Here is a 47,504-nt window from a genome sequence, read left to right as displayed (position 1 = left end):
ACCGTTCAAAATCCGCTTAAAGGTCTTTTTATCGACGGGCTCCATTTTGGAGGGCGTCGATAAAAAGAGCAGACCAACCAAAGGGCGGTAGTAAAAAAACGCTCGATTTTTTGTGTCCATTTTATTGACATAAGACCAAATTGTTTCTCTGTCTGAGCAGTTTTCTTAGTCGGCAGAGAAAGACTCTTCTCTTTAACAAAGGTATGGCTTTAAACTCCAAATAAAAAAACTACCCATCTGTTATTCATGGGTAGTTGTAATCGCTTCCAGCTTTGCCTTTGTGATAGCAATTAGATCATTTAATTGTACATGGATTTGCATCCCAATTTTCCCAGCGCTAACAATAATATCGCCTTGCTCTTGTGCAGATGCATCAATGACTGTCGGATAAAGCTTCTTCATGCCCACAGGTGAGCAGCCACCACGTACGTAGCCTGTGTAGGTCAGTAACTCCTTGACAGGGAGCATTTCAATTTTTTTCTCTCCTACTACTTTCGCAGCCGCTTTTAAATCAAGCTCTTGAGCAACAGGAATAACAAATACAAAAAGCTTTTGTGCGCTTGCCTTTGCCACTAAAGTTTTAAAAACGCGAGAAGCTGGATGACCAATTTTTTCAGCGACCGAAATACCATCCACTTGACCATCGCCAGTTTCATATTCAATTACTTCGAATTGTATTTTTTGTTGCTCCAACAATCGTATAGCATTCGTCTTAGCATGCTTTGCCTTTGCCATATTTTAAAACTCCCATCTGCAACATTAAGCTATCATCGAGAACGTGGCTTCATTCCCTAGTCGATAGCCATTTTTCGCCATTTGGATATGGGTCGCATATTTTTCAGAAGCATGTTTAAATGTCCCTGCCTTGAATCCCTCCCCATAACTCTTACCGAAAATTGTATCTGCAAATGGATCTAATATCAATTCCTTCGTAAAACGTTCTGGTACTTTGACTTCAATGACTTCACTTAAATAAGCAGGCTCGCTGTCAGTTATTACGTTTTGATTGAATTCCTGACCCTGTAATTGTGCCTGAATTTGTTGAATTTGTGCGTTTGCACTTTCTGCGATACGTAAATCTTGAGTTGAAGGCTGTGCTGGTGATAATGCTGCATTACGTACTTGTTCTAAAACTTGCAACGTTTTTTCGGGATTCATACCAACTACATCTTCAACTTCTGATAGCTGAGAAAAGGAAATTGATTCATAACCCTCACTGTTGCCCATCTTATTTGCTTGTTCATGAGCCAGAACACTCTTTTTTGTTTGTTCCATCTCCTGAAAAATGGCTTGTTGTTGAGGCGTGACTTCCTGTGATTCCTCTTTTTGTTGCTCGAAGAGGTCTAAATCCTTTTGACCTAATAATAAACTCTCAAGCTCTTGCAATAATGGATTTTTCTTTGGCTGAAAATACAATGCATTTTTTCGATAGGCGTCCCCTGCTTCTTTTCGCTGCAATACTTTTTTGCGATTTGAAGTTGAAATTCTTTCATGTTCTATTAAACTTGATATTTTCATATGATCACCTCAGCTTTCTTACTTAATATGCAAGATCAATTATGCCTCGGCATAATTGAGTCTGGAATCGGCTTTGTGCTTACACAAAGAACTCCTTTCCGATTCCGTGACATCCGCCGGAGGCTTTAACTTCTTTCAGCGGGTGTTTGGACACCCGCTGAAAAGTAGCTTAAATTCGCATTCATCTCTCCACCTATAGAGGTGGGAGACTTCTGCTGAAAGAAGTTAAATATTAGATATGATAATATCCTCTATTAACTATATCTCTACCACCTGAACAGTTTCTGTACACTCATTATCGGAATTTTCTATATTAAATTCAAGCCCAAATTACTACTAACCTCCTAAAGAAATAATCTTTTTTTATTCACATAGGCATAAATACCTTTATAAAATCCTATATTTTCTTTTAATTAAAACTTTTCTACGAAACTTAACACTTTTCCTACTTTCCAAATAGTGTTAATTACATAAAAAAAACAGTCTTTTGGCACAGACTGTTTCTAACATTTTTTTTTAGGTTTAATAAGGATACTTCTATAGGCTAGGTAACCAAACCATGCGCCAAGCGTATTTAAAATTAAATCATCAATATCCGCTGAGCCAACCGTAAAAATAAATTGTATTGTTTCAACGGCTAAGCTAGATAAAAAACCTGCACATATCACTGCCCAAGCCCTCCGAAACTTTTTAGACAACAAAGGTAACAAAAAGCCCATAGGTGTAAATATTAATAAATTGCCGAGTAAATTAATAATAATGATATCCAAATTAAAATACTGAGAGTAGTTTATATAGCGCAGAATAGTTTCAAAGGGTACAAAATTTGTGGTTAATCGCCAGTCACTATAATCAAACAGACCTAATTCAATGAGTGTGTATTCGTCCTTCCATAAAATTATGATGACATCTACTAGACGATCAATGACTAATTTATAAAAAGCAATAAATGAATAGATACAAAAAGTAGTCCATCCTATTATTTTTAGGGGAAAATAATACGTATCAATCAACGAACGATAAGGCAATGGGAGCTTGGCATCACCTTGCATATTAGAAATATTATTTTTTTGCATGCCTAAACGACCTACTTCCTTATATTCTTCCCATATTTTAATATGCCCCCCATCCCCATGCAAGAGGTATATTAAGCTAAGTTTATAAATATTTATATTCAAGCAAGTTTAGACGTATTCAAAAGACCGACTCCTACCATTGAGCCGGCCTTGTAGTTTATCTATTGGATTTTCCGTACATATCTAGCATTAGGGGAAAAGCACCTTCAATAATTTTATACTGGATTAACTCCATGCTTACGCTCTGAGAATAATAAGTATTTTGACATATATAGCTCTAAACGTGATTCAAGTACTGTTCTTAAATCATTCGGTGCAATCACATCGTCAATGATTAGCTCTGATGCTAAACGATAAACATCAATTTCCTCCTGATATTCTTTGCGTTTTTCTGCAATAAAGCTTGCTTGCTCCTCTTTTGGAAGTTCTGCAATTTTATTAGCATATACAGCGTTCACTGCAGCTTCAGGTCCCATTACGGCAATTTGGGCGTTGGTTAATGCAATACAGCAATCCGGCTCGAATGCTGGACCAGCCATTGCATACAACCCTGCCCCATATGCCTTACGAACAATGACCGTTAGCTTTGGAACCGTTGCCTCACTCATTGCAAATATCATCTTTGCACCGTGACGGATAATGCCAGCCTTCTCAACCTGCGTCCCAATCATAAAGCCTGGTACATCTGCTAGGAAAAGGAGTGGAATATTAAACGCATCACAAAGTGAAATAAATTTTGCAGCTTTATCAGCAGAATCGTGGAATAATACGCCTCCTTTTACACGAGGCTGGTTTGCAATAATGCCAACCGATTGTCCTTTGATACGACCAAGCCCAGTTATTAATTCGGGAGCAAATAATTTTTTAACCTCACAAAATGAATCTTCATCAATAATACGATCGATTAATTTATACATATCAAAAGGTACATTTTGATTTTGAGGAATTAATTCTTCAATGGACTTATCAAATGAAGCTGGTGATTTAGCTTCCTCAATCTTGCTGCGTTCTGCATAGTTATTAGGAAAATAACCTAAATATTTTCTAGCATACGCAATGGCTTCCTGCTCCGTTTTAACGAGCACATCTCCACAACCAGAAACCGAACAGTGCATTTTTGCACCACCCATTGTTTCTAAGTCTACCTTTTCCCCGATAACCATTTCTGCCATACGTGGAGAACCTAAATACATGGATGCATTGCCCTCAACCATGACAACGATATCGCAAAAGGCAGGAATATAAGCGCCACCAGCAGCGGATGGTCCAAACAATAGGCATATTTGCGGTACTTTCCCGGAAAGTTTTACCTGATTATAGAAAATTCGCCCGGCACCTCTTCGTCCTGGGAACATCTCTAATTGATCTGTAATACGAGCACCTGCTGAATCAACTAGATAAAGTAATGGACAGTTTAATTTTTCGGCTGTTTCTTGTATACGAATCATTTTTTCTACTGTACGTTTACCCCAAGAGCCCGCTTTAATTGTTGAGTCATTTGCTAATACACAGACAGTACGACCATGTATTTTACCGATTCCTGTTATCACACCATCCGCTGGTAAATCACCTGCTAAACAGTTCGCATAAAGACCATCCTCTGATTGTAATCCATCGTCCAGTAATAATTCCAGTCGTTCCCGTACAAAGAGCTTTCCTTGTTGTGCATTTTTATCGTGATATTTCGGTAAACCACCTGCTAAAATTTTATCCTTTAGTGTAGTTGAATTATCTGTCGAAATATTGCTCATGTTAATTCCTCCCTTTGCCCAATCAGTTATGCCATAAAACCCTGACACTTTGCGCCTTTTGGTTTCTTACAAAAAATCAATATCGCCTTGGCGTTATTGCGTCCGGATTTTGAATTGTGCCCAGGCCTGCACGAGGCAGATCAGTTAGGCGTTTTCGCAGGATGCGAAGGTTTTAGGCTAACATCCTTTTATTCATTCCTTTGAAAATCCGTGACATCCGCCAGAGGCTTTGGGCCAACAGATGTTTTTTGTGCGAAAGCGTAGTGCTAACGTAGCGGCAGCAACAAGATGTTGGTCACTCAGTCATTGCCACAGGACGTGGCGTTCTTAGACTGAGTTCCTCTATTTCAGTAGGTGTAAAAGATAAATTATCTCCTACAATCCACCATGCTACATACTGTTCTATCAAGTGAAAACAGTATCAACAGGATATTGATTACACATGTGATTTCACAGGATGCCAGTTCCACTACTCAAATAGCAAAAAATTTTATTTCCCTGAGTATTGTGGTGCGCGTTTTTCTTGGAAGGCAAGCAAGCCCTCTAATCGATCTTCTGTAGGAATCAGAACACTATATGCGAGAGATTCAATTTTTAAGCCGCTTGCTAAATCCACCTCAACCCCTTGATTCATCGCTATTTTTGCCTGAATTAAGGAGAGCGGAGCATTTTTAGCCATTTCAAGTGCAAGCTGTATTGCCTTAGCATGTACCTCATGACCCTCATAAACGTACTCCACAATGCCATAGTCTTTAGCTTCCTCAGCACTTAATCGGCGCGCTGTATAGATTAATTCCTTTGCTTTTCCTATACCAATTAAACGCGGAAGACGCTGCGTGCCACCTGCTCCTGGAATAATGCCAAGAGATGTCTCAGTAAGTCCTACTTTTGTATGTTTAGCAGCAATACGTAAATCGCATGCTAATGCTAACTCAAGACCTCCGCCAAATGCCACACCATTTAATACAGCAATGACAGGTTGAGCAAGTGCTTCTACTTTTGTTACAGTCGCACCAATTAACTGAACAATCTGCTTAACCTGTTGATCAGACATACCTTTACGTTCTTTTAAATCGGCACCTGCACAAAAAGCCTTTTCCCCAGCACCTGTTAATAGCACTACTCGTACTGCTGAATCTCCGCTTATGTGATCCAGTGTTGCACCTAACTCTTTTAGTAGTTGGACAGACATAGCATTTGCAGCGTCAGGTCTTGTCAGTGTTATTAGCCCGATGTTACCTTCTACTATTTCAAAACGAACGAGTTGCGTCATTATTGATTCGCACTCCTTTCATTACGGACAATTGCCATTTGTTTAGATGCAACCGTCTTTCCAAGTTTCTCTTCTATAAAAAGTGCCGCCTCTAGCACTTTATTCATCTCTACACCTGTTTTAATACCCATTCCATCCAATAAATACAATAAATCTTCCGTGGCCACATTACCTGAAGCCCCCTTGGCGTATGGACATCCTCCCAGCCCGCCAAGTGCACTATCAAATTTTGTTATGCCCATTTCTAAGGATTTTAGGATGTTAGCGAGTGCTGTCCCTCGTGTATCATGAAAATGCATAGCAAAATGCTCTACAGGGTACCTTTTTAGTAATTCATTTAATAAGCTCTCTACCTGAGTCGGTACACCAACGCCAATCGTGTCACCAAGTGAAATTTCATCGATACCCATTTCTAATAGGTTTTCAGTCACTCTCAAAACCTTTTCTGGTTGTATGTAACCTTCATATGGGCAGCCAATCACTGTTGAAATATATCCTCGCACATTTTTATGAGCTGCCTTGGCCCCAGTAGCTACTTCCTCTAATATTGGAAATGTGTCGTGAATTGTTTTATTAATATTGCTCTGATTATGGCTTTCACTTGCTGACATAAAAACGCTCACTTCATCTACTTCTGCCTGCAATGCCCGTTCTAAGCCACGTATATTCGGTACGAGTGCAGCATAGGTAATATTTTTTTGTCGTTTAATGGTCTGAAGCACTTCTACCGCATCTGCCAATTGCGGTATCCATTTTGGATGCACAAAGGATGTGACCTCTATATAGTTCAAACCTGTATGGCTAAGTAAATTCACTAGCTGTACCTTGTCAGCAGTTGAAAGATGTGTCTTCTCATTTTGCAAGCCATCACGAGGACCTACTTCCTTTATCGTTACATGTGTTGGTAGTTGCATCAAGAAGCCCCCTCTTATTCAATTTCTAAAATATCATCATCAACATTAATGAAATCCCCTTCATTAGCAATGATTTTTGTCACCACGCCATCCTCTTCTGCCGCAATAGGAATCTCCATTTTCATGGACTCTAAAATCGCTACATCTTGACCTGCTGTCACTTTCTCTCCTTCTGCCACCACGATTTTCCATACTGTTCCCGCCATGCTTGCTTTTACTGTTGCCATTGTTCATCACTCCTAATTTTAAGTAGAGCATTCGCACTTGCAAATGCATGCGAATGCTTTGAATATTTTATTTCTTATTTTGACTGTGCTAATTGCGGTAAATAATATTCATCGACAAATTTAGTCGTTGTATTGCCTTTTAAAAATTGCTCATGCGTAACTGTTTTCAAGAGCATTGGTATATTTGTTTGAATTCCTTCTACTTTATAAGCTTGAAGTGCTTGAATAAGTCTTTCACATGCAATTGCACGTGTATTTCCCCACACAATTAGCTTGCTTATCATTGGATCATAGAAAGGTGTTACTGTTGAATCTGCCTCTACACCACATTCATGTCTAATACCCTCACCCTCAGGTAACTCTAGTGCTGTGATAATACCTGGCGAAGGGAAAAATGTGGCAGGATTTTCAGCATATATGCGCACTTCAATTGCATGCCCTTCTTTACGAATGCTCTCCCGCGTAAATGTTAATGGCTGTTTTGCTGCGATCTTTAATTGCTCCTCCACCAAATCTAGCTTTGTAATTTCCTCTGTTACGGGATGCTCTACCTGTAGACGTGTATTCATCTCTAAAAAGTAAAATTGTTGATTTACATCTACCAGATATTCAATCGTACCAGCATTCACATACCCAATATGCTTTGCTGCCTTGACGGACGCTTCTAGCATGCGTTCTCTTGTTTCAGCTGAAATGAAGGGAGATGGTGCTTCCTCCACTACTTTTTGATTTCTCCTCTGGATGGAACACTCACGTTCAAAGAGTGGTACAACATTGCCATGTTGGTCTGCAATTATTTGAACCTCAACATGATGCGGATTCGCAATAAATCGCTCCATATACATTGTCCCGTCTCCGAAAAATGACTGTGCTCGCTTTTGATTTCCCTCAAATGCCTTTGCCAGCTCCTCAGAATTTTCAACAAGCTGCATGCCGATACCGCCACCACCAGCAGAAGCTTTTAACATAACCGGATAGCCAAGACGGGCAGCAATTGCGATTGCCTCTTCTACATTTGCTACGGGTGTTTCTACACCTTCTACAATTGGTACACCCGCTGCCTTCATCGTTTTTCGTGCCTCTAATTTACTTCCCATCGAGGCAATAACATCTGCACTCGGTCCAATAAATATAAGGCCAGCCTCTGTACAACGCTGCGCAAAATCAGCGTTCTCTGATAATAAGCCATAGCCTGGATGAACAGCATCTGCACTACTTTCCTGTGCAATTTCGAGAATGCGGTCAATATTTAAATAGCTTTGTGCAACAGGCGGTTTTCCTACACAATACGCTTCATCAGCATCTTTAACATGTAGGCTACCAGCATCTGCCTCTGAATACACCGCAACTGTTTGAATATTTAGTCGCTTACAAGTTCTTATAATCCGCCTAGCGATCTCCCCACGGTTGGCAATTAAAACCTTCTTAAACATAACACCGCCCCTTCCTACATTACTGTCGCAACAAAATCCTCACGTAATTTATACTTTTGAACCTTTCCTGATGCAGTCATCGGATAATGATCAATAAAGAAAATATGCCGTGGAATTTTATGTCTAGAAATTTTATCTCTGCAGAAATCTCGAATCTCTTCCTCTGTTGCTTGTTCTCCCTCTCTCAGAATAATCCAAGCAGCCGCTTCCTCCCCATAAACAGGATCAGGAACGCCCGCAACCTGTACATCAGAAATTTTTGAATGCTTGTATAGGAACTCTTCAATTTCTCTCGGATATAAATTTTCGCCACCACGAATAATCATATCCTTTAAACGACCTGTTACCCGAATATAGCCAGCTTCATCCATCGTTGCTAAATCTCCAGTATGCAGCCAGCCTTGCTGATCGATGGCAAGATCCGTTTCTTCTGGATTTTTATAATACCCCTTCATCACGTGATAGCCTCTTGTGCAAAGCTCACCTTGCTCAAGCGGTGCAGCTACTTCATCTGTACCAGGAATGACAATTTTAACTTCTAGATTCGGTAATGCACGACCAACTGTTTCTACCTTTAATGCTAGTTGGTCATCTGTTCTTGTTTGTGTAATTACAGGAGATGATTCTGTTTGCCCATAGCAGATGGTAATATCCTTCATTCCCATCTTTTCGATAACAGCCTTCATCACCTCAATAGGACAGTTAGAGCCAGCCATGACACCCGTTCGCAATGTGGATAGATCAAACGACTCAAAATTAGGTAAATTGAGCTCACTAATAAACATTGTTGGTACACCATGCAACGCTGTGCATTTTTCTTTCTCAACTGTACTCAGTACCTCAGCAGGTGAAAATTCCTGTACTGGCACCATCGTCCCACCGCTAGTTGTGATAGCCAATGTTCCAATGACACATCCGAAGCAATGGAAGAACGGTACAGGAATACATAAACGATCCTTAGAAGTTAATCGCATGCATTCGGCAATATTTATAGCATTATTCACTAGGTTGTAATGCGTCAACATTACACCCTTTGGAAAGCCTGTTGTACCAGAAGTATATTGAATATTAATGACATCATCGTAATGAAGTGATTGCTGTCTTTGATCTAATTGCTCCTCTGTTACTTGCTCAGCGGCAGCTAAAACATCAGACCAATTAAGTACTCCAGGATATTTCGTCTCACCGATTAAAATAACATTTTTCAATAAAGGCAATCGCTTGGCTTGTAAATTACCTGGTTCACAATGCTCAAGCTCTGGACATAACTCTTGTAGTGTATTGATAAAAGAATGGTCTCGATAATTTTCAATTAAAAAAATTGTTTTTGCATCGGATTGCTTTAATAAATATTCCAACTCACTTGCACGATAATTTGTATTTACTGTGACGATCGGGGCGCCCATTTTACCTGTACCAAATTGTAACTGTACCCATTCTGGAACATTCGTTGTCCATACTGCGATATGTTCGCCCTTTTCTATACCGAGAGCCATTAGCCCTCTTGCAACTAAACGACTTTGACGATTTAACTGATCATAGGTCATTCGTAAATCCCTATCTGCATACACTAATGCTTCGTGCTGTGGATACTTTTCAGATTGTTCATCTAGCAATTGACCAATAGTTTGATACACAAGTTCTGCCATGAAAATCCTCCTTTATGCTAACTTCTTTCAGCTACAGAAGTCTCCCACCTCTATAGGTGGTGAGATGAATGCGGTTTTAAGTTACTTTTCAGCAGGTGTTCAAACATCTGCTGAAATAAGTTAAAGCCTCCAGCGGATGTCACAGAATCGAAAAGGAGTTCTTTGTGCAAAAACAAAGCCGATTCAGGACAGCAATTATGCCGAGGCATAATTGATTATGATTAACAACCAATTAAACGAGAAATAACGAGACGTTGAATTTCTGATGTTCCCTCACCGATTTCCATTAACTTAATGTCACGCAGATGACGCTCTACGTCGTATTCTTTCATATAGCCTGAACCGCCATGAATTTGAATTGCCTGATTACAAGTACGGAAGCCCATTTCAGAAGCAAATAATTTTGCCATTGCAGCTTCCTTTCCGAATGGTTTCTTTTGATCCTTAAGCCATGCCGCCTTATGTACTAACGTACGCGCAAGCTCTATTTCCATTGCCATATCAGCTAGTTTAAACTGGATAGCCTGTAGCTTTGATATTGGTGCACCAAATTGCTCACGTTCTTTAGCGAATTTTAATGCCTTTTCATAAGCAGCCTGTGCAATTCCTACCGACAAGGCAGCAATTGAAATCCGTCCACCATCTAACGTATTTAAAAATTGACTAAATCCGCGTTTTTCATCCCCTAAAAGATTAGCTCTTGGGACACGAACATTCTGCAAAACAATCTCACATGTATTTGAGCCACGAACACCCATTTTGTCGTAATTGCAATTTATTGTTACACCCGGAGTATTCGTTGGAACAATAATAGATGAAATAATTTTTTTACCATTTTCTCGCTTGCCTGTTACAGCTGTCACAATAATTTGACGTGCATAGCCTGCATTTGTAATCCAGCATTTTTCACCATTAATGACGTAATCATCACCATCAATAACAGCTGTTGTTCGCGTTCCACCAGCATCTGAACCTGCATTAGGCTCTGTTAAACCGAATGATCCTAATGTCTCGCCTTTTGCTAACGGAACAAGCCATTCTTGCTTTTGTTCCTCTGTGCCGAAATTATAGATTGGTGAAGCCCCTAAGCTAACTGCTGCAGCATAGCTTAATCCAGTACCTCCACACGCGCGCCCAATTTCTTCCACCGCTAAAGCATAAGACACTGTATCCCCGCCTGAACCACCGTATTCTTCAGGAAATGGAATACCCAATAAGCCTAGCTCCGCCATTTTTTCAAAGCTCTCTATTCTCATTGTCGATGTCTCATCAACCTCACGAGCATACGGTTTAATTTCTTTTTCAGCAAAATCACGAACCATGTCTCGAATCATCTCTTGCTCTTTCGTTAATTCAAAGTTCATCCCTAGTCCCCCTAATTTCTAATTTGCCATAGCAGATTTTGCTCAGATGACAGTTGCATGCACTAATCAATTTCGCCCTGGCGTAATTGCGTCCGGATTTTGAATTGTACGAGCACATTTCAAAATCCGTGACATCCGCCAGAGGCATTAGGCCAACGTGATGTTAGTCACTCAGTCATGTGTTGCTTTCGCACAGATAAATTGCCACAGGACGTGACGTTCTTAGATTGAGTTCCTCTATTTCAATAGGTGTTTGGAACCCATTGTAAAGGAACCGCATCCTATTCATCTCACCACCTTCAGAGGCGGGAATCTTGTACTGAGCGAAGATAAATACCGACTAGTCGGTTTGTTTGAACGATTAATAAAACCAGTGATGTTACTGGCTACCCCTTTACCATAAATTGAGTTGCTTCCTCCATTGCTTGTTCCGTCACAATCGCACGCAATACCATGTCTGTGAAGACTTCTGTAATCTCCTCCATTGTCAATGGACCTGTCTGTTTATACCATTTATATGTCCAGTTAATCATGCCAACAATAGCCATTGTGACAATTGTACACGGCAATTCCGTACGAAAATCATTGGTTTGTTGGCCCTCTCCTATAACTTTTTGTAAGATATCCCGATATTGATCTCTTTTTTTATGAATAATTTCACTATATTCCTCCGGTAGTGATCGGCTTTCCTCATAAAAAACAGTAATATGTGCTTGATACATATCAAATACTTGTGTCAGTGTTTGCAGCATTGCACATAAGCGTGTAATCGGTGTATCGTACTTGTCATAGGCATCCTGTGACTGTTTAATAACATACGAAATAAATACATCGTGAATTTCATATAACAATTCATCTTTCGATTTAAAATTATGATAAAATCCACCCTTTGATGCCCCAATATATTCGACAATGCGATCAACAGTTACATTGTGATAGCCATCTTGCTGAAACAGCACGACTGAAGCGTCTACAATTCTTTGTTTTAACGTTTTCTTTACCATAGGCATCTATCATCCTTCATCTAGCTCTTTACTCTATTACTCCTTATAATTAGAAAAAAATTTAGACTAGCTTGGCCTCAGAAAGTCATGTTGATTAAATGCATTTTTCCTAATTATCAATATCGCCTTGGCGTTATTGCGTCCGGATTTTGAATTGTGCCCAGGTCTGCATGAGGCAGGTCAGTTAGCCGTTTTCGCAGGATGCGAAGATTTTAGGCTAACCTCCTTTTATTCATTCCTTTGAAAATCCGTGACATCCGCCGATTATCTTCATTCAGTAGGTGTTTGGACACCCACTGAAAAGGAACCAAAATCGCATTCATCTCACCACCTGTAGAGGTGGGAGTCTTCTGCTGAATGAAGATAAAAATACTATGACAACTTTAATATAGCATTCATAAAAAAAGGTGTCTAGCAACAATATAGATTTTATTTTAAATTACGAGAATTTATGATACATTAAGCAGAAATTTAAAATCGTTAAATACATACTTACTGTATGATTGCTCTCTAGCTTTCATCACTGTTTTCATAAAAAAACTCCCTAATGCCAGTACAATGACAAAAGGGAATAGAGAACAGCAACTTTATTAATTACGCTCCAGCGTAATTGCAACTGCATTTTTTCGAGCTTGCTTCAAGATCCGTTTATACGCCAGTTGAATAGGAAAAAAACGGATTCCTCTCACCGTCTAGTGAGGAAGTATTCTTTACCTGATGCTTCGCTTTCAGTACAAAACATCTAATGAATCACGATCAGTCTTTCGGTTTTCGTAGCCATGACATCATAACAGCTATAATTAAAGCAAAGCCTAAATAGCCCATTGTAGAATATACCTTACCAACCAACGTCGTAAACCCAACTAAGCTTGCAGCAAAGCCTAGTAAACCAATGATCACAATACCTAGTTTAAAATATTTATGTTCAGGTGCTATGAAACGCACTGCAAATGCGTAAAACATGCCAACAGCTGTATTGTACATCATACCTAATAAAGCAATGGACATTAATACCCCTACTACAGGATGTATTTGCTTGGCAAGCTCTAATGTCGGCATTGCTACCCCACCAACTACATCCATTTTAACGAACATAGCAATATTAATTAATATTATTAAGGCACCTAGCATTAATCCGCCTAGCAAACCGCCAATACCGGCAACTTTGCGTTCTTTTACAGTCCCTCCCATAACAATTAACATCGCTGCACCAGCCGCAATATTATAAGATACATAAAGTAAAGCACCCATTAACCAATTTGAAGCTGCAGACGTTTGCTCTTTTGCTAAAGCATTTTGCTCTGCAATCGTTAAGTCCATCGTGAAAATGGAGTAAATTAATATAATAAAAATGATCCCCATTAAATATGGTGTCACTAGAGCTATTATATTGATAATATTTTTAACGTTTAACAGTAATGTTAAAATCGTAATACCTACCATAAAGATACTTCCAACCATTGGGTTAATGCCAAACATTTGCTGAAAGGTTGATCCTGATCCAGCAAACATAACAACAGCAACGCCAAATAAGAAAAACGTAATAACAATATCTAAAATAACCCCAATATAACGCCCACCAATGTGATAAATAACTTCTTTATGAGATGTCGTTTGTAGATCAGTCCCTAATTGTGCCAAGCTCATACCCAAAAATGCAAAGGCCACGGTTGCAACAATTCCTCCTATGATACCGTACAAGCCAAAGCTCGTGAAATATTGCATAATTTCTTGACCTGATGCAAAGCCAGCTCCAACAATTAATCCTACAAATGCGCCTCCAATTTGCCAGCTCTTTTTCATAGAACACCTACTATCCTTGTCCAATTATTGATATGTTTTTTTTGCCACTGTAAATGATTCAATCGTTTCTCTATTAATCTCATAGCCAATCCCTGGCTGCTGTGGCACTTCAATATAACCATCCTTCACGACAACTTCAGGATCTATGATGTCTTTTTCCCAATAGCGATTTGAGCCAGCTGTATCACCTGGTAAAACGAAATTGGATAGTGTTGTTAATGCGACGTTGTGAGCACGACCAATGCCAGATTCTAACATACCACCACACCAAACTGGAATGCTTTTAGCCTCACAATAATCGTGAATTTTCTTTGCCTCTGTCAAGCCGCCTACACGACCAATTTTAATATTAATAATTTTTGTACTACCCAATTCTATAGCCTTACGGGCATCCTCTAATGAATGAATACTTTCATCCAAACAAATGGGTGTATCGATTAATTTTTGTAATGTGGCATGATCAATAATGTCATCTGATGCTAAAGGCTGTTCAATCATTGTTAAATGAAATGCATCGAGTTGCTTGAGCGTTGCAGCATCCTCAAGGTTATAGGCTGAATTTGCATCAGCCATAAACGCTACATCAGGAAACGTTTCACGTAATGTACGCATTACTTCTATGTCCCAGCCTGGCTTAATTTTAATTTTCATGCGCTTATAGCCTTCTTGTACATAACCATCCACTAGCGCTACTAAATCATCAATTGAACTCTGGATGCCAATACTGATTCCTACTTCAATTTTGTCTTTTTGGCCCCCTAGTGCTGCTGCCAATGATTGCTTCGTCTGCTGTGCATAAATATCCCAAATCGCCCCTTCAATCGTTGATTTCGCCATATTATTTTTGCGGATAGGCTTAAATAATTCATTTACTTCATCTGGATGCTGAATGTCTTTATTCAATAGAAGAGGTACGAGGAAATCTTCTAACATATGCCAGTTTGTTTGCAGCGTTTCTTCATTGTACCAAGGAGAGCGGAAGGCAACAGATTCTCCCCAGCCAATGATTCCAGATTCATCTTTTGCCTCTAGCACTAAAAAGTCTTTATCATGAAATGTACCAAAGCTAGTTGTAAATGGTGCTTTTAATTTCATTTTGAGTTGTCGAATTGTAATTTCTGTAATTTTCATTATTTTTCTCCTTCTAGCGATAAAGCTACTTTTTTTACCAGCACATATTCATTGTATTTTTCTTGCTGCTGTAATTTCACAACAGCATATCCATGTGCAAATAGCTGCTGTAAAATATGTCTTGTTTTAAAACGCCAATCTAATGCTAAATCGGGATTTTTTACTTTCAATGCTTGAAAATCCTTTGGTACAGGCAACACATAAAAGTCTTTGTTATATTTCAAATTTTCAGTTATTTTTAAACACGGAAATCCTTGCTCATTTAGGCTACAGCTTGCCACAGGGACTGGATTTGTCACTTCAATTTCGATATCCTGCATCACATAGTCAGATGTTAAATGCCAGCTTACCTCAAAACGATCGGAGGGTAGCCCTTTATTTAAACCATCCTGCATTTCACCATAGCAATTTTCGATATATGTGCTACAAATCCCCTTTAATTTTGACAGATTTAAATAGGCATTACGTGTTTCTAAAGGATCAAAGGTCCACACCATTAAATCATAGCCTCGCTCAATCGCAATCAATCGCTGAGCATGCTTTAATTTTTCACCTATTCCCTGTGAACGATAGTTTTTATCAATCCCCAACATATGGGAGCATAAAAAGCTTTTTCCCTCTCGAAATCCTGAAAACCCATAGCTAAATCCAACTAAATGCTCTCCATCATAAGCACCAATAACAATTCCTCCATTCTTCACCGCTGTTAAAGTTTGATGGAGGGGTATGGGCGGCATCTCCCATACCTCATATTCTAGTTGTTGAACATTCTCCAATTGATCGATTGTTTTTATTTCTTTTATATCAATCATGGCTCTCTCTTCTTTCTCTCTTGTATCCCGTATTCATTGGGTAGTAAAGCTGCTAAAGCGCACGTAAAATGGCTCTTGTAATAATATTTACACCAGTAAGAAGTCTATCTTGATTAAAAGTCATTTTGGGATGATGAAGCCCTGGTGTTACACCACAGCCTAAACCAAGCATTGTAGCTTTTAGAAGTGGCCGCTCAAACGTATAAAAATGAAAATCCTCTCCTCCAGGTGTCACAACAGGTGGAGCACAAGCTTTCTCACCAACCACATCAATGATTGCGGCGTTCATATGCTGAAGTGCCTCATCGTGAACTAATGCAGCAACTATATGTGCATCAACATTTACGTCAATTTTTGCGCCATACATTGCCTCTACAGATGTCCTTACTCGTTCTACTCCCTCTGTAATAACTTGCATTACCTCATTCGTTTGGGCTCGGGCATCAATGCTAAAGGTTGCTTTTCCTGGAATAATATTGGTGGAAGAGCCTCCTGCATTAAATTGTGTCATTTTGACAGAAGCTGAAACATTGGGGTCTGTCCAAATTTTTTGTAAACCCTCTACAATAGCTGCGCCAACCTCAATAGCATTTATCCCTAGCTCTGGACGTGCACCATGCGCCTCCTCCCCTATAATTGATCCCGAAAAGAGTTTTGCAGCACCATGATATAATGCAGGTGCATATGTCCCATCGACTAGCTCCTTTAGCGGTCGAACATGAACACCAAATAAATATTCTAGGTTATCAATAAGACCCTTCTCGACTATTGCACGAGCACCCTGCGCCTTTTCTTCAGCAGGCTGAAATAAAATACGAACCGCCCCGGAAAGTAAATGCTCCATATCCTTTAAAAGAAGTGCCGTCCCAATAGCCATCGTCATATGACCATCATGTCCACAAGAATGATTAGCCTTAAAGACACCATCCACCTCCTGCCAAAGCGCATCTATGTCCGTACGAAAGCCTACTTTGGGTTCCCCTTTCCCAATATCAACATAAAGTCCTGTCATATCAGCGAACAAATGGGGCTCCATCTGTGCCTCTCTTAATAATTCAGCAATATATTGTGTCGTTTCATGCTCTTGCCAGCTTATTTCTGGATGCTCATGAAGATGTGTAAATATATCAGCCAAACGAGGCTGTAGATTTTGTAAAACTTGATTCATGTTATTCAACTCCATCGATTTGCTAAAAAGCTATTTTGGAAATCATCATATTTTACGCGCTGATTTTCATAATAGTCATGATCATGTGCCGTCATCCCTGCAATTAATGTATTCAAGAATGATATCAGGGCAGGCATTGCATCAATTGTTGACATCTCTTGCTGTTCGTTAACAAAAGTAATCGTTGAATATTGTGTAATAGGTGCAATTTGAGCATCTGTAATACCAATAATCTCACAATTTTTTTCTTGTATTTCAGCTGCAAATTGAATCGGTTCTTTAAAATAACGATGGAACGATAAAATTATGACAACACTTTCCTCATCAATATCTTGTATAGCACGAATAACCTCACTCGTTTCGAAGTTTAATAGCATAACATTTGGTCTTAAAAGATTTAGTGTAAAGTGTAGCCATTGTGCAGCTAAATAGGAGGAGCCATTACCAGCAATATAGATTTTCTTCTTTGTATGCAGTAGCTTTGAAGCTTTATTAAAATCTTCCTCATTAATGCCCTTTACCACCTGTAAAATATGTGATGCATCCTTCTCCATCGTTTTCTCATAAAAACGAGGGTTTTCGAAAAGTACCTGCTTTGAATGTAAATAGTTTTGCAAGCTACTTGTTTTCCCTTCATTGAATAAATGCATGGTTATTTCTCGCTGTAACTGCGCATAACCAGAAAGTCCTATCGCATAGCAAAAGCGTATGACCGTTGTTTCACTGACACCTGCTTTCTCACCAACATATGCTGCCGAATGAACACCAACTGTCTGCAAATTTTTCAGAATAAAAGTTGCTACCTTTTGTTGGCTTTTAGAAAGCTCTTGAAATTTATCTTGAATGACTTGTTGAATTGTTCGATCATCTCTCAAAGAAGTACATCCTTTTTTTATTTATTTTTGAAGTTTAAACTTCATTTTACATGTTACATAGACTATCACAATTTTTTTCGTAATTCAATATATTTTCTGAAATTTCTGTTTTTATAATTAATTTTAAGCTTAAAATTAATTATACCTCGGCATAATTGTGTCTGGAATCGGCTTTGTGCTTACACAAAGTTAAAAAGCCCTGTAACTACGAACTTTTACAGGGCTGCTCTTATTAAATTGCTTCAACAAAATGTATTCTATAAATGAGATCCACCACTGGCATCAAGTAATTGACCAGTTATCCAACGGCTGTCCGATGATGCTAAAAATGCTACAATATCTGCCACATCTTCAGGCTCTCCCCATCTATTGAAAATTGAAAGATCAGCCGCATATTTTTGTCCATCAGGATGTTGCAAAGTTTCAGCATTCATCTCTGTGTTAATAATCCCAGGCTGAATGGCATTGACGGTAATATGACGGCTCCCCAATTGCTTAGCTAAAAGACGAGTCAATGTGTCAATGGCTCCTTTAGACATACTATAGGCGAATACACTTGGTGATGCTACACGGGTTACAAACGAAGAGATATTAATAATACTTCCCCCATCTTTTAAGCGTGGTAAAGCTTGCTTCGTAACAAAAAGTGGTGCCTTGACGTTTATTTTCATAACCTCTTCAAAGGATTCTTCTGTTGTCTCCTCTAAAGTGACAATTTGCCCAATTCCGGCATTGTTAACTAGAATATCAATTTGATTACTGCCGGAATGCTCTAAAACACGATTATCTAACTTCGTAAATAAATCATGAATACCCTCAAGTGTACTCAAATCTGCACCAATGGCACAGGCCCTTCCACCAACTTGCTCAATCTGACGAACAACTGCTCCCGCTTCCATTTGCCCTTTTCCATAATGCACTGCTACAAATGCACCCTCTTGAGCCAAACGCAATGCAATACTACGTCCTATTCCTCGACTCGCTCCAGTCACAAGAGCAATTTTGCCAACTAATTTACCCATACACTCATCTCCCAGTTTAAAATAGTAGTAGAGGTTTACAATTTTTAAATTGGCTTCATTTTGATGGTCCTCTAGTACAGACAGAATCTTAACACGGAACAATGTTTAAAATGTTGCTCTCTTATTTTTCAAAGGTGTGAAATGAGGAAATAGAAAAAGCAGCAGTTTAACACAAACTGCTGCTTTCATAGTGTTGAAAAATTAAATAGTCAAGGGACTTTTTGTGAATATTTAGTCAAAATGAAGGTGATTTCCGTTCCAGGCTACTCGCTTTGCCGCTGACGCTTCGCTTTCGCGCAGAACAAGGCTTCCTGTGGGCGAGCGACGAGCCGCTTCCTGCGCTGGAGGAACGAAGACTAAATGCGTCACGTCCTGTGACAATTTATCTGTGCGAAAGCGTAGCGACAGCAACAACGCCTTCGTGACCAACATCGTGTTGGCCTCAGTTTCTCGTCTGTCTCGCTATCCCACGGGAGTCGAGTAGCCTTGCACTCCAATCAGCAATAGTGTAGAATTTTAAATATTTTCTTCCTTCAAAAGAAAAGTAAAAGCATGTTACTCTCCAACATTAAACGGATAGAATATTGGTACAATTCTACAGCTATTAACCTACATTTCATGCATAAAACTACTTTGTCACTTTACATAAAGTACTGCTCTTCTTTCGCATAGAAAAATGTTATCAAAGCTTCTTTTTTGCACAAAATAGTGATGGCTAAGACTTCAATTTATCACTACACATTTATGTGAAATGCCAATAGAAAATACGATGAGCAATGGTTGATTGGAGTGTAGACTGAGTGACTCCTCGGGGATTCAGCGTCACAGATGAGACCCTGGAGCGAGCAGATTAGGGGAACGAAGGCTAAAATCGTCACGTCCTGTGACAACGCCTTCATGACCAACCTCCTGTTGCCCCAAGCGGCTCATCGGACGCCCCCAGGAAAGCACTCAGTCGGAACGGAGATCAACCCCTCGTTACGAAAAAGAGCTATACTTTTTAATTTGTCATCTTAATGTCATTGATATAATAGTATTTCAACAACATGAAAGCAGCTGTTTAACACAAACTGCTGCTTTCTAGAGTTATTCGTCTAATTTTAAACCCTTTAACAAATCTGCAAATGCATTATTAATCGGCTCAGCCTCTTTCTCTTGCTGCTTCAAGTATTTCTGCACACTGCGCTTATCAACTTTTCCGCCGCCTTCTTTTTTACGACGGGCTTCAAATGCTGATAATTTTTCACGATATCCACATTTACATACAAAGATTTGCCCTTCTCCTTCACCACGAAGCTCTAGCTTTTTCTTACATTGCGGGCATCGTGCGTTTGTGACACGTGATACATTTTTACGGTGGCCACATTCTCGATCTTGGCATACAAGCATCTTGCCTTTTTTACCATTAACCTCTAGCATTGGCTTACCACAATCAGGACAGGATTTTGTTGAAATATTATCGTGCTTATATTTTTTAGCACTGCCTTTTATTTCAGCTACAATTTCTTTTGTATGTTCTTTCATTTCATGAATGAACGCATCTTTTTTCAGTTTTCCTTTTGCGATTAACTCAAGCTTTTGTTCCCACTCGGCTGTCGTAGTAGGAGAACGCAATTCTTCTGGCACTATGTCCAGGAGCTGAAGTCCCTTAGAGGTGATATAAATATCTTTACCTCCACGTTTTTCAATTAAGAAAGAGTTGAAAAGCTTGTCAATTATATCTGCACGTGTAGCAACTGTTCCTAGTCCACCTGTCGATTTTAACGTATCTGCAAGCTTCTTATCATTGGTATCCATATACTTCGTGGGATTTTCCATAGCCGATAGTAAGGTTGCCTCTGTAAAGCGTGCAGGTGGCTTAGTTTGACCTGATGTTTGGGCAATTAGCTTTGTTTTTATTACTTGTCCTTGCTCTAAACGCGGAAGCAGTTGCTCCTTTACATCATCAGTGGATTCATCATCATCAAATCGATTTTGATAAACCTCTTTCCAACCAGCATTTATTACTGTTTTCCCTTTAGCTATAAATTTTTCATTACCGATTTGAGCTTGCACTGTTAACTGCTCATATTCATGTGCTGGGAATAAGACAGCTAAAAATCTCTTTACCACTAAATCATAAATTTTACGTTCTTTATCATTAAATGCAGATATATTCACATAGCCTTCAGTTGGAATGATGGCATGATGATCAGAAACTTTACTATCATCTACAAACGATTTATTCGCTTTAATTGGCTTTGTTAAGATTTTATTTGTTAATGAACGATATTCGCCAATACCACATGCTTTGAGACGCTCAGGTAATGTGCCTACAATATCAGATGATAAATAACGCGAATCTGTACGAGGATATGTTAGTACTTTATGAGATTCATAGAGCTTTTGCATAATATTTAACGTTTCTTTTGCCGAATAGCCAAAAAATTTATTGGCATCACGTTGTAATTCTGTTAAATCATAAAGACCGGGGGCAAATGATTTTTTAGGCTTGCGGTCAAGTGAAACAATCTTTGCATCCTGGCTGCCCAATGCTTTGACAATAACGTCTATTTTTTCTTTATTAAAGCTACGTGAATTGCCATTTGCGTCTTGCCATGTAAGCTTTAAGGAATCTGTTTGTGCTTCAATACCATAATAGGTTTGTGGCTTGAAGTTTTTAATTTCATCTTCACGCGTAGCAATAATTGCCACAGTTGGGGTTTGCACACGACCACAGTTTAACTGTGCATTAAATCTTGTAGTCAATGCACGCGTTGCATTTAAGCCAATGTACCAATCAGCTTCTGAACGGGCAACAGCAGCAGCATATAAATTATCATAGTTGTTACCCGGCTTTAAATTCGCAAATCCCTCTTTAATGGCTTTATCTGTGACAGATGAAATCCATAGTCGTTTCATTGGCTTTTTCACATTTGCTTTTGCAATAATCCAGCGCGCTACTAATTCACCTTCGCGTCCAGCATCTGTTGCAATAATAATTTCTTTTACATCACTACGATTTAATTGTGATTTTACTGCATTATATTGCTTTCCTGATTGCTTAATTACTGTTAAGCGAAGACGTTCAGGCAGCATTGGTAAATCTTCCAAATTCCATGTTTTATATTTCACATCGTAGCTTTCTGGATCTGCTAGTGTTACTAAATGACCAAGTGCCCAAGTTACTATATATTTATCTCCCTCTAAAAATCCGCTCCCTTTTTTATGACACTTCAGTACATTCGCTATATCGCGTGCTACTGAAGGTTTTTCTGCTAGTACTAAACTTTTAGCCAAATTGTAAACATCCTTTCGTCAATCATTGTGTTTAATATAGCACAAGAGCTTTACATATTCAGTTTTTTTGTGATTTAAGTGCACATTCACTCATATGAATTTGTCCTTTTCTCTGCATCAAAAAATATTGCATACTCTAACTCTCCAAACATATGTTGAATTGACAGAATACTCTTCAAATTAAAAAGGAGTTGAATCAGATGGAGGCACGAAATTTCAGACCTCGAAATGTGATTTTTATGACCGTTGTTGTTATTATTTCAGTGTTAATTGGTCATGGTATTTATGTTCATTTTATTGAAGTTCCTTTCCCTTAAAGTCATCTCAATTCATTATTTTTTTAACTGCTTTAGCAAGTATTTTCGATTCTCAAGTATACGTGAGTCATTCGGTTTGTATTGACGGGCTGCTTCATTATGTTGATGGGCATTTTCGTAGAGACGCAAACGATTGTAGAGCAGGCTTAACTGTAAATGTGGAAGCCATGTAGAAAATGCAGGCTTATGAATACTAAATAGCTGTTCCGAAGACTGCTGTAAAGCTTGTGAGTACCAGTAAATCGCCTCTTTATTTTTAAATTGATCCATAAAAAATAGACCCATTCGGCAGCATGTTTCTGGTCTTGGTCGATCATACAATAATGATTGCAATATAACTTGATTCGCTTGTTTGACATCATGTAGCTCCTGATAGCAATCCGCTAAATTTAAGCAAGCCTGAATTTTATCATCAGCAGAGCCTGTTACAAAATCTAGGAAGCCATGATATTGATTAATAGCTTCTAAAAAACGCTGATGATTTTTTAATTCATTGGCATAATGGAATGTATCCCTAGCTGAAAATGAATGCCCGTCTTTCTTTAAACGCTCATAAATACGAATATTACGATGAGCATCTCTTGTTAAAGGTAAATGTGTCACCGCTATATTACTATGATAAAGCTGGCCTGATACTTCTAAATATTCGTGGACAGCACCATGCCACTGAAAATGACACAGTCGTTTTACAAGACGATATCTTTTTTCACGTGACTCTACACAGCCATCTGCATCTAGTGTTATATCATAATCCATAGAAACAGCATCAACATTAGGATACAAAGAATGTTTAAGCTGAAGTAGCCTTTGTTGATGTTCACTTGTTATCACATCATCTGCATCAAGCCACAGGATATAATCTTTCGTTGCCTGCTGAAAGGAAAAGTTTCGTACCTTTGCAAAATCATCACACCATATAAAATCGTAAATACGTGAGGTATAGTTTTGGACGATATCTTTTGTACGATCAGTCGATCCCGTATCAATAATATTGATTTCATCCACTACATGCTGAACAGAATCTAGGCATCTTTCAATAATACATTCTTCGTTTCTAACAATCATACATAAACTAATCGTAAACATATGTCCCCTCCTTTTATTTGTAGTAATATATGCAGACTCATCGATATATCGAAACATTTTTTCAATTTATCACCTTATTTTTTCAGTTATCGCCCAGCTTCTTCTAAATGCAAAAAAAAACGAACGCTAATCACGTTCGTTTTTGCCTTATAAATATTGTTCACGCCATCGCAGTTGTTCTTTTTCTGTGAGCTGTTGTTCAAGGTGTTGATCCCATTGATGTAATAGGGTGTTCCAAACACGCGCAAACAGAATATCCTGCTCTTTATCATAAAGAACAAATTCAAGGCATGGAATATCATTAATTTGCTTTGCGTCTGCTTGAACAATTTTTGAGATTATTTTTTGAGAGAGGCCAGCTTCTTCGTCATCCTCTTGCTGAAGTGCAGCTATTAATGTAGCTTCTTCAAAATGCTCCTGCTGCTCTGCCTCTTTATCCACATAGCGATATAGCTCTGGTAGCTCTTCGTATTCTTCCATATGATTCACGTCAACTGTAAGAAATGCGAGATGACATGGACTATAATATAGGGTAGCCATCTCCAGCTCTAGCTCCTCCTCAAAAATTCCACGCTCTAGCTGCTGCTGTCCTTTAGAGGTTAATTGATAAAAGCCTTCCTGTTTCTCAATTAGACTTACTCTAGACATTAATAACACTAAATCCTCTATGAATAAAGGATCTACCAGTAACAGCTCACTTAGCTCCTGTGCACTACTAAAATTCGCTTCCTGTATGCTAATTAACAGCATCGTCATTAAAACATCCATTGTTGAACGCCGTACAGGTTCATATGTCACCTCTACCGTGCGTATTGGAATACACCATTCAGCCGTTTTAACAATTTTAATCGTTCGATTTTGTTGAAGTTCGCGCATTAAGCGTTGCTGTAATTTTGACAAATCTACATCACCTGTCCTTCATGATTACGCAAGCCATTATAGGATTTTACTGTATTTAAGAGATTGCTATACATTTCTTGTGTATCCTGATGCTTGGCACGTTTTGCAAACATCTCAGCACTTCCAACAAGTAGTAATAGTTCTCGCGCACGAGATAAGGCGACATTTAAACGGCGATAATCTCTTGCAAAGCCAATATCTCCTCCTTTAGGGGTATTACGGACCATACTAACTAATATGACGTCCATCTCCATCCCTTGGAACTTATCGACAGTTCCTGTTCTAAATTGGAGATGGGGTAACTGTAATTCCTGCTGAAGAAGACGATTTATTCTCTTAACCTGCTCACCATAGAAGCTAATGACACCAACACTTTTTTGTGCATCTTGTGGCATTCGACCAGCCTCTTTTGCTGCGATAACAGCATTATTTAAATCTATTAAAATACGTCGAATAGTTTGTAATTCACCCTCATTGTAACGACTCGTTCCTCCCTTTACCTGCTCCTCCAGATAAGGTTTTTCAGTAGGAATATCAATCCACAACAAATGGTCATCTCGGTTAACAAACTGACCTTCTAAGCAATGGTCGCGTGCAGCATCGGAATCTGGTAAACCACATTGTAAGCCATTCTCTTCCTTCGCATAAAACGGTGTAATACTATGCATGATTTTTTCATGCATACGGTACTGCAATGCAAGCATTTGCTTATGACTATGAGGCAGATTATTAAATAAACGTTCAAATAAGGATTCACGCAGCAAGTTCTTTAATTCCTGTGCACCCTCAAAGTTTGGATTTTCATCCAGCATCGTCTTTAAGGTTTCCTCTAACGTATCATCTCCAAGTAATGGCGGTAGCTGATGATGATCGCCCACTAAGATAATCTTCTTCCCCTTTAGCATTGGTAATAAGAGCTCTGGGGGTGTTGCTTTGGATACTTCATCAATTATAACTACATCAAATGTAGGATAGTTTTCCATAAACTCCTTACTTGCCGAAGCAACGCATGTTGTACCAATAACATTAGCATGACGTACATATAATTTACGAATCTCATCTAAATCATATTCAGTAGCGTTTTGTAGCTTGTCACGCCATTGCTCCTGTAATTTTTTCCTTAAAGGTAGCTGCTGTTCCTTACGTTGCATTTCCTCTAAAGCTGTTTGAGATGATTTAATCGCTTCTTCTACTTCCTCATACGTGCGTTCTGGTGTTGATTGCAGGAGCTTAGTGCAAGCTGTGAGTTGCTTTTCCTTCTTTAATCCAGCAATATTTATTTCCTTTAGACTTTCGTCTATTTGTGAAAGCTGCTGTTCAACTTCTTGTAAGCTAGTTTTCGCTGTTTGAAGTACCGCTTTCTTTGGCAGGAGCTGTACATTTGCCTGCACAACTGCTTCTAGCTGCTTTTGTGTGGTCTGAAGGGCAAATTTTGATTGTGATACAAGCATTTTCAACTGCTCTACAGATTCCTCTGGTTCAACATCTATTTGGAATGTCTCAGCTAGCTGCTGTAGTCGTTCTGTATGCTGTATAAATGGCTGCAATTGTCTCTGTAAGCTTTGAACGTCAAAGCTCGTAATGGCACATTCTTGATGAATTAAAGAGCTAATATTTTTACGCAGCAATTCAAATTCTTGATCTTTATGCTGCTGTTGCTGTTTGAGGGCAACACCTTTTTGCCAGACAAAATCACGACGCATATACAGCCCCAGCAAATAGCTTTCAAGCTGCTCAGTTGATGGTGATTGCCCATCTTGAAAGGCTTGATTGAGCTGTGCAAAGACACCTGTTAGATTTTGTAATGAAAACGACTGAACTGGCTGTACTCTACTTTTAGCAAGGGCGCGTTCTCTCGCATCATCTGCAAGCAATGACTCAAGCTTAGCAATGGCCTTTTGTAGACGCGTATTAATCGTTGCCCATGCATTTACATCTTTAGCATCCTCTAAATGCTGAACCCTTTCAATTTGCTGTGTTAGTACATAGGATGGTTGTATTTGATAATGCTGTAAAAATCGCTGAATTCGCTCATAGGAAAGTAAAGTACCAATATATTTTTGTGCGTCCTTCATTAAATGCAGTCGATTGCTTTCTTCCTCATATTTCACTTGGATATCCTTAAACTGGAAAGCTAACTGTTGCTTTTGCTCCTGTAGCTCCTTATATTGGGCAGCGGCTTCTAGTTGCTCAATCTTTTTAGTAGTCTCCTGAATCACATTTTGCAGCTGCTCAGCTGATGGATTTTCAATAAGAACCTGCTCAAGCGACTTTACAGTAGGCTCAATTTGTGCCAGTTGTTTTTCATAGTGCTCTTTTTGCGCCTCACACTCCTGCTGCTCAGCTTTTGTAGCCTTTAATTCTTTTTTTAAAGCTTGAATCGCCTGCTGTAAAACGGGCTCATCTATAGCTGCCTGCTCTTTTGCCGCTATCTCTTTTGTCAGGTCCTCAAGCCATGCCTTAAGTTTGATCTGCTCTTCGTTAGCCTTGTTAATGTCTGCTTTTAGCTCTTGTTCACGCTCAGTAAAGGCTGAAATTTCCTCTTTAATCGCTGCGAGAGTTTGCTCACGCCAGTGAAGAGCAACATTTTCCTCAATAAATTTTTTACCTTCTTCTTCAATGCTTTCTGTTCTACCATAGCGTAAAATTCGAATTTCCTGATTGGAGAGAAGGCGTCCTAATGCATTATCAACCGCTAAATTAGATTGAGAAGCAACAAGTGTTTTTAATCCAGCCTTGACATTTTGCTGACAAATCTCTGAAATAACAGTTGTCTTTCCCGTTCCAGGAGGTCCTTGAATTACGTACAAATCTTCAACAGATAATGCCCCTAGGACGGCTCGCTGCTGATATTCATTCAAATGATTATGAAAAACAATATCCTCACGTAGCTTTGAAGCTCGAACAGTTGGGCGTCTTTCAAATAAGATTGTTTCTAAATGAGGATTAACGGCCTCACCCTTTTCTAGCTTTGTAAAACCATTACGTAATCGTCTAATCTGACTCAATGTAGCAAAATTACTAAAGCTTGCCTGTTTAGAACGTAAATGCAGCTGATCTTTACGAGCCAAATCCTGTACAAAAGGCTTCAGGTCAATTTCTACAGTCTGTTTCCCTGCATTTGTTTTTAGTACTTGTCCAATTTCACCACGAACTCCTTGAATGCTAACACTTAAACCTTCAAGCTTCTTCCATTCCTTAGACTTTATATATGGACATACAATTGTAAGCCTTGAAAAATCTTCATTAAAATAGCTTTGCTTAAACTCTGTATGAATATCATCAATAGTCGCATCACGTTCTTGAATTTTTAAATAGCCTTCCCAGCTCGAAATACGCTTTTTCACATATTCTGTACGTTCCTCAGCTATCGGCAGCTCTCTAATCTTTGTATGAAGCTCAAGAGGAATACCCGCACCATTATTAGGCTTTGTGATAAATTGTAATGCTGCTGGTAAGCGTCGATTGGTATTAATCGGACCATGCATATGAACAAAACGAATATTTGTAGCTAACAGACCCTCTACCTTTAGCACACAATCCATAATGGCTGTTTTTTTTGCTAGAACTTCGTTTAGTTTTTCATTATGCTCTGCATTAAAATAAACGGATAAAAACGTTTCGCCTATCGTTTTAGCTTTACGCTTTTCTATGTACACTGTAAAAGATTTTTGTAACGCAAAAAAGGCATGCTCATTTGCCGAGCATTCCTCTACCGCTTCCTTGGCCTTATTGGTCAAAATAAGATTACAGCGTTGCTTTTCTAGTAAAGCGATGTCCTGCATGAGCAGCCCTCCTTTCCGATTGCTAAAATCCTATTTTATCACAATGAAAAAGGATACTTAAAAAGAAAAATCCCCTGCATAGTGATTTTCTTCCACCATACAAGGGATAAAGCTTAAATCTTAATGTTGATCAATCGTTTCCTTTGGCAATGTTTTGCTCATTTCACAATACTGAACAAATACACGAGCTAGCTCACGCAAACGATTATGAACATCTTCATCTACAATATGATTGTCTGCATCAAAATGAGATGTATGCGTGTACACATAGTTAGGTGTAACAAGTGCACGGAAGTAGTCTAAAATCGGCTTTAATTGATTTTCTACTACTAAATGGTGTTGATAGGTACCACCATTTGCTACGATTGACACTGGCTTATAGCGCATTGTTTTCGGATGTAAGAAATCAAAAGCATTTTTCAAAACACCTGGAATCGATGCTTGGAAAATGGGTGTGGCAATAATATACGCATCCGCTTCCTCGAATTTCTGAATCATGTTCTTCATATCATCATTTAACGGTGACCCGTCAACAATTTGATGCTTATATTGACTAAAATGCATAATTTCTAAATCGAAACTAGCATTTAATTCCTTAATATACTGCTCCACCTGCTCTAAAATAGCACCTGTTTTACGACCAAACATTGTGCCATCAACGAGTAAAATTTTCATTTTCACTTTGCCTCCACAGTCATCTTCTACAATAATATTGTAACAAATGAATAGATGCTCGAAAAGCAGAGCAATAGTGAAAAACGTAAATTCAGTCTTTAGGCGGAACACAATTCCCTCGTTTTATTGAGGGGCACTAAAAAACTAAAAAGGGCTTTTTTATTTAGAAATCTCTCTTTTGTTAGAATTAAAAACTTGAAAAAGTCGATTTGCCAGAAAAAAGTGGTGCAAATCGACTTTTTCAGTGCCCTCGTTTTGTTGAGAGAGCATTTTTTATTCATCCTCTCGATGATGAAAATTAACTTCCTTATCTACAACGGTTTCCTCAATTTTATATTTATCCCGATTTATAATGACCTCTCGGTTTACTTTATCGCCTTCATCAATTTCAGAAGATAATTTGCGCTTTTCCCAATTAAATAAATTCTCCCGCGAAACATCCTCTTCCTTTATTTCTGGGAAATCTAACTTCGCTAGCTCTTGAGATTGATAAATCGAAACAGGCTGCTTCTTACCATGTAGTGCAATAACGATCATCGCTTTTGCAACCTGTGAGGCATCAATTGCCCTCGAACGTTTAAGTGGCCCCACTAATAGAGGTTTGGCCACCTTTAACATTTTCTCTCCTGCCTTTTCACCCAAGCGAAATTCCTCTCGCTCACCCACTAATAATGATGGGCGTATTATTGAAAGTCTCTGTAAGCCTAGCTCTATAAGATCATGCTCTAGCTTCCCCTTTACACGATTATAGTAAAATGGAGAACTCTCATTTGCCCCCATCGCTGTAATCACAAGCATATGTGGGATACCACGTTTTTTTGCTAATGAGGCGATAGCAAGTGGATATTCAAAATCAACTTTTTCGAACATTTCACGAGAACCCGCTTTTTTTATCGTTGTCCCTAAACAACAATACAATTCATGCGCAAATTCTATATCCTTTTCTTCTAAAGTATCAAAATCACGGATTTTCACTTCAAGCTTTGGATGCGTAAACATGGGCTTTCTTCGAGCAATAACCAAAACTGAAACATATTCATCATTTTCACATAATTGTTCCACAAGTGAGGTACCAGTTAAACCTGTAGCCCCTACAACAATTGCTGCACGCATTCCCATTGGATGTACCCCCTTCACATTCGTATACCTAACAAAACAATACTATTAAGCTATCTACTTTATTTATCGGTAAAAGAAGTGTTTTTTATCACAAACTTTTAACAGTACAGGCTTTATCAAAGGTTATCAGATTGAAAGAGTTTCATATTCCAAATAATCTAATCCTAATTTTTACACATACTTGCCCATTATTCACCATAATTTAAATAGACAGATGAAAGGATGGGATACATTTGCAAAACGAAACTCAAGCAACAGAGCTGAAAAAGACGATTGTTTTCATTATTGAAAGCTGTATTGATAAAGGGCTGTATCCTTTTGAACGGGTTGCAACGTTAGCCAAGCTATTTACAAATGAAAAAATTTTGATATTTGTAAAAACCCCTTCAAATGATGGGATTCAAATTTTAATGCATGAAAACCTTTCGCCAATTCTATTCGACCATTTTGATGAACTACCAAAACAAATAAAGGAACTACAACCTGATTTAATTGTAAGGGATGGTCGTAACTCTGAAAGCTGGCAAGTAGAGAATTTACGTCCATTCTGCAAGACTATACTTCACTTTGACGATTTCGGTGATGGTGGTCAAGCCTGTGACTGTGTTTTACTAGCACTCTATCAAGAAGTGAAAGATTACTTACCATCACATTATATAGGCGGTAGCTTTGTTTTCGCAGTACCTGAAGTATATCAGAACTTCAAAGATATTCCAGAAAGTAAAACACCTGAAGACCCACCCCATATCGTTGTTGCTTTTGAGGATGGGGACGAGCATAACCTTACCTACCGCACTCTTCGACACTTAACGCAGCTACAAATTCCACTACAAATTACCGTGATGATTGATGATAGCTATCAACATGCAATTGAGGATTTGCAGATGATGGTGCTCAGTCGTCGCAACACAGCTATTCTTCGCGACAAAAATGCACTCCTAAAACTACTACCAAAGACCGATGTTATGATTTGTAATGCCAATTACACACCTTATAAAGTCGCCTCGTATGGCGTTCCTTGTATTACGCTTGCACAGACAGAGGCTGAGCTTCTACATGCATTTCCTCGAGAGCAAAACGGCTTTATTCATCTTGGTCTTGGTCGTAAAATGAAGCAATCACAAATTCAAAATGCTGTTATGGAGTTCCTATTACATGAGGCTCGAAGTGAAAGAGCTGTCAAAAAACAACGACAGCTAAATCTTGACGGTAATAATGAAACACTGCATTCCATGCTATTAGATTTCGCTTACGATCGACATAATATCGCTTCAACTTAGTGCTACTTTGAAGGTGAATATGATACAATATATTAGAATTTTTCACTTATGTTTATCCATTGCATTCTGGTATAGCATTTGTGATTTCAAACATGATACGTACCCGATTGATTTTAACAAATAAGCGGTGGGGGATGGGAAAAGCCTCCATCGCTTTTATACGCATTCGCAATACAAATATGTAAAAGGAGCAATCATCATGCCAACAAAAAGCGACATTGAATACCAAATTAAAGAGCTAAAAATGGATTATATAAATTTACAGGGCGATATTGAAAAACTCGAATCCACTGGTCATAATGATCAGGTGGCAAAAGCAGAGCAACGCCTTGCGAATATGGAAGCAAAACTAGCAGAGTTAAATAAACAATTAACAGAACTTTAAGATATAAACAGGATAATTAGTTGGAGGAACATATATGGCAATATTAACAGTTGAAAATTTAGGTCATTCATTCGGTGACCGTACTCTTTTTAAGGATGTATCCTTTCGCTTAGTAGAAGGGGATCATATTGGACTTGTAGGGGCAAACGGTGTTGGTAAATCTACATTAATGGGTATCATTACAGGCCAAGCAATTCACGATACTGGCAAGGTAGAATGGCTGCCGGGAACTCATTATGGTTATTTAGATCAACATACTGTATTGACGGCTGGTCGTACTATGCGCGATGTATTACGCGATGCCTTTCTTCCTTTATATAAAAAAGAAGAAGAACTGAATGACATTACTGGAAAAATGGCTGACGCAACACCTGAGGAATTAGAGGTGTTATTAGAGCAAATGGCTGAGGTACAGGATGCTCTTGACGCAGGTGATTTCTATACGCTTGATATGAAAATTGAAGAGGTTGCACGCGGTCTAGGTCTTGACGCAATCGGATTAGAGCGTGATGTTGCTGCTCTTTCTGGCGGACAACGTACAAAGGTTTTACTAGCAAAGCTTTTATTAGAAAAGCCCAAAGTTTTATTATTGGATGAGCCAACAAACTATCTAGATGAAGAACATATTTCATGGTTGAAAATCTATTTAAAGAATTATCCACATGCTTTCTTATTAATTTCGCATGATACAGAGTTTATGAATGAAACAGTAGACGTGATTTTCCAGCTAGAATTTTCTAAATTAACTCGCTATACTGCAACCTATGAAAAGTTTCTAGAGCTTGCTGAAATTAATAAACGTCAGCATATTGAAGCTTATGAAAAGCAACAAGAGTTTATTAAGAAACAAGAGGATTTCATCGCAAAAAATAAAGCGCGCTATTCAACGACAGGCCGTGCAAAATCTCGCGCAAAACAGCTTGATCGTTTAGAACGTATTGATCGTCCTGAAACTGCAGTAAAACCTGAATTCAGCTTTAAAGAGGCACGTTCATCAAGCCGCTATGTGGTGGAGGCCGAAAACCTAGTGATTGGCTATGACAAGGAAAAGCCATTACTGCCCCCATTGACTTTCAATATTGAGAGAGGCGAAAAAATCGCACTTGTTGGGATGAATGGCGTTGGGAAATCTACATTGTTAAAAACGATGCTTGGTAAAATCAATCCACTAGATGGAAAGGTTGTTCGTGGGGATTACCTTTATCCGTCCTACTTTGAACAGGAAGTAAAGGCTGATAAAATTACGCCAATCGATGATGTTTGGAATGCCTTCCCTTCAATGGAGCAAGCTCAAGTACGAGCAGCATTAGCACGCGCGGGACTAAAAACGGAGCATATTACGCGCCCTCTTAACTCTTTATCTGGCGGTGAGCAAGCAAAGGTGCGCTTATGTAAGCTGATGATGGAAGAAGCAAACTGGCTAGTATTTGACGAACCGACAAACCACTTAGATGTTGATGCAAAAGACGAATTAAAACGTGCCATGAAGGAATTTAAAGGAACAATCGTACTCGTTAGCCATGAACCTGATTTTTATGAAGGTCTCGCAACTAAAGTATGGAACGTCCAAGATTGGTTTACTTCAGGACAACAAAGCTAATTTAATCGGGGCCGTTCCAGTGTGATGAATCTATCACTTGGGACTGCCCTCTTTTTTGATTGAGAAGCGATTTTCTGGCTAATCTGAGCCATTCCTCCAGTTACCTGAGCGGTTTTTTTGGCTGTCTGAGCAGTTCTTCCACTTACCCGAGCATTTTCTTCGACTACCCGAGCGGTTACTCTGACTACCTGAGCACTTTCTTCAGCTACCCGAGCGGTTCCTCTACTCGCCTGAGCAACTCCTTCCTCTACCCGAGCCTTCTCCCCGCTCTCCCCATAGTTCCAACTCTCCAAAAATATAAATAGATATTTTTATGCATAAACGCCAATATTTCATCATAATATAATCAGTGGAATAACTACTATAGCTCTTTCTCTAAATCAGACTCTCTTTCCATCTATTAGATTTACTCTCCACATCCTATGTTCTTCATACATGAGTATTGGATAAACTTACATCATTGTAAGCTGATTTTACGAAACTTTTCGTTCTCTTCTGCGTATACTTTAATGTAGTTGAAAAAATAGCATTTTTCTATGAAGTTTTTTTAATTAACTATTGATTTATATATAGCTTACTAGTAAGATATATGTATAAACTATTTAACTTACTAATAAGATATTTATAAAATATAATCTAAAAAAGAAAGCGAGGAATGAAGAATGACAGTTACAATTTACTCACAGGCGAGCTGTTCTTCATCCAGAAAAGCACTTAAATGGTTAAAAGATCACAATATTGAATATAAAGAAAAACGTATTACTTCACATCCACTGACACTTGCAGAGTTCAAAGAAATTTTAAGCATGACAGAGGATGGAACAGACGAAATTATCGCAACAAACTCAAATGATTTTAAAAATTTAAATATTGATATTGACCAACTTTCAATTCAAGAGCTATTTGCTATTATTCAAGCTCATCCAAGAATGCTACGTAGCCCAATCATAATTGATGAAAAACGTATTCAAGTTGGGTACAATGAAATGGACATCCGTCGTTTTATTCCACGTAAAGTACGTGCTTACGAATTAAATGCGATGACAAGATTGGCACAAGAAAGTTAAAACAGTTTTGGAGATGACCTATATGGATCAAGAAAAACAGAAAGCCATTACCTCGTTGTTTGAAGTCGTATTTTCCATTGAGCGTAAGTGGGCGAACGAGTGGAATAATCATAATGTACTCGGCTTTTCAAAATCCCATATTTTAATTTTAGACTATTTATCGCAGGAGGGTCCAAAGCGCCCTTCTGCCATTGCTGATCGGTTAAAAGTGACGACAGGTGGTGTCACTGTGTTAACAAGTAAGCTAATAAATGCTGGCTTTATTGAAAAAACACAACACGCAACAGATAGACGAGCCTCACAATTAGTGATCACTTCGGAAGGCGAAAATATTTTAAAGGAATCCCGCCAGCAAGTAAGTGAAATTATCACCAATATGTTTGGTATGCTCTCAGCTGAGGAGGTTCAAACACTTCGTGATATTTTCGCAAAATGTTTACTTGAGTTTGATCCAAACCGACAGGAATGACCTTTATCAAGTTTATAAAATATAAAAAGGATGCATCGCAAATCATTTTGCAATGCATCCCTTTTCATTTAGCCGTTCGAATACTTCCGTCTAAGTAATTGCGCTTTGCGGCCAATTCATACTATTATGCTGGCAGCACCGCTTCTACAATTGACACATCAGACATTAGCATTTCTTTTAAACGAGCCTTTGCACGGAATAAACGAGATTTCACAGTTCCAATGGAAACTTTCATAATCGTAGAGATTTCGGCAAGTGAATATTGGTCTATGTAGAAATACCATAACGTTTTTCGATAGATACCATCTAATTGCTCCATTTTATCCTGTACTAATTTCGTAACGATATCTTTTTCAATTTTTTCTTCCGTTGAAATATCATTGTTGGGAACCAAATCTAAAATCGGAACGTCTAATGTTTCAGGTTGGTTCATCATATATTTACTACGTCGCACTTTTTTGCGATAGCGATCTCTAAATGTATTCATCGTAATTGTAGTAAGCCAAGCTTTAATATGCTCCACTTCGGCCACGCTATCTTCATAGCGAACAACTTTTACCCAAACTTCTTGCATTAAATCTTCAGCTTCTACATTATTGCGAGTAAGTTTTAAACATAAATGGTATATGTAACGATTAAATTCCTCATATACGCCTTCTAATTTTTCATTCATTGTGTATTCCTCCGCTTCTTGTTCTTGCTTCTATACACATTCTCGCAAAATAATGTATTACACTCTATCGTATTGGCTTTCAATTTCATTACAATCATGTAAGCTTAGATACTATCACTTGTAATATTCGTAAAAATTGTTTTACTACTATATTTCTTATCCCTAAATAACCGTTTTATCATGCACCACTTCCCTATTTTTTATGTTAGTTTCAATAGTATTCGTGTAAATCAATATTTTTATTTTTCTGTTATTTCATAAACTAAAAAAGAAACTGCCATACCGTAATAGCAGGTGAGCAGTTTTTCATTTATCAATTGTGCCCCTACATTCCAATAAAATGTGTTGAAAATGAGAGGAATTTTTTTAGTGTTTCGGCTTGATTTTGTTGTCTCCATGTAACAAATATTTCGATTGATAGTGTTACAAACCAGCAGAAACCATACAATACACTTGTAAATCTAGTGGGAGCTATAGGATAAGATATATGCATAACCGGCATGAAAGAACATCGTTTTATCAACCTTTATCTAATTTAACAGCCCCAGGCGAAAAGCAGAGGCAACAACCTGCGTACGATTTTTTGCTTTTAACTTTGTCATTAAACTACTGACATAATCTCTGACGGTATGCTCACTTAAAAACAATAAACTACCTATTTTTTTATTGTCATACCCTTCCGCCAGCAATCCTAAAATCATAGATTCCCTTTCTGTTAAATGTAGCTCGGAAGAAACCTCCTTATTTTTACCCTTTCGTGATAAAAATAAGCCTAAACGTTTCCCCACCTGGGCAAGTAACTCTAACTCTTCTTTAGAGCAATCAAATTCCTCACCTAGTTGATCAAATGTAAGCCAACCAAATAATTGATCTTGATGAACAATCGGTACAAAGATAACGGAGGATAAGTTAAATAATTTAATATGCTCCTCTTTAACGTAATTTTTAGGATTCTTTAAGTAAATTGGCTTCTTGGAGTCAAAAACTGAATGCTGTTCTGTAAGCTGCCCTTTCATGCTCTGTACTTTCGGAAGCTCCGCACCAATTGCTCCATAGAATTGATTGGACCATGGCACATACGCATAAAAGACACATCTTTTATATTGAAAATACTCCTCGCATTTTCTTAAAATATAGGCTAAATCTTGATAGCCAGAGGAACGGATTAATAGCTTATTCAAATGATCCAATGATAAAAGATTTTTTAGTTTTTCATCTTCTAAAGGCATATATGTTGCCTTATTCTCCCCCTCACATTTCTGTACAAGATAAGTAAAAATCGATAGTAAGAGCATGAAAATTGCATGCATTCGACTATGTTTATGTTGAATCATAAAAGTAATTAACGCCTTTTCAAAAATTAATTGAAACAGATTAAAGCTTCTGGTATTGATAATCGCTAGCTGCGATTGTAGCCATGTATCTAAATAGCTTTCATATTCCCCATCTATATCCTCAATGTTCATATGTGTTAATAGTCGAATAAACGAATCCAACAGCATAGTAGTGCTTTTTCGATCTATATCTGAAATAGATGGCTCTAAATTGAGATAATTATTTATATTTTCTTCAATCTGTTTGCTGTGAACTTTAATAAACAAGACGAATTCTTGAAACGTGATTTCCTCATATAAATGAAATGGATGCGTCATTGATTTTTCTCCTTCGTCTAAAATACCCCCTATAAATGAAGGATATTCACTCTTTATTATACAGCATCTTATAGGATAGTATTTCAAAATGAAACGAGTATGATGAAAGTATCGTTAGCAATTAGCGAATATTTTTACTGCCAAAGGTCATCATAAAGCTAGAGAAGGGTGCGTGCTTGTTATGAGAATGGAAAATAAAGTGGCCATTATCACAGGTGGAGGTACAGGAATCGGTAAAGAGACTGCACTATTATTTGCAAAAGAAGTTGCTAATATGGTGTTATTTTTAGCATCCGATGAATCTTCTTTTTCGACAGGTGCAGAAATCGTCATTGATGGCGGAGCAACAGCAAAATAAAGTGAGACTTAATCAGTGGGGGGTTTTCTCCATCCCCATTGTTTATTAGTATTCACTAATCGGGTTATTACGGAATAAAGGACGGGATTAACTATGAAACTAAAAGATAAAGTAGCTATTGTAACAGGTGGGGCAAGTGGTATTGGTGAAGCGACTGTTCGCCTATTTGTTGAAGAGGGTGCCAAAGTTGTAATTGCGGATTTCTCAGATCGTGGACAAAGTATCTCAGAAGAATTAAATCATAATGGCTATGATACACTTTTCGTGAAATCCGATGTAACAAAAGAAGAAGACATTATAAACTTGGTTAATGAAACCGTTAATAAATACGGTAAGCTCGATATTATGTATGCCAATGCGGGCGTTGCAGATGATGCTCCTGCACATGAACTATCCTACGAAAAATGGAAAAGAACCATTGATATTAATTTATCAGGTGTATTTCTTTCTGATAAATATGCCATTGAACAATTCCTTAAACAAGGAACTGGCGGTGTCATCGTCAATGCAGGCTCAATTCATAGCTTTGTAGCTCTACCAAATCCAACAGCCTACTCCTCTGCAAAAGGTGGCGTTAAGCTTTTAACACAAAATCTTTGTACTGCTTATGCGAAAGAAGGCATCCGCGTCAATGCGGTTTGCCCTGGATATATTGACACTCCCCTACTTGCAGCAGTAGATGCTCAAAAGAAAGAATATTTAGCATCACTTCATCCGCAAGGTAGATTAGGTAAACCAGAGGAAATAGCGAAAGCTGTCCTATTTTTAGCTAGTGATGATGCAAGCTTTGTAAATGGCACAACTCTTCTTGTAGATGGTGGCTATACAGCGCATTAATTGAACATAAGGTCTGATTCTGGAATCTGTCAGAAATCAGATCTTATTTTATTGATACCATGTAGAAACTCTTTATTAGTATCAAATTTGCCGATTACATTATGCTATACTGTTTTATTATTAGCGTGTAACGGAGGACAATAAATGATGAAGGAAGATATAACTCGTGATCTGATTATCCAAACCTCACTTAAATTATTTAATAAACAAGGCTACAATCTAACCTCTATACAGGATATTATGAATGCAACTGGATTACCAAAGGGAGCCATTTATAGACGTTTTGAGAACAAAAATGAAATTGCTATTGCTTCTTTTGTTTATTCCATGGAAATCATTTGGAAGCATTATTTTGAAGCAACGCAATTTAAAGCTTCAGCTACAGATAAATTAATAGCCATGTTTGAAATTTATCAAGATGCTGTTCACAATCCTCCAGTAGATGGTGGTTGCCCCCTTCTTAATACAGCTATCGAAAGTGATGACGGCTTCCAAGAACTTCATGAGTTAGCTGCAAAAGCCCATAACGAAACATTACATTTTATACACTCTATTATTGAGGAAGGAATTTGCTCACAGGAATTTAGCGAAGATATAGATTCCTATTCTATAGCCTCTTTTTTATTTTCTACTTTAGAGGGTGCTATCATGGCAAGTCGTTTATCCTTAAATAATGAGCACATGCTCCATAGCATTCAACAAATAAAAATACTCCTACAATACTACTCAGCTAAGAATCAAGAGGTCTAAAACTCAATTCCTAATTTGTTGCTAAGGAAAAAGGAATTGTAAAGCTGGATTCTAAAATGGGTTATTTACATGCAGATTATAGCTTTTCGGAAATTACATCTGCTGATATTCTTGTCGTTCCTGGCTGTAGTCCCCCTAACTACAAAAATCCAATGAATGACGAAGAAACATTAAACTGGATTTGTAAAATGCACGAGACTACTAAATGGACTACATCTGTATGCAATGGTTCATTGATTTTAAGTGCTGCTGGTTTATTGAATGATGTAGTGGCAACTAGTCACTGGGGTTCTTTTGACATTCTTCAATCGCTTGGTGCAATTCCAACAGAAGAAAGAGTTGTTCGCCAAGACAAAATAGTAACAGCGGCTGGAATCTCCTCAGGTATTGACATGGCTCTTCAATTAGTTGCCTGGGAATTTGGAGAGGATCTTAGTAAAGGGGTTCAATTAATATTGGAATATGATCCACAACCACCGTTCGATACAGGATCAATAAAAAAAGCCCCGGCACCCTTAATTGAAAATATTAAAAAGCTACTTCATGAGCTTTCTGAGAAAGAGCCTGAAATGTAATTTATATAAAAATTAAGCTTGAAATATAAGAATAATCCACTTTGAAGAAAGTTTAGTCAAAATGGATTATTCTCTACAGTTTCGTGCCCGATAATTGTACAGCTTAATATGTGAAAAATTATAGACCATGGTTAAGGTTTTTTACACAATTAAAATTGTTTATTTCACAATCAATGAGATACATAAATCTTTAGATACAAATTAGTTAAGAAATTACGCTCTACTACTCCCTTTCTGATAACCCATTTGTGACGGATTATTAACCCTCACCAAATTCTAGAGTACTTCCTGTTTCTACTAAAGTCTTTGTATTACTTAATATCATCCACCAAGCCTTGTCGCTGTTTTCATAAGTGGAATCGCCTTCTTTCCACTGGTCATGAATGAGTGTCAATTTCGTGCATGAGCCAATAGGTTCTAAAAAATAGGAAATTCGTGACTCTAATGCATAATCATCTTTTATATATGACTTTCCAGGATAGTGAGTAAATCGAAGTAACTGATTTGGTTCATATTCCAATACATTCCCGTAAACATGCACGGTTTCATCTCCATCTACTCCAGGACCGACATACTCCAAGAGATCGCCCACTTGAAATGTAGATTTAATGACGGACCCATAATAAATTTGTTTTGTACCCTCGGGAGAGATAAGTACCTTCCATACTTCCTCTGGTGTACCTGCAATATAAAATTGATACTTCAAATCCTTCATAATTTTTATTCCTCCTAAAATTTTATTATGAACATGTACATTATAAAAAAACTTCACTGACAAGTACGGTCAGTGAAGTGAAGTATTTTGATAATGATTGAATAACTCAAAGCTGATCGTTGCCAATTTTTCTTGCAATAAAGTTGGCTCCAAAATAGTAATAGATTTACCATAGGTAAGTAGAAAGTAAGGTACAAAGCAATGAATAGACTCTTTATCAACCTTAAAAAGAGCTTGGTCGTTTTTTCGTTCTATTAAAGCATGATTAAATAACCAATGCTGACATAAATCATCAAGCACATGCGCATTGCCTTTGATACGGACAGAAATGAGTTTTTCAAGCTGACTTGAATCAGGTAAAAGACCCTTTAAAAAGAAAGTACGTGCTGAAAACCCCAAGGGCCTATCAAATTTTTCATCTGTTCTGGATAATGATTGAATACGATCAATTCGAAAACTTCGAATTTCTTCGCGCAGATGGCAATAAGCAACTGTGTACCACTTGCCTTTCCAATAAACAAGACCATAAGGATCTATGTGACGTGATTGTGGCTCAATCCCCCTATCTTTATGATAAACAATAGCCAATCTATAACTTTCGGCAACAGCAATTTCCAAATCTTGAAGATTGGATTTCAAAGACGATTCAATAGTAGGATGGATGACTTCAAATCCTCTTAAATGCCGATTGATATGATTTAATTGTTCCTCATTTGTATACATTTTTAACTTAGAAATTGCTTCATCTAACGTTTCACTAAAGGGATACCCTGCATCTATTGCAAATTTTGCAGCATGAACAAGTGCTTTTTGCTCATCCAGGTTAAAAAATAAAGGTGCCTTTGTAAACTCATTCAATAAACTGTACCCACCATTATGTCCTGCATCTGAAATGATTGGTACTCCACTTGCGCACAATGCATCAATATAGCGGTACACCGTACGAATACTGATTTCTAATTCCTCTGCTAGCTCCTTAGCAGTCAATTGTTTCCTCGTTTTGAGGAGCCATAATATAGAAAGCATATTAACCATTTTAGACATGTATAATGATTCCTTTCTCATGGATTCAAAAAAGCGTAAAATTAGTGAAATATCATAAATGTAAACCTATGTTTACCTTTTCATTAATCCACTTACGGAGTTTACTCTGAAGAACATTCTACTTTATTATAAAATATCTCGCTAAAGCTTTTAATAAAGTTTGATGAAAAATACCCCAACTGAATACTTTTCTGAGGGCAACTACTATACTGTGAATGCTATTGTAAAAACCTGATGTGCTTCTACTTCTTCTCGTTTTCATTCCTGTAAGAAAATTATGTTATACTATTTCTATTATCGAAATAATTAGAAAGAGGGATGTTAGATGACAAATTTACAGCAACTAGATGCTTACTTCGCAGAACATCGTGAGGAGCATTTGAATGAATTAATGGAATTTTTACGTATTCCTAGTATTAGCTCTTTATCTGAGCATAAAGGTGATATTCAAAATGCCGCACAATGGCTTTCTAATGCGTTTGAAAAGCTAAATCTTGAAAATATCTCCATCACTCAAACTGCTGGACACCCTGTTGTTTACGCTGATTGGCTACATGCTGAGGGTAAACCAACTATTCTTTTTTATGGTCATTATGATGTACAACCTGTAGATCCATTAAATTTATGGGAAAGTGAGCCGTTTGATCCTACAATTCGCGACAATAAGTTATTTGCTCGTGGTGCTAGTGATGATAAAGGGCAAGTGTTTATGCACCTTAAAATGATTGAGGCACTATTTGCAACTACAGGTACATTACCAGTCAATGTTAAATTCATTTATGAAGGCGAAGAAGAAATCGGAAGCCCAAATCTGCCTGCCTTTGTAGAAGAGCATAAAGAAAAATTAGCGGCAGACTTAATTTTAATTTCTGATACTGGGCTTTATGGTCCTGGTAAGCCAGCAGTATGCTATGGTTTACGTGGTTTAACAGGTATTCAAATTGATATTCGTGGAGCTAAAGGTGATTTACATTCTGGTCTTTATGGTGGAGGCGTACAAAATGCTATCCATGCATTAGCAGAAATTTTGGCATCCTTCCGTGATGAGCATGGCACAATTCAAGTTGAAGGCTTCTATGACAAAATATTACCATTAACTGAAGAAGAACGTGAAGCATATCGTGCGCTTGGTTTCGATGAGGAATCAGTGAAGGATGAGGTTGGCGTCAAGGAATTATTCGGTGAGGCTGGTTATTCCTATTTAGAACGTACTTGGGCACGTCCGACACTAGAGGTAAATGGTGTGTTTGGCGGTTTCTCAGGCGAAGGCATTAAAACAGTCCTTCCAGCTGAGGCTGGCGCTAAAATCACATGCCGTCTTGTGCCAAATCAAGAACCCGAAGAAATTGTAGCACTGTTAAAGGCGCATGTTGAAAAACACAAGCCAGTTGGTGTTGAAGTGGCAATCTCTGAATTCGATAAAGGTCGTCCATTCTTAACACCATTTGATCACCCATTCATCCAAGCTGCTGGTCGATCATATGAAAAAGTATATAACGTCCCAACTGCCTATACACGCGGAGGAGGTTCAATTCCTATCGTGGCTGCCTTTGATGAAATTTTAGAATTACCAGTTGTACTAATGGGCTTTGGTTTGTCTAGTGAAAACTTCCATGCTCCAAATGAACACTTTCATTTAGAAAACTTCGATAAAGGACTGCGTGTTCTAAGCGATTATTTATTTGAAGTGGCTACATTACAAAAATAACTATATGAAAAACAAATTCCCCTCGTCACTATAAGCGAGGGGATTTTATAATTTCATTCTCCAAAAATCGTGACAATTTCTGCTGATTGTTTACGTTCTTTTCCTTTTGGAACTTCATCAAAATAGCCAACTTGCAGCATTGCAATTATACGTTCACCAGGCTGTACGTTTAAAGCCTCACGAAATTTTGGCTGATCTAAGAAAGCAGGCGTTTTCCAGCAGGAACCAATTCCTCTATCCCATGCTAGCAATTGAATGTTTTGAATAAAGATACTTGCTGCAGCGTAATCCTCTAAACGCTCTTTTTGACGAGCATCCTCTGGAACGATGACAAAAGCATAGCCGCCTGCTAACGTGAATTTTGTCATTTGCTTTGTTAAGTCCTCGTTAGAAAGCTCTTGCCATTTAGGTATCGTTAAATCTCGCAATAAATCATGAAGCCCAAATAACTCCTTACCACATGCAACAACTAAACGCCAAGGCTCTCGATTTCCATGATTTGGTGCCCATACAGCATCATCGATAACCTCCAATAAATCTTCACGATCTACTGGCTGCCCATTAAATTTTTTAATGGAACGACGTTGAATTATGGCATCCCTAACAGACAAAAATTGTTCGCTCATAGTATACTATCTCCTTCTATAACATTACATCGTATTATAATGGATCTCTTCTATCTTCCACATTATCACAAAATGATGAGCTTTAAAACAGCTATCTTTCTAAGCAAAACTATCATCTATATGATAGAAATAATAAGTCATGCTTGGTGTAAAAGCTGTAGAATCCTCGTAAAGATACGGTCGATTAATACTATCTGAAGTATGAGCATTCACATAAGGAACACCATTCTGAATACTTGTCACAATAACAGAATGGTCAATTCTTCCGTCACCTTGGAAATCATAAAAAATCACATCACCAAGATCCAATTCCTCAGCGGATTGAACCCGCCTCCCCTTCAATCCAGTTTTTGAGCCTTCCAAATACCATCTCAGGGAATGTGCAACAGACCAGCTAAAGCTCCATTTGCCCTGTTGAATCCACCAGCCTCTATCCCTACTCGGTGCTCCTCGCATTGGCGCCCCACCAGCAAGTAAGCATTGCGATATATAATTCGTACAATCAACCGTAAAGTTTGGAAATGCTGGATTTCGTCTGTTCCACCACAAATTTGCGTACTGTACAGCAGCCTGTCTGTTATACATTTTCGCCACACCTTCCCTCCTTATGTTCATGATATGTAAGCATTGGGATTTCTATTAATTAGGTCCTTATTCGCATAATTGATGAAAGAGGTCTGATTTAACACTATCTTTTCCAATTTTAAGATAGTTTTTGCTACAATAGGTTTAACAAAGTATAGACTTTTATTTTATGACCAGAAGGGATGTTGAATGTGAAGCAGCATGCTGAAAAGGAGATTTTACAAACCACTCTTTTATGCGATAAAAAAGGTAATTTAAATCCAGCTGCCATCGGATTTGCACGAAAGCCTCTTATAAACAGCAATTTAAGCGGTCATATCATGCGCAAAAAGAAATGGAACTATTGGTGTGTCTACGGTGATGAAATCTTATTCTCTGCGACAATCAGTCATCTAGACTATGCAGCGGTCTGCTTCGTCTATTTCCTTGAATATGAAACTCAGCGCTACTTTGAAAAAACAATAACGATTCCATTGGGCGGAAAGCTAAAAATGCCTACTCAAGTGCTAGAATCTGTAACATTCAAAAATAGTGAAATGATGATTGATATGGCCTATATCAAAAATGAAACACATCTTTCTGTTTCAATTCCAAACTTTGATGGAGACGTTTTACGTGCAAAGCTTATCATTCAGCATCCACCTGCAGATGAAACCTTAAATGTAGTCATCCCTTGGAACCGTAAAACCTTTCAATTTACTGGCAAGCATCATATACTTCCAACTTCAGGTGTTGTGACAATCGGGACTCGCCGTTTTACATTCTCTCCAGAGGAAAACTTTGCGGTATTAGATTATGGTCGAGGAATTTGGCCACGTGAGGCTACTTGGAATTGGGGAATGGCTTCGCAGCGAGTTCGAGGTAGACGTATTGGCCTCAACTTAGGCGGAAAATGGACAGATGGAACTGGCATGACAGAGAATGCCGTTTTTGTAGATGGAAAAATGACAAAAATTCATGAGGATTTATTGTTTCATTATGATCAGGAGGATTATATGCAAAGATGGAAGGTAAAGTCTAAATTCTCCAATCAAATTTCCTTAACCTTCTCTCCCTTTTTTGAACGGGTTGCCACTACAAATGCTGGGCTTGTTAAATCTGAGGTTCATCAAATGTTTGGTTATTACGCTGGCTCAATTTTACTCGATAACGGTGAAACACTTGTTATTCAGCAAATGCTCGGCTGTATCGAAGAGCATCGTGCAAAATGGTAAAGGATTATTACTAGGCTCAAGCGCGCTGATATTCATGTATCAGCGCACTCTCCTCCCCTATTCATTCCTTTTTCTGCCCACTCAATCCAGCCATAATCTTCTCTGGATCATCTGTAAAAATTGCCCGCACACCGAGTCCCTGTAAATGCTTAGCATGCTCGACCTCATTCACTGTATAAACCCGCACAAGTGCTCCTTCTTGCAAAGCTCTACCTACCGATTTTCGAAATGCTGCTGGTAAAGTAACATGGATTGCATTTGCTGGAATTTGTGCAGCACAGCCGTTAAAATCAATTAATATTTCAGCAAATAAAGCCGCGGTTTCAATATATGGTGCCATCAGTGAGACAATTTGTATCGACTCATGATTAAAAGAGGAAATGATCACTCTTTCTGTCATTTGATGTGCAGCAACTTCCTTCATCACAAGAGCTTCAATCCCGTCATATGGCATTACATCTGTTTTAAGCTCTATATTAATACGATGGTTGGTACCTGCAAACAATTCTAGTACTTCACTCAGGGTTGGAATATTTTCACCCTCAAATTCCGCAGAAAACCATGAACCAAAATCAAATGCACGCAACTGCTGTAAGGTAAAATCTTTAACATAGCCACAGCCATTGGATGTTCGATCAATCTTTTCATCATGAATGACCACTAGCTCACCATCAGCTGTTACATGTACATCTAACTCGATGCCTGTAATAGACAGCCTTGCTGCTGCTCGAAATGCAGCAGCCGTATTTTCAGGGTAATGTGCGGAGACTCCTCTATGTGCGAAAATATCCAAATCTATAACCTCCTATGATGCTCACCTTTAATATGATAAAAATCATAATACACGAATAACTTTTCTTGCTTCTAATCTAATAGTAACATAATTAGCCTATTACGCTTTTGCTTGATGGTAAATATTATATATAGTAGTATGATAATCTACTTTGAAATTGTAAGTACTTAGGAGGTGCTAAAAATGACTGTACAACATCCAGATTTTCAGGCTGAGGTGGAATGGCTAGCCTTCACTAAAAATTATATGCATCAAATATTAAGTGAATCCCGAAGAGACTTGCAATCAGCGCAGGAGAATATTCGGCAATCGATGGCAGATCTTGATTATTTAGACTCTAGTTTGAGTTATTTAAATATCCTTGCCAACGCCCGATTTTTTGAAATGGCGCGTAACCAAAAGGAAGGCTTAGAGGCTGTTCAAAAGAAGCCGTATTTTGCCCGAATCCATTTTCAAAAGACTGGTGATCCAGAGGAATTTCTTTATATCGGCAAAACCTCATTATTCCATCGAGAGACACACGAACCAATTATCGTAGACTGGCGTTCACCAGTTGCAAACGTCTATTATGATGGTCGCCTTGGTGATATGGAGTATGATGTTCGAGGAGAAATCCTTAAAGGTCACCTATTTGCCAAGCGTCAATATAAAATCGAAAATGGTGAATTGCTTGATATACGAGATATTGATTTAACAACGAATGATGAATTACTACAAGAAGCGTTAGCTGGAAAGGCAGATGTACGTTTAACAGAAATTGTCTCGACTATTCAAAAAGAACAGAACGAAATTATACGAGCGCATCTTCGTCAGCCTATTATCGTACAGGGTGCTGCCGGCAGTGGAAAAACAACGATAGCTCTCCATCGTATCTCTTACTTCCTCTATACAATGGGCGAGCATTTTAACCCTGAGCAGCTCATGATATTAGCACCAAATAAACTATTTATCGATTATATTGGTGACGTTTTGCCAGAACTTGGCGTTGATAA

Annotated in this window: 40 protein-coding genes and 2 pseudogenes (1 of these 42 only partly in view); 12 read left to right on the top strand and 30 right to left on the bottom strand. The window is 38.2% G+C overall.

What is annotated here, in order from left to right; translation table 11 throughout:
• Window positions 1-240 precede the first annotated feature (240 nt).
• The 23 genes from ybaK to ACQKIM_RS08375 all read right to left on the bottom strand — a co-directional run bounded on the left by ybaK (window position 241) and on the right by ACQKIM_RS08375 (window position 30,181).
• Window positions 241-735, bottom strand: coding sequence for a Cys-tRNA(Pro) deacylase (gene ybaK / locus ACQKIM_RS08485; RefSeq protein WP_427541915.1), 495 nt, complete (start codon window positions 733-735; stop codon window positions 241-243).
• A 24-nt stretch (window positions 736-759) separates the two neighbouring features.
• Complete coding sequence (locus ACQKIM_RS08480) at window positions 760-1,518, bottom strand: hypothetical protein (RefSeq protein WP_427541912.1); 759 nt, start codon at window positions 1,516-1,518, stop codon at window positions 760-762.
• Between the two features lie 503 nt (window positions 1,519-2,021).
• On the bottom strand, window positions 2,022-2,594 hold the full coding sequence (locus ACQKIM_RS08475; RefSeq protein WP_427541909.1) for a VanZ family protein: 573 nt from the start codon (window positions 2,592-2,594) through the stop codon (window positions 2,022-2,024).
• Between the two features lie 215 nt (window positions 2,595-2,809).
• Window positions 2,810-4,345: an acyl-CoA carboxylase subunit beta gene (locus ACQKIM_RS08470; protein WP_427541906.1), complete on the bottom strand. Its 1,536-nt coding sequence runs from the start codon at window positions 4,343-4,345 to the stop codon at window positions 2,810-2,812.
• 490 nt (window positions 4,346-4,835) lie between these two features.
• Entirely contained in the window at window positions 4,836-5,618 is a 783-nt protein-coding gene (locus ACQKIM_RS08465; protein ID WP_427541903.1) for an enoyl-CoA hydratase, read from the bottom strand.
• Window positions 5,618-6,532: a hydroxymethylglutaryl-CoA lyase gene (locus ACQKIM_RS08460; protein ID WP_427541900.1), complete on the bottom strand. Its 915-nt coding sequence runs from the start codon at window positions 6,530-6,532 to the stop codon at window positions 5,618-5,620. Before ACQKIM_RS08460 ends, ACQKIM_RS08465 begins: the two co-directional genes overlap by 1 nt.
• Before the next feature lie 14 nt (window positions 6,533-6,546).
• Entirely contained in the window at window positions 6,547-6,759 is a 213-nt protein-coding gene (locus tag ACQKIM_RS08455; RefSeq protein ID WP_031418413.1) for an acetyl-CoA carboxylase biotin carboxyl carrier protein subunit, read from the bottom strand.
• A 74-nt stretch (window positions 6,760-6,833) separates the two neighbouring features.
• Window positions 6,834-8,192 carry an acetyl-CoA carboxylase biotin carboxylase subunit gene (locus tag ACQKIM_RS08450; protein WP_427541897.1) on the bottom strand — a complete coding sequence of 453 codons (1,359 nt, stop codon included), beginning with the start codon at window positions 8,190-8,192 and terminating at the stop codon, window positions 6,834-6,836.
• A 14-nt stretch (window positions 8,193-8,206) separates the two neighbouring features.
• Window positions 8,207-9,841, bottom strand: a complete 1,635-nt coding sequence (locus ACQKIM_RS08445) for an AMP-binding protein (protein WP_427541894.1) — start codon at window positions 9,839-9,841, stop codon at window positions 8,207-8,209.
• Window positions 9,842-10,062: 221 nt separating this feature from the next.
• Window positions 10,063-11,205, bottom strand: coding sequence for an acyl-CoA dehydrogenase (locus ACQKIM_RS08440; RefSeq protein WP_427541891.1), 1,143 nt, complete (start codon window positions 11,203-11,205; stop codon window positions 10,063-10,065).
• 386 nt (window positions 11,206-11,591) lie between these two features.
• Window positions 11,592-12,209 carry a TetR/AcrR family transcriptional regulator gene (locus ACQKIM_RS08435; RefSeq protein ID WP_427541888.1) on the bottom strand — a complete coding sequence of 206 codons (618 nt, stop codon included), beginning with the start codon at window positions 12,207-12,209 and terminating at the stop codon, window positions 11,592-11,594.
• A 756-nt stretch (window positions 12,210-12,965) separates the two neighbouring features.
• Entirely contained in the window at window positions 12,966-14,012 is a 1,047-nt protein-coding gene (locus tag ACQKIM_RS08430; RefSeq protein WP_427541885.1) for a YkvI family membrane protein, read from the bottom strand.
• Between the two features lie 24 nt (window positions 14,013-14,036).
• Window positions 14,037-15,143: an o-succinylbenzoate synthase gene (gene menC / locus ACQKIM_RS08425; protein ID WP_427541882.1), complete on the bottom strand. Its 1,107-nt coding sequence runs from the start codon at window positions 15,141-15,143 to the stop codon at window positions 14,037-14,039.
• Window positions 15,143-15,955 carry a GNAT family N-acetyltransferase gene (locus ACQKIM_RS08420; protein ID WP_427541879.1) on the bottom strand — a complete coding sequence of 271 codons (813 nt, stop codon included), beginning with the start codon at window positions 15,953-15,955 and terminating at the stop codon, window positions 15,143-15,145. Before ACQKIM_RS08420 ends, menC begins: the two co-directional genes overlap by 1 nt.
• A gap of 52 nt (window positions 15,956-16,007) precedes the next feature.
• Window positions 16,008-17,123, bottom strand: a complete 1,116-nt coding sequence (locus ACQKIM_RS08415; RefSeq protein WP_427541876.1) for a M20 peptidase aminoacylase family protein — start codon at window positions 17,121-17,123, stop codon at window positions 16,008-16,010.
• A gap of 5 nt (window positions 17,124-17,128) precedes the next feature.
• On the bottom strand, window positions 17,129-17,998 hold the full coding sequence (locus ACQKIM_RS08410) for a MurR/RpiR family transcriptional regulator (RefSeq protein WP_427541873.1): 870 nt from the start codon (window positions 17,996-17,998) through the stop codon (window positions 17,129-17,131).
• Window positions 17,999-18,255: 257 nt separating this feature from the next.
• Entirely contained in the window at window positions 18,256-19,020 is a 765-nt protein-coding gene (locus ACQKIM_RS08405) for an SDR family oxidoreductase (RefSeq protein ID WP_427541870.1), read from the bottom strand.
• 1,086 nt (window positions 19,021-20,106) lie between these two features.
• Window positions 20,107-22,299 carry a DNA topoisomerase III gene (locus ACQKIM_RS08400; RefSeq protein ID WP_427541867.1) on the bottom strand — a complete coding sequence of 731 codons (2,193 nt, stop codon included), beginning with the start codon at window positions 22,297-22,299 and terminating at the stop codon, window positions 20,107-20,109.
• Window positions 22,300-22,631: 332 nt separating this feature from the next.
• On the bottom strand, window positions 22,632-23,702 hold the full coding sequence (locus ACQKIM_RS08395) for a glycosyltransferase (RefSeq protein ID WP_427541864.1): 1,071 nt from the start codon (window positions 23,700-23,702) through the stop codon (window positions 22,632-22,634).
• 147 nt (window positions 23,703-23,849) lie between these two features.
• On the bottom strand, window positions 23,850-24,602 hold the full coding sequence (locus tag ACQKIM_RS08390; RefSeq protein ID WP_427541861.1) for a hypothetical protein: 753 nt from the start codon (window positions 24,600-24,602) through the stop codon (window positions 23,850-23,852).
• Window positions 24,603-24,604: 2 nt separating this feature from the next.
• Entirely contained in the window at window positions 24,605-28,387 is a 3,783-nt protein-coding gene (locus ACQKIM_RS08385) for a DEAD/DEAH box helicase (RefSeq protein ID WP_427541858.1), read from the bottom strand.
• A gap of 120 nt (window positions 28,388-28,507) precedes the next feature.
• The gene (locus ACQKIM_RS08380) at window positions 28,508-29,062 is read right to left on the bottom strand and encodes an NADPH-dependent FMN reductase (protein WP_427541855.1); all 555 of its coding nucleotides are present in this window, start codon (window positions 29,060-29,062) and stop codon (window positions 28,508-28,510) included.
• A 273-nt stretch (window positions 29,063-29,335) separates the two neighbouring features.
• Complete coding sequence (locus ACQKIM_RS08375) at window positions 29,336-30,181, bottom strand: NAD(P)H-binding protein (protein ID WP_427541852.1); 846 nt, start codon at window positions 30,179-30,181, stop codon at window positions 29,336-29,338.
• Window positions 30,182-30,414: 233 nt separating this feature from the next.
• On the opposite strand from ACQKIM_RS08375, the gene ACQKIM_RS08370 reads away from it, so the two are divergent.
• From ACQKIM_RS08370 to ACQKIM_RS08350, 5 genes are all read left to right on the top strand, one after another.
• Window positions 30,415-31,461 (top strand): PseG/SpsG family protein, encoded by a 1,047-nt coding sequence (locus ACQKIM_RS08370; protein ID WP_427541849.1) that lies wholly within the window; start codon window positions 30,415-30,417, stop codon window positions 31,459-31,461.
• Between the two features lie 199 nt (window positions 31,462-31,660).
• Window positions 31,661-31,846, top strand: a complete 186-nt coding sequence (locus ACQKIM_RS08365) for an SE1832 family protein (protein WP_427541846.1) — start codon at window positions 31,661-31,663, stop codon at window positions 31,844-31,846.
• Window positions 31,847-31,880: 34 nt separating this feature from the next.
• Window positions 31,881-33,446: an ABC-F family ATP-binding cassette domain-containing protein gene (locus tag ACQKIM_RS08360; RefSeq protein WP_427541843.1), complete on the top strand. Its 1,566-nt coding sequence runs from the start codon at window positions 31,881-31,883 to the stop codon at window positions 33,444-33,446.
• Between the two features lie 662 nt (window positions 33,447-34,108).
• The gene (gene spx / locus ACQKIM_RS08355; protein WP_004225558.1) at window positions 34,109-34,513 is read left to right on the top strand and encodes a transcriptional regulator Spx; all 405 of its coding nucleotides are present in this window, start codon (window positions 34,109-34,111) and stop codon (window positions 34,511-34,513) included.
• Window positions 34,514-34,535: 22 nt separating this feature from the next.
• Entirely contained in the window at window positions 34,536-34,982 is a 447-nt protein-coding gene (locus tag ACQKIM_RS08350; RefSeq protein WP_427541839.1) for a MarR family winged helix-turn-helix transcriptional regulator, read from the top strand.
• 124 nt (window positions 34,983-35,106) lie between these two features.
• On the opposite strand, the gene ACQKIM_RS08345 is transcribed toward ACQKIM_RS08350, so the two are convergent.
• A complete protein-coding gene (locus tag ACQKIM_RS08345) occupies window positions 35,107-35,655 on the bottom strand; it encodes an RNA polymerase sigma factor (protein WP_427541836.1) in 549 nt (182 codons plus the stop codon).
• 530 nt (window positions 35,656-36,185) lie between these two features.
• Window positions 36,186-37,307 carry a LuxR C-terminal-related transcriptional regulator gene (locus ACQKIM_RS08340; RefSeq protein ID WP_427541833.1) on the bottom strand — a complete coding sequence of 374 codons (1,122 nt, stop codon included), beginning with the start codon at window positions 37,305-37,307 and terminating at the stop codon, window positions 36,186-36,188.
• A 259-nt stretch (window positions 37,308-37,566) separates the two neighbouring features.
• Here ACQKIM_RS08340 and ACQKIM_RS08335 point away from each other — a divergent pair.
• From ACQKIM_RS08335 to ACQKIM_RS08320, 4 genes and pseudogenes are all read left to right on the top strand, one after another.
• Window positions 37,567-37,665, top strand: a pseudogene (locus ACQKIM_RS08335) (SDR family oxidoreductase); the annotation flags it as partial.
• Window positions 37,666-37,758: 93 nt separating this feature from the next.
• A complete protein-coding gene (locus ACQKIM_RS08330; RefSeq protein ID WP_427541830.1) occupies window positions 37,759-38,502 on the top strand; it encodes an SDR family NAD(P)-dependent oxidoreductase in 744 nt (247 codons plus the stop codon).
• Between the two features lie 144 nt (window positions 38,503-38,646).
• On the top strand, window positions 38,647-39,252 hold the full coding sequence (locus ACQKIM_RS08325; protein ID WP_427541827.1) for a TetR/AcrR family transcriptional regulator: 606 nt from the start codon (window positions 38,647-38,649) through the stop codon (window positions 39,250-39,252).
• A 14-nt stretch (window positions 39,253-39,266) separates the two neighbouring features.
• Window positions 39,267-39,827, top strand: a pseudogene (locus tag ACQKIM_RS08320) (DJ-1/PfpI family protein); the annotation flags it as partial.
• A 259-nt stretch (window positions 39,828-40,086) separates the two neighbouring features.
• On the opposite strand, the gene ACQKIM_RS08315 reads toward ACQKIM_RS08320, so the two are convergent.
• Window positions 40,087-40,542 (bottom strand): SRPBCC domain-containing protein, encoded by a 456-nt coding sequence (locus tag ACQKIM_RS08315; RefSeq protein WP_427541824.1) that lies wholly within the window; start codon window positions 40,540-40,542, stop codon window positions 40,087-40,089.
• Window positions 40,543-40,611: 69 nt separating this feature from the next.
• The gene (locus ACQKIM_RS08310) at window positions 40,612-41,586 is read right to left on the bottom strand and encodes a helix-turn-helix transcriptional regulator (protein ID WP_427541821.1); all 975 of its coding nucleotides are present in this window, start codon (window positions 41,584-41,586) and stop codon (window positions 40,612-40,614) included.
• A gap of 325 nt (window positions 41,587-41,911) precedes the next feature.
• On the opposite strand from ACQKIM_RS08310, the gene ACQKIM_RS08305 reads away from it, so the two are divergent.
• Entirely contained in the window at window positions 41,912-43,294 is a 1,383-nt protein-coding gene (locus tag ACQKIM_RS08305) for a dipeptidase (protein WP_427541818.1), read from the top strand.
• A 53-nt stretch (window positions 43,295-43,347) separates the two neighbouring features.
• On the opposite strand, the gene ACQKIM_RS08300 is transcribed toward ACQKIM_RS08305, so the two are convergent.
• Entirely contained in the window at window positions 43,348-43,920 is a 573-nt protein-coding gene (locus ACQKIM_RS08300) for a nitroreductase family protein (protein ID WP_427541815.1), read from the bottom strand.
• Between the two features lie 99 nt (window positions 43,921-44,019).
• Window positions 44,020-44,514, bottom strand: a complete 495-nt coding sequence (locus ACQKIM_RS08295) for an amidase domain-containing protein (RefSeq protein ID WP_427541812.1) — start codon at window positions 44,512-44,514, stop codon at window positions 44,020-44,022.
• 182 nt (window positions 44,515-44,696) lie between these two features.
• Here ACQKIM_RS08295 and ACQKIM_RS08290 point away from each other — a divergent pair, with 182 nt between their 5' ends.
• Window positions 44,697-45,719, top strand: coding sequence for a DUF2804 domain-containing protein (locus ACQKIM_RS08290; protein WP_427541809.1), 1,023 nt, complete (start codon window positions 44,697-44,699; stop codon window positions 45,717-45,719).
• A 61-nt stretch (window positions 45,720-45,780) separates the two neighbouring features.
• Here ACQKIM_RS08290 and ACQKIM_RS08285 read toward each other — a convergent pair whose 3' ends face one another.
• Entirely contained in the window at window positions 45,781-46,512 is a 732-nt protein-coding gene (locus ACQKIM_RS08285; RefSeq protein WP_427541806.1) for a glycerophosphodiester phosphodiesterase family protein, read from the bottom strand.
• A 183-nt stretch (window positions 46,513-46,695) separates the two neighbouring features.
• On the opposite strand from ACQKIM_RS08285, the gene helD reads away from it, so the two are divergent.
• A protein-coding gene (gene helD, locus ACQKIM_RS08280) for an RNA polymerase recycling motor HelD (protein WP_427541803.1) crosses the window boundary here: on the top strand, window positions 46,696-47,504 show its beginning. 1,420 nt of this gene lie beyond the right edge of the window; the window shows 809 of its 2,229 coding nt (coding positions 1-809); its start codon is at window positions 46,696-46,698; its stop codon lies beyond the right edge, outside the window.

Source organism: Lysinibacillus sp. NPDC047702 (genome assembly GCF_050272555.1).
GTDB lineage: Bacteria > Bacillota > Bacilli > Bacillales_A > Planococcaceae > Lysinibacillus.
This window is presented reverse-complemented; position numbering and strand designations above follow the sequence as displayed.

Excerpts from the sequence above, each read along its gene's own strand:
- ybaK (WP_427541915.1), bottom strand. The coding sequence starts at position 735 with ATGGCAAAGGCAAAGCATGCTAAGACGAATGCTATACGATTGTTGGAG.
- ACQKIM_RS08480 (WP_427541912.1), bottom strand. The coding sequence starts at position 1,518 with ATGAAAATATCAAGTTTAATAGAACATGAAAGAATTTCAACTTCAAAT.
- ACQKIM_RS08475 (WP_427541909.1), bottom strand. The coding sequence starts at position 2,594 with ATGCAAAAAAATAATATTTCTAATATGCAAGGTGATGCCAAGCTCCCA.
- ACQKIM_RS08470 (WP_427541906.1), bottom strand. The coding sequence starts at position 4,345 with ATGAGCAATATTTCGACAGATAATTCAACTACACTAAAGGATAAAATT.
- ACQKIM_RS08465 (WP_427541903.1), bottom strand. The coding sequence starts at position 5,618 with ATGACGCAACTCGTTCGTTTTGAAATAGTAGAAGGTAACATCGGGCTA.
- ACQKIM_RS08460 (WP_427541900.1), bottom strand. The coding sequence starts at position 6,532 with ATGCAACTACCAACACATGTAACGATAAAGGAAGTAGGTCCTCGTGAT.
- ACQKIM_RS08455 (WP_031418413.1), bottom strand. The coding sequence starts at position 6,759 with ATGGCAACAGTAAAAGCAAGCATGGCGGGAACAGTATGGAAAATCGTG.
- ACQKIM_RS08450 (WP_427541897.1), bottom strand. The coding sequence starts at position 8,192 with ATGTTTAAGAAGGTTTTAATTGCCAACCGTGGGGAGATCGCTAGGCGG.
- ACQKIM_RS08445 (WP_427541894.1), bottom strand. The coding sequence starts at position 9,841 with ATGGCAGAACTTGTGTATCAAACTATTGGTCAATTGCTAGATGAACAA.
- ACQKIM_RS08440 (WP_427541891.1), bottom strand. The coding sequence starts at position 11,205 with ATGAACTTTGAATTAACGAAAGAGCAAGAGATGATTCGAGACATGGTT.
- ACQKIM_RS08435 (WP_427541888.1), bottom strand. The coding sequence starts at position 12,209 with ATGGTAAAGAAAACGTTAAAACAAAGAATTGTAGACGCTTCAGTCGTG.
- ACQKIM_RS08430 (WP_427541885.1), bottom strand. The coding sequence starts at position 14,012 with ATGAAAAAGAGCTGGCAAATTGGAGGCGCATTTGTAGGATTAATTGTT.
- menC (WP_427541882.1), bottom strand. The coding sequence starts at position 15,143 with ATGAAAATTACAGAAATTACAATTCGACAACTCAAAATGAAATTAAAA.
- ACQKIM_RS08420 (WP_427541879.1), bottom strand. The coding sequence starts at position 15,955 with ATGATTGATATAAAAGAAATAAAAACAATCGATCAATTGGAGAATGTT.
- ACQKIM_RS08415 (WP_427541876.1), bottom strand. The coding sequence starts at position 17,123 with ATGAATCAAGTTTTACAAAATCTACAGCCTCGTTTGGCTGATATATTT.
- ACQKIM_RS08405 (WP_427541870.1), bottom strand. The coding sequence starts at position 19,020 with ATGGGTAAATTAGTTGGCAAAATTGCTCTTGTGACTGGAGCGAGTCGA.
- ACQKIM_RS08395 (WP_427541864.1), bottom strand. The coding sequence starts at position 23,702 with ATGTTTACGATTAGTTTATGTATGATTGTTAGAAACGAAGAATGTATT.
- ACQKIM_RS08385 (WP_427541858.1), bottom strand. The coding sequence starts at position 28,387 with ATGCAGGACATCGCTTTACTAGAAAAGCAACGCTGTAATCTTATTTTG.
- ACQKIM_RS08380 (WP_427541855.1), bottom strand. The coding sequence starts at position 29,062 with ATGAAAATTTTACTCGTTGATGGCACAATGTTTGGTCGTAAAACAGGT.
- ACQKIM_RS08375 (WP_427541852.1), bottom strand. The coding sequence starts at position 30,181 with ATGGGAATGCGTGCAGCAATTGTTGTAGGGGCTACAGGTTTAACTGGT.
- ACQKIM_RS08365 (WP_427541846.1), top strand. The coding sequence starts at position 31,661 with ATGCCAACAAAAAGCGACATTGAATACCAAATTAAAGAGCTAAAAATG.
- ACQKIM_RS08360 (WP_427541843.1), top strand. The coding sequence starts at position 31,881 with ATGGCAATATTAACAGTTGAAAATTTAGGTCATTCATTCGGTGACCGT.
- spx (WP_004225558.1), top strand. The coding sequence starts at position 34,109 with ATGACAGTTACAATTTACTCACAGGCGAGCTGTTCTTCATCCAGAAAA.
- ACQKIM_RS08350 (WP_427541839.1), top strand. The coding sequence starts at position 34,536 with ATGGATCAAGAAAAACAGAAAGCCATTACCTCGTTGTTTGAAGTCGTA.
- ACQKIM_RS08345 (WP_427541836.1), bottom strand. The coding sequence starts at position 35,655 with ATGAATGAAAAATTAGAAGGCGTATATGAGGAATTTAATCGTTACATA.
- ACQKIM_RS08340 (WP_427541833.1), bottom strand. The coding sequence starts at position 37,307 with ATGACGCATCCATTTCATTTATATGAGGAAATCACGTTTCAAGAATTC.
- ACQKIM_RS08330 (WP_427541830.1), top strand. The coding sequence starts at position 37,759 with ATGAAACTAAAAGATAAAGTAGCTATTGTAACAGGTGGGGCAAGTGGT.
- ACQKIM_RS08325 (WP_427541827.1), top strand. The coding sequence starts at position 38,647 with ATGATGAAGGAAGATATAACTCGTGATCTGATTATCCAAACCTCACTT.
- ACQKIM_RS08315 (WP_427541824.1), bottom strand. The coding sequence starts at position 40,542 with ATGAAGGATTTGAAGTATCAATTTTATATTGCAGGTACACCAGAGGAA.
- ACQKIM_RS08310 (WP_427541821.1), bottom strand. The coding sequence starts at position 41,586 with ATGTCTAAAATGGTTAATATGCTTTCTATATTATGGCTCCTCAAAACG.
- ACQKIM_RS08305 (WP_427541818.1), top strand. The coding sequence starts at position 41,912 with ATGACAAATTTACAGCAACTAGATGCTTACTTCGCAGAACATCGTGAG.
- ACQKIM_RS08300 (WP_427541815.1), bottom strand. The coding sequence starts at position 43,920 with ATGAGCGAACAATTTTTGTCTGTTAGGGATGCCATAATTCAACGTCGT.